Here is a 55,580-nt window from a genome sequence, read left to right as displayed (position 1 = left end):
CGAGGAGCGCGGCGGCCATCGCCTTGCCCGCTATGACGAACTCTTCCAGTTCATCCGCTTCTGCATAACTGGCGAGAACCACCCCATCCGCCTTCCGGATGTCCCGATGTATCTCGACTGGCTGGCGACCGCCGAGCTCCGTCATGGTGTCACGCCGACTGTCGAAAACCGCTTCCTCGGCGTGGTCGCAATCGATGGCCTACCGGCCGAAAGCTGGCCTGGTATCCTCAACGTCCTCGATCTCATGCCGCTCACCTATCGCTGGTCGAGCCGATTCATCTTCCTGGACGCCGAGGAGGCAAGGACGCGCCTCGAACGCACGCGGAAGAGATGGCAGCAGAAGGTGCGGCCTTTCTTCGATCAGTTGTTCCAGACCCGAAGCAGGTCGGTGGACCAGGACGCTCTCTCCATGGTGGCCGAGACCGAGGACGCTATTGCCGAAGCCTCCTCGCGAAGCGTTGCTTACGGCTACTACACGCCGGTCATCGCGCTGTTCGATGAGAACGAGACGCGGCTTCGCGAGAACTGCGAGGCCGTCCGCCGGCTGATCCAGGCCGAAGGCTTCGGTGCTCGAATAGAGACGATGAATGCCACTGACGCGTATCTCGGTAGCCTGCCTGGAAATTGGTATGCGAACATCCGCGAACCCCTGATCAACACCCGCAACCTCGCCGACCTCATCCCTCTCAACTCGGTCTGGTCGGGGAGCCCGACGGCGCCGTGCCCGTTCTATCCTCCTGGCGCGCCGCCCCTCATGCTGGTGGCGAGCGGATCGACTCCGTTTCGCCTGAACCTTCATGTCGACGACGTCGGACATACGCTGGTGTTTGGGCCGACCGGCTCGGGCAAGTCGACGCTGCTGGCCCTGATCGCCGCGCAATTCCGGCGCTACGAAGGCGCCCAAGTCTTCGCCTTCGACAAGGGCCGCTCCATGTTGCCACTGACACTCGCCGTCGGCGGCGATCACTACGAGATCGGCGGTGAAACTGACGGGCAGGGGAGGGCGCTCGCCTTCTGCCCGCTCGAGGAACTCGCAACCGACGCCGACCGCGCCTTCGCGTCGGATTGGATCGAGATGCTGGTCGCGCTGCAGGGCGTCACGGTGACGCCGGATCATCGCAACGCGATCGCCCGACAGATCGGCCTTCTGGCGGAGGCGCGCGGACGCTCGCTCTCCGACTTCGTCTCCGGCGTGCAGATGCGCGAGATCAAGGACGCGCTGCGCCACTACACGGTCGACGGCCCGATGGGACAACTCCTCGATGCCGAGGCCGACGGTCTCGCCCTCGGCACCTTCCAGTGCTTCGAGGTGGAGGAACTGATGAACATGGGCGAGCGCAATCTCGTACCCGTGCTCACCTATCTGTTCCGGCGCATCGAGAAGCGGCTCACCGGCAGCCCGAGCCTCATCATCATCGACGAGGCCTGGCTGATGCTGGGACACCCGACGTTCCGGAGCAAGATCCGTGAATGGCTGAAGGTGCTGCGCAAGGCGAATTGCGCGGTCCTGCTCGCGACGCAGTCGATCTCGGACGCCGAGCGATCGGGCATCGTCGATGTATTGAAGGAGAGTTGCCCGACCAAGATCTGCCTTCCGAACGGCGCTGCGCGTGAGCCCGGCACACGGGAATTCTATGAACGCATCGGCTTCAACAGCCGGCAGATCGAGATCGTCGCCACCGCCTTGCCGAAGCGAGAATACTACGTCGCGTCTCCCGTCGGCCGACGCCTGTTCGACATGGCGCTGGGTCCGGTCGCGCTGGCCTTCGCCGGAGCCTCCGGCAAGGAAGACCTGAAGCAGATCCGCACCCTCCATTCGGAACACGGGACCGCCTGGCCCCGCTACTGGCTCGAGCAAAGGGGGATCGCTCATGCCGCGCATCTTCTCCCGAACGTCTGATCCGCGCCGAACGGCGGTCGCCGTGCTCATCGCCGCCGTCGAAGCGATGATGCTGATCCCGAGCGCCCACGCCGGCGGCGGCGGCATCACGGGAGGCGCCACCGAGTGGACCCAAATCGCCAACAATGGCGAGCTCATCAGCCTGGTCGGCAATTCGGCCGAGCAGATAAACAACCAGGTCACCCAGATCACGCAGCTCGCCGAGCAGATCCAGAACCAGCTGAAGATCTACGCGAACATGCTTCAGAACACGGCGCAGCTACCCAATCATGTCTGGGGCCAGGTCGAAAGCGACCTCAACCGCCTGCAGGGCATCGTCTCGCAGGGGCAGGGCATCGCGTTCTCGATGGGGAATGCCGACGACATCCTGAAGCAGCGATTCCAGAGCTTCTCGACCTTCAAGAGCAATCTGCCGAGCGGGGCGTCGTTCTCCTCAACCTATGAAGGCTGGTCGAACACCAACCGCGACACCATAGCCGGCACGCTGAAGGCGGCGAACCTCACCGCCGAGCAGTTTCAGAGCGAGGAATCCACCATGTCCTCGCTGCGCTCCATGTCCGAGAGCGCGGACGGCCAGATGAAGGCCCTGCAGATCGGTCATGAGATCGCCGCGCAGGAAGTCGCGCAGCTCCAGAAGCTCCGCGGCCTCGTCTCGCAGCAGGTGACGATGATGGCCACCTGGTATCAGTCCGAGCAGGCCCGGAAGGACCTCGCCCAGGCGAGGCGGGAACAGTTCTTCAACGCGCCGACCAACGACATTCGTGGCGGCCAGACGATGGAGCCACGCTGGTGAGCCCGCGGACACTTCTCATCGTTGGCGGCCTCTTTGTCGGCGCCGGCTCAGCAGTCGCGATCTGGATCGTCTATCAGCCAGGACCTCCGCGGGAAGCGGGCGCGGCGGCGCCGGCATCGTCGACTCCATCGGACGTCGAGCGTCGCGAGCGCGCCGAGAAGGTCCTCGGCGGCAATCCGAACCTCGATGTGCGCGGCGGACAGGAGATGCGTCCCCGATGGTAGCTGCCCGCGCCTCCCGCACAGCAGGCCTTGCCTTCGTCGCCGCCGTCATGGTGCTGATCGCAGCCACCCCGGCTCTTGCGCAGCAGGGCTCCGTGCTGACCACGCTCGAGAATTCCGTCGTGACGGCCGCCAGGGACTGGGAAACGACGGTGATGGACGCGGCCCGCTCGCTGTTCTGGATTCTTGCCGGGATCGAGATCGGCATCGCCGCGGTATGGCTCGCACTCCAGGCCGCCTCGCTGGACAGCTGGTTCGCCGAACTGGTGCGGCGGATCATGTTCATCGGGTTCTTTGCCTTCGTGCTCGATCGGGGACCAGGCCTCGCGAAAGCGGTCGTCGACAGCCTGTTCCAGATCGGCGCCGGCGGGGGATCCGCGTCGCCGGCGAATATCTTCGATGCGGGAATCCGCGTCGCCTCCAAGATGTCGGAACAGGCGAAGTTCGGCCTCTTCGAGGACAACGCGCTGGCGATCGCCGCCGTCTTTGCCATGGTCGTCGTGGTCATTGCCTTCAGCCTCGTCGCGGCGATCTTCGTCTCCGTCATGGTGGAGATGTATGTGGGACTTCTCGCCGGCATGATCATGCTCGGTCTCGGCGGCTCCTCCTTTACGAAGGATTTCGCCGTTCGCTACCTCGTCTACGCCTTCAGCGTCGGCATGAAGCTGATGGCCCTGGCGATGATCGCGCGCATTGGCTCGGACGTCTTGCTCGGGCTCGCGGAGGCGCCGACAGCAACCTCCGACCAGTTCATCACCACACTCGCGATTGCCGGCATCTCCGTCGTGGTCTTCATCATCGCCGTCTACGTGCCCAACATCCTCCAAGGCGTCGTTCAAGGCGTCTCCGTCACCGGCGGCATGGAAGCTGTCCGCCACGGGGGGCAGGCCGCGAACTTCGCTCTTGCGACAACGGTCGGCGGCTCGTCGCTGGCCTGGGGCGCGGCCAGGGCTGGCGCGGCCAGCTATTCGGACGCCCGAGCACAGGGCTCCTCCATGGCCGGAGCTGCGCTCAAGGGAATGGCAAGCGGCGTGGGTGCTGCTGGCGGTGCGGTTGCCGCCGCCGCGCGCGATCAGGCGATGGATGCCCGCGGCACCTTCGGAACCTCCACCTTGGGCCTCGCCAACGCGAAGCTCGACGAGGCCCGCAAGCAAGCAGCCGGAAACAAGGGAGTGCAGAGGTGACGCAAGGTTCTCATCCGTCTGGAGAGGAGGGGAGGCGGCATGGCCTCACATAGTGCCCCCGACAATCCCTACATCGCGGCCCGGCAGGAATGGAACGAGCGCTATGGCTCCTATGTCCGCGCGGCTGCGGCCTGGCGCCTGGTTGGCGTCACCAGCATGGCGATGGCGCTGGTGAGCACCTCCTACGCCCTGCTTCAAAGCACGCAGGTCAAGCTCGTCCCATACATTGTAGAGGTCGACAAGCTCGGCACCGCGGCCAGCGCCGGCGCGCCGCAACAAATCGAATATGCCGACCCGCGCGTGGTGCGCGCGACCCTCGGCGTTTTCATCTCGAATTTCCGATCGGTGACGCCCGATGCCGTGGTGCAAAAGGGATACATCGACCGCACCTACGCCATGCTGCGGACGTCGGACCCCGCGACCGAGAAGATCAATGGCTGGTTCCGCTCGAGCTCGCCGTTCGAGAAGGCGAAGACCGCGACCATCGCCATCGAAGTCAACAACATCGTCGCCCTCTCCCCTCAGTCGTGGCAGATCGACTGGACCGAGTTCGAGCGCGACCGCAAAGGCAAGGAGACGGCGGTTCGCCGTTTCCGTGGCATCGCCACCGTCACGCTCACCCCGCCCCAAGACGAGGCCACCATCCGCCTCAATCCCATAGGTCTGTATCTGCGCGACTTCGACTGGACCGCGCAGCTCTGAAAGGCACCGCCCCGCACATGAGAGATTCGATCCGGCGGTCTCGGGCCGCGCTCGTCGCCGTGGCACTTCTCGCCTTCAACCCATACCTTTCTCTCGATGCCCTTGCCCAGGCAATGAACAGCAACGAAGCCAGGGGCGTCGGCATTTCCGGCAAATGGCGCGGAAGCCAGGGGCTCGTGACCCGCGGTCCGGATGGCAAGGTCATCTTTCTCTTTGGCGAGGTCCAACCCTCGGTGGTCTGCTCGCCACTTCAGGTCTGCGATATCGAACTCCAAGCTGGCGAGGTGGTCCGCGACGTCCTGGTCGGCGACACAGTACGCTGGAAGGTTGAGCCCGCCACCTCGGGTGCGGCCGGCGGCCAGGCAATCCACCTTATCGTTAAGCCTTCCGAGCCCGGCCTGATCACATCCATGGTGATCACGACCTCACGCCGCACCTATCACATCCAGCTCAAGTCCCATGCGACCCAGTACATGGCCCGCGTCGGCTTCGCATACCCCGAGGACGTCACGGCTACGCTCGCCGACATGAATGCCCGTCTCGAGGCGAACACCATCCCTGGAGCCGGCGTCCCGGCCGAGCAGCTGAACTTCAGCTATTCGGTCTCGGGGAACGCCAGCTGGCGCCCGACACGGGTCTATTCGGATGGTGCAAAGACCTACATCCAGTTCCCGAGCTCCGTTTCCGCGCAGGATGCCCCGGTACTTTTCGTCACTTCCGGCGGCCAGAACAGGATCGTCAACTACCGCATGCGCAACGACATGATGGTGGTCGACTACGCCATCGATCGCGCCGTGCTGGTGTCCGGAATTGGCTGGCAGCAGGCCAAGATCACGATTCAGCGGGGAGGGTAGGGACGATGCCCGTCCGCCATCTCCGCATCTGCCTTCCTGCCGCACTGTTGGCGCTTGCACTTGCGGGGTGTCAGAGCCTCAACTCCGGGGGCCTTGCCCTCAGCACGGCACCTGCCGAGATCTCTGGCTCCGCCGCCAGCGCCATCGCCGGCGACATGGTCAGCCGCCTTTCCGAACAGATCGGCCCGGGCAAGGTCACGGTCGCGTTGAAGCTCGACAGTTCGCCTTTCGGCCAGGCGCTCGAGGCTTCACTACAGGCTTGGGGCTATGCCGTTGTCACCGACCAGGCGACGGATGACAAGACCAAGCTCGTCGCCCTCGCATATTCAGTTGAGCCCTACGAGGGGCAGGTGCTGGTGCGTCTCTCCACCAGCAGTTTCGAGATCGGTCGCGCTTACAGCGTGACCGTAGCCGGAGCCGTGCCGGCAAGTCCCTTGTCGGTCATGCAGCGCGGTTAGGGGATAGGCTATGGTCCAATCGCTGAAGCTTGGTGGCGCACCCAATGACGACGACCCTGGCATCCGGCGCATTAACCGGCTGCCGATCGCCATCGTCATCGTGCTGTTTCTCGCATTCCTCGCCGTCATCTTCTATGGATTGACCTCCCGAGGCCTCTACATCCGCGGCGGCACCGGCCTCGACCAGACCTCCGGCGCTCCCGCCTCGACCTATGCTGATCAGCTCAAGCGCGGCGTGAGTGACGGGATCATAGGCGAGCCCGCTCCGGCACAGCCCTTCCAGCCGCAGCCGGTCGTCGAGACCAAGGGCCCCAGCGTATCGAATCCCTTCTCGCCGCAGTCCAGTCCGGCCGCGCCACAAAAGGCACCGGCGCTGGAGCCGGAAGAAGTGTGGCGCGCTCGCCTCGAGCGCGAGCAAGAAGAGCAATATTGGCGCGAGTATCAGCGCCAGCAGATGGCGCGCATTCAGGCAGGTGAAGCTGCCTACGATGCTCCGCTTGCACTCGATCGCGGCAAGCTGGAGGCGAGGACGGGAACGACGGGACCATCGGCAGCCCCCGCGCGCGGTGTCACGCGCTCGGCACCGGCTGCCGACCTCTATGGAGCAGCAGTTGCGGCCGGCCTCGCCGAGCAGAATAGGGATCCGAATGGTCAGACCCAGAAGGAGGCCTTTCTCAACACCGACCTCAAGGAGGCCGGCTACCTCCCGAACCGCGTTGTGCCCCAACAGTCGCTTTACGAGCTCAAGCGTGGCTCGGTCATTCCGGCCACGCTTATCACCGGGATAAATTCCGATCTTCCGGGCCGCATCACGGCGCAGGTGTCACAGAACGTCTATGATTCCGCGACCGGACATCGATTGCTGATTCCGCAAGGTGCGAAGCTCTTCGGCCGCTATGACAGCAAGGTGTCGTTCGGCCAATCGCGTGTCCTTGTCGTCTGGACCGACATCGTCTTCCCGAACGGCTCGACCCTGCAAATTGGCGGAATGGCCGGCACCGACGCCGAGGGCTATGGCGGTTTCAAGGATAAGGTCGACAACAAATATCTGCAGACCTTCGGGTCGGCGATCCTCATCGCCCTCATCGGAACAGGGATCGATCTTGCGATCCCGCAGAACCAGAACAATTTCAGCAACGACATGACCCCCGAGGACGCCGCGCGGATCAATTTCGCCGAAACCTTCGGCCGGGCAGCCGAACAAACCATCAACAAGAACCTGGACGTCCAGCCGACGCTCGAGATTCGGCCTGGGTACCGGTTCAACGTTCTGGTCGATCAGGACGTAATCTTCCCAGGAGCCTATCAGGGTTGAACAGCCTCGGTGCCGATCGAAGTCGCTTACTCCCTGCGCGTGGGCATCACCTGGCGCAGCCGTGCAGCCGCTACCCGACCGATGCTGATCGGATCAGGTACGCCCCGCAACATCAGCCTGACATTGTCGCGCGAACGCGTTTCGACACGCTGCAAACGGTCGATATTGACCATGATGGAGCGGCCAAGGCGTATGAAGGGCGGCACCGGCAGCATCGCTTCGAATTGTCCAAGCGAGCCCAACACGAGCAGGGCGGGCTGGCCGGACAGGATGAACCGGCTGAAATCCCCCTCGGCGATCACCGCCGCGACCTCCGTCGGTGCGGCAAGAATAACCCGTCCGGATGATCGCAATTCAAGCCGCGTCTCTGCGCCCTCCTCACGACGCGACAGAAGGTGCAGTACCCGCTCTATGGCCGTGTCGAGCCGATCAGGCTGCACCGGCTTCAGAAGGTAATCGACCGCCTGAACCCCGAAGGCATCGACCGCATACTCGGCATATGCGGTGACGAACACCACCTTCGGCGCGTTCTCCAGCTCCGCCAGCAGATCAAAACCATCGCCACCATTGAGTCGGATGTCGAGGAAGATCAGGTTCGGCCGAAGGCGTCCCACCAGATCCAGCGTCTCGGCAACACTTTCGCTTTCACCGACGATCTCGATCTGCGGGCGGACTGCCAGGAGCCGGCGCATGGCGCGACGCGCGAGCGGTTCGTCATCGGCGATCACGACACGGAGCATGGCTCACCCTCCAGTCGCAATAGAGCCGACACACGCGCACCACCTTCATCTTCCATCTGACGGAGAACAAACTGGTGGCGACCGGGATAGTGCACGTCGAGACGTCGGCGGATGTTCTCAAGGCCAAGTCCATGACCGGGTCGAGCCTTGACGGTCGATACCAGATGACCGGTGTTTTCGATCTCGATCCTCAAGCCCTCGCCATCCAGGCTGACCCGGATCGACACCTCCAGCTTCACGGCCCGATCGCCATGCTCGAAGGCATTCTCGACCAGCGGCTGGAACAGCAGATTGGCTACAGGCCAATCCGCGGCGGCCGGATCGACCGAAAGGTGAACACGTACGCGGTCTGCGAACCGCGCCTGCTGGAGGCGTAGATAGGCGCCCAGCCCCTCGATTTCGGAACGCACGGACATCACCGGCGTGCGCAGTCCCGCCAGCACATGCCGTAAATAGGTGGTGAGGTCCACGATCATCGCCACGGCGCGGTCGGGACTGTCATGCGTCTCTTCGGCAATGCCATTCAGGGCATTGATCAGGAAATGCGGATCGAGCTGAAGCTGAAGTTCATGGATCTCGGCGTGCAAGGCTTCCATCTGGCTCTGCGCCGCCCGCTGCTGCTCCCGCTGCCGGCCCGCTTCCGTCACCATCCAGAAATACAGGACGCTCCAGGCCAGAAAGGCCATCGAGTAATGCCCGGCTGGAATGACAAATTCCTCCAGCTGATACGCGCCGAGCATATTCCAGCCCATCGCGACCCGGATCGCTGTCATCGTCGTCACGATGGCGATGCCAGCGACGACACACAAACCGACCGTGACCGCAATCTTGAAGAGCGTAAGCCGTGTGTCAACGAAGATCCGATCGTAAATCCGCCCCAAGCCGGCCGCGAGCAGGGTGGCCGCGGGATAGGTACCTGCCGTCAGCACCAGCGCGGCGATTACACTCTCAAAAGTCAGAAGACGGTCGACGATATCAATGACCGCCAGCAGCCCCCAGCCAACCCATAGCACCCGCCACGGAATGGGCCGGCAATCGGACAAAGCCGCTTTGACAGATCGTGATGCGGAGGGCACGAGTGAACTCCAGCAGATAGACAAGCCCGGCTGTTGACCCTGCATGGCAGGATACCCTGCACAGGCGCCATGAAGAGTTCAACGCGACCGATGCCGATGTCCGCCCGATGCTCGAGATGACCTGCCGCGATCATCGAGTTTTCCGCCCTTTTCATCGATTGCTGCGCCGCCGCAGGCTGATCTGCAGCGGAGGCGATGCCATCTCATCTGTCCACTCGCGCTTTGAGATGACACCATCGCAGGAGAACCGGGGTTGGACGCCGCGCTTCAATCACTCATCGACGCCATCGACGTCGCTCAGGACGAACGCTCCATTGCAAATATATTGCGAGGCTACGCGCAGACTTGCGGCTTCGAGCGTTTCGCCTATCTCCAGACGGCGGCCGCCGGCATCACGACCTACAACAACTATCCCAGGGAGTGGCAGAGTCTTTATCTGGAGCGGGGATACTCAGAAATCGACCCGGTCGTAACCACGGCGCGTCGGCATATGGGCATGTTCTCCTGGTCGGCGGAAGAGTCCTCCGGACGATTCCGCCCCAAGGCGCAGAGGCAGTTCTATTCCGAGGCGGTCGACCATGGCATCCGAGCAGGTCTATCTGTGCCCGTGCCCGGAACTTTCGGCACTATGCTGATGCTGACATTGGCAACGTCTCACGCACGGGTCAGCCCCTCCATGTTCAGCGATGCCCAAAGGGCGGCTCACGCCACCCTCGCTGTGCATTACCGCCTGAAGGCACTCGCCGAAACCCCGCTTGCCGCACCGCCCTTTTCGCTGACTCCCAAAGAACTCCTTTGCCTCAAATGGGCATCGAAAGGGAAATACATGCCGGAGATCGCCACCTTGATCGATGTCCAGCACCGGACCGTGCAGCACTATCTCGACAATGCGCGGGCGAAGCTCAACGCTACCAATCTCACCCATGCCGTCGCGATCGCCCTCGAGCGGGGCCTTATCAGCCCAGACTGAATGCCCTGGCGAGTTCTATGGAAAATCGACCGCATCATCATCCTTGCCATTTTTGCCAACCGCCTATCCTCATCGCATGGGCACGATGAACATCTCCCTGCCCGACGCCCTTAAAGGCTTCGTCGACCGACAGGTCGCACGACGGGGATTTGCAACCAGCAGCGAGTATGTCCGCGAACTGATCCGCGGGGATCAGGACCGGGAAAAGCTCCGCGGCCTCCTCCTGGAAGAGCCTCTTCTCCAGCGACTGCGCCCGTCGACGAGAGCTATTTCAGCGACCTGCGCGCACAGATCGATCGCTTTTCTTCCAAGTGAGCACGAAGCCGGTTATCCCGCGCGAACGGGCGAGTCAGGATGTCCGGGACATCGTCGATCACGATCTGCGGGAGACCGGCCCGGACGTGGCCCATGGCCTGATCGATGAACTCGAGCAGGCCTACCGTTTGATGGTGCAACATCCCGGTGCCAGCTCGCCGCGCCATGCCTTCGAGTTGCAGATCGCCAATCTGCGGCACCTGTGCCTCAGGCGGCATCCCTACCTGATCTTCTATGTCGAGCGGCCCGACCACATCGATGTCTGGCGCCTGCTGCATGGGCACGCGCGACATTCCGGCCTGGCCGGCCGGGTCGGGGCCCGAAGAACCGGCCTCGTAGCCGTTCTGCAGGCATGTCACGGCTTGCCGACATCGATACCCAACAGATCGACCCGCGTCCCGGCCATGTTCGGATCATCCTGCTCCCGTCTTTTCGCACGCTCGGAAGCCTGCATGTCCGGGCTGTCCCCAGCTCGCTCGCCGGAGCCCATTAGCAGCTCTTGCGATGCAACCGAGCCCGGATCGGGCGCGCTGAACACGCCGATGCCCTCGAAGGTACCAGTCCGCCAGGCGAGAATGGCATCCTCAACCGCCTCCTCGCGGGACGCGCCGTACCATTTGACGACGATCCGATAGACCTTGCCAAACAGTGCCGTGCCGATGCGGATATTCGCGCAGGGATCGACCAGATCCGGCTTCAATTCCTCAGAAGAGGCGATATCGAGACCTACCGGCATCTGGGTGATCCCGACGCGCACGACATGGCGGCCGACATGCCGACGGATGAGTTCCATCGCCGCCTCCGTGGTCGTCGGCCGGGGGACGAGGATGACACGGTCACCGGCGCGGATCGTCACCGTAAGCGGATCCGACGATCCGCCCTGCGCTATAAACCTCTCGACGATCGCCGGCTTCAGAGCGGGGTCGGCGCAGTGCTTAATCAGGGCGGCGTCGACCATCCTGTTCTCCTTGTCCGTTACATGTTGACAGAAATGACCAGCGGCCGATCGAACAGCCTCGCCCAGGCTTGAAGGCTAACTCGCTGAACACTAGGGATGGACGAATTTCCAGCCCACCAGGCATTGCTGATCCCAACGAGGAGATCGGGCTGATAGAGCATCGACTCCAGCACCGGCCACAGGACGAGCTGTTCGTAACAGATCAACGGCGCCAGCCGGTTTCCGCCAAACTCGACGGTCGGGTTCGCGAAGAAATGTGCGCGTGCTCCGCCGGTTTCACCAGTGATCCACCTCCAGGGCTGCCACATCGCAACCGGTACTGGCATGCGCGCGCGATAGATGACATTGCGGCCCTCGGTGGTGATCCCCACCATGATGCTGTCATAGCCGCCGTGATCGACCCTCATGGCCCCGGCAATCACCATCAGATCGCGGCCTTCGAGCATATCCCGCCAGAGATGCTCCACTGTCGGCGTCCAGATGCCGATTGCATTCTCCGGCAGCACGACCACATGTGCCTTTGCGACGCCGACAGCCTGAAGCACCAATCGGATCAGCTCCCGATGCTGCTCGATCGACGCATCGCGACCAAGACGTGCGCCCTTCGTCATCTCGATACCGGTCCAGGCGGGAGGTGCGACCGGCGGCTCCCAATGCGCCGCGGACCATAGCCAAGCGCTGGCGAGAAGAATGCCGACCAGACACCACCACGCCATGGTCAGCATGGCGAGGCTGATCATGGTCGCCGCCAGACCCCACCATCCACATCCAGGAAAGAGTACACCGGCGGCCGTTGCGGGTTGCGCCCAGCCCACGATCCCGAATGGCGGCACAGCCATCAGCCCGGTGGCCAGCAGGAAGCGAAGGGCCCTCTTCATTCCCGGATGCGGTGTCCAGAGAGCCGTCTGAACCAACACAAAGGAGAGCGAGGCGCCGAGCCAGAGCAGGACCCCCAGCCACAGATCGGAGGTAAAGAAGGTGGCGATGCCCTGCGGCAGGCCTCGCGACGCCGCGAGGAAATACCCCATCGACACCGCCGCCGCCGTGACGCGGTTCGGCGCCCATGCCCAGAGCGCCGGGAACAACATGGCGCACGGAAGGGTGAGTGCGTGGCCGCTCCAGCCCACCCAGCCGATGGCGATGGCCGCGGCGACGAGCAGGGCAGGGCGCCAGCGATCAGGGATGGAGGGTGAAGATCGGCCGCGCCAGACCGAGAAGGCCGGCGTCGGGGAGCGGCCCGAAATAGCGGGAGTCATAGGAACCTGCGAAGGGAGAGTGAACGAAGATCTGGCTGGTGGGAACGATGCCGCCGGTCCAGGGGATGAGCGGACGTCCGGCGCCGTCGCGAGCGATCAGTTCGGAGCGGGGCAGGGCATCGCCATCGATCACGATGCTGGCGCCGACGTCGATGCGGCTGCCGGCGAGCGCTGCGACGGTCTTGATGAGCGGGGCCGCATCGCCAGGGCATGATCCCCAGCGGAAGTACCCGCGCTCACGGCCGAACACCGAGATCGGTCCTGGCGGTGGACACACAAAAACAAGATCCCCGACCGCGACAGGACGATCGAGCGGCACGATGCGCCACAGCCCGATCGGCTCGCTCGGCGTGAGGTTGATGCGCCATCTGCCGAGCCAGCCCGGAACGGCGATCGCCACCGTCACGACCACGCCGCCGACCAGAATCGTAAGTGCACGGCGCCGCGTTTCGCCGCGCCTCCTTCCGGTCGACTTCCGGGCATCAGCACACGCACCGACCATCATTTGAGCGGCAATCCCTGCCGCTGCGACTGGCGCATCGCCTCGGTCTGCTTCAACCCCTCGACGGTGCGCTGCTGGGCGGCGAGCTGCTGCGCCGTGCGCATCGTCGGCCAGGCCGATTTCAGCTCATCGCGTTGGCCGGCATTCATGCCGGCGGCGAGTCTCTCGAAGGTGGGCCCCTCCGGGGTCTTCGCGCCGTTGGCAAGCATGGTCCGCTCGCCGAACCGCTCGTTGACGGCCCGGGCGAACCCCTCGAGCTCGGCCTTCACCATCTTGTCCTCAAGGGAGAAGGCGAGTGCGGTCGGCAGATCGTTGCGATCGATCGCCTCACGCACACGCTCGAGCACATTCTTCGCTGCTGGCGACAGCGCCGGAATGTCGACCGCGACTTTCATGCGCGCCGCGCGTTCTTCCGTCTCGTGCTTATGCTCGGCCTCGGCGCGCAGCCGCAGATAGCGATCGAGGTCACGGGCGAGCGCCGGCACGTTGAGGTTCGCGCGTTCGCGATCCTCCCGGTCGGCACGACCGGCGAGAAGGCCGGTCTTACCCTTCAGCGCCCCAAAGCTCTCGGGCCTCTCGGCAATCGTCGACAGGGTGGACTTGGCCGTGTCGGCGTTCCTGATCATGCCGTCGACGTCGACCTTGCGGAACGCCGCCTCCGGCTCGGCGAAGACGAAGCGGAAGCGGGTCGAGACTTCCTCCCACTGCTTCTTCAGGCCGGGATCGGTGGAGAGCCTGTCCTCGACTGCCTGATCGATGGATTTGGCGAATGCGGAGATGCCCGCGACCATCGGTCCAACCTCCTTCTGCGTTTCCGGGACGGTGTGTTTCGGGGTCGCGCCGAGGCCGAGCCTCAAACCGAGGGCCAGAAGCCGCGTACCGAGATCGGCGAGCTTGTTCTTCTGCCTGATGGTCCAGCGGAGCTGGTCGGCGACGAGCGTGCGGGCGACGCGGACGAGATGCAGGCCGCGCGCTTCAGTGAAGCGCAGGGCGGCGCGATAGGATCCGGAGCGCTCATAGTCGAGCGTGGTTTCCTTGCCCCGATGCTGCGACAGGATCTTCGTCAGGCCACCGGCCTTCCGGAAGGAAAGCGCTCCATAGTAGAGACCGGCATCCTCGCGATGGCGTGTCAGCGCCACATAGGAAAGGTGACGGTCGAGCGAGAGCGTAGCGAGCACCTTCACACGGTCGACCGTCGCACCCTGCGACTTATGAATCGTCGTCGAATAGCCATGGTCGACATGGGCGTAGAAGCGCTGGTCGACGTCGACATGGCGACGATATTCACCCTCGCCGACTACGGCTTTGAACCCGCCCGGCCGCGCCTCGACGACATGAGCGATCATGCCGTTCTTCACGCCGAGCGCCGCGTCGTTCTTCAGGAACACGATCTGGTCGCCGGCGGCGAAACGGCGGGGGCCGTCTTCGGTGCGGAAGGCATGACCTTCCTCGATTAGGCCGCGCTCGATCAGCTTGCCCCGCGCCATGTCGTTGAGCGCGCGCACGTCCCGCCGGAGATGGGCGAGGATCAGCGTCGACTTCGCCGGATCAAAGTCGCGGTTCCAGTCCTCGATGAGCGCTGCAACGGCATCGGTCTTGAGTTTTCGGGGCTGGAGCTTGCCGTTCGCCTCATAGCTCTTCAGCGCCGCGGCGACATTACCACGCGCGAGATCGAGCGAGGCATCGCGCATCCATCGTTCGCGTTGACGGTAGATGGTCTCGAGCTCGGCATACCCCGTGCGTTCGACGATGGCGCGGAACGCAGCACCCGCCTCGATCGGCTGGAGTTGATCGGGATCGCCGACGAGGACCAGCTTGGCACCGGCTTTCACCACCATCTCGACGAACAGCGCCATCTGCCGGGATGACACCATGCCGGCCTCGTCGAGCACGAACACGGTCTTATCGTTGAGGGTATCGCGGCCCTTCGACCAGGCGAGCTCCCATGACGCCAGCGTGCGCGAGGCGATCCCCGCCTCCTTCTCGAGGCCCTCCGCCGCCTTGCCAGCAAGCGCGGCACCGACGACGCGATAGCCGGCCGCTTCCCACGCCTCCCGCGCGGCCTTCATCATCGTGGTCTTGCCGGCGCCGGCGCGCCCGACGACAGCGGCCAGCCGTCCGTCGCCGGCGACATGCGCGATCGCCACGCGCTGCTCTTCCGAGAGCCGGGCATGACGCTGGAACACCGTATCGAGCACGATCTCGCGAACACCATGCGAGGACCGCGCGGCGAGCCAGATCGCGCGATGGGCCATTTCGGCTTCGAGCGTGATCAGCTCACGCGTCGTATATTTGGCGGGCTCGCGGACACCGCTCGCGAAGCCGATGTACTCGCCTTCCAGACGAAGCACTTCAGGACTCTGCATGATCCGCGCGAGGAGCTGCTGGAACGTGCCGGCATCGTCGACATAGCGATGCAGCACCTTGGCGATGTCGCGCTCGGTGAAGACGCTCATCTCGCGCGTGACGAGGTCGAGCACGATCTCGGGCCGGCGCAGGATGCGCTCCCGGTTCTCCGCCCGTCTCTCCTCATGGAGCGCGACACGTTCCAGCCGGGGCGACCACCCGGCCGCTCCTTCCTTCCGGTCGATCGCCTTCGCCGCCACGCCGATATGCGTGGTCGGCACAAGGTCGATACCGCGCTCGGCGTAGGACCGGCCATCGACGCGGATGTCGAGGCCGGCAAGCGCCAGATGCTTGTTCTGGAGATCGAGCCAACCCTCGCGCTGCTCGAGGAACTCGGTCTTCTCGCCAGACCAGAGCCGATAAACGATCTTGCCGGCGTCATTGCGCAAGGGCTGCCCGTACTCGCCGATCACCGCAACCTTCTTCGACCCGAAGCCAGCTTCGCTCAGAGGCCTCAAGGTGGTCATCAGGTGGATGTGCGGATTGCCCGGTTCGTCGTGGAACACCCAATCCGCGACCTGCCCGCGGGCGAGTAGCTGCGTCTCGACGAATTCGCGCACCAGGCCGATGTTCTGGTTCACGGACAGCTCAACCGGCAGCGCGATGATGAACTCCCTGGCGAGCTGAGCGTCGGAACGCTTTTCGAAGGCCTCGACCGCGTTCCAGAATGCCTCGGCCGCCCCCGCGACCGAGCGATTGGCGATCAGCGCCCGCGCCCATTCCGGCGCGCCGGCCGGCAGCAGGAACTCCTCATGCCGCAGTCCGCGCTTGGCGGAATAGTCAACAATCCGCCCTTCGGCCTCGTGCTCCATCCGCGCGCAATGACGATACGCCGCCGACAGAACGGCGCTGCGGCCGGAGCCGCGCGAGATGAGCTGGGGCGTGAAATGCGTGATGGCCAAGGCGGCAGAGGCTCCCGGAAGACTTTGAGGCAGGCGTGCTCATCGGGAGAGGTGGCCCGGCCCCGCTAGATCGGCGGGCCGGCGGCCGGGGGGTGAAGCAGGGCGTCGCGACAGCGACGTATTACTGCGCCCTTGGACCATTCCTTCGGAACGGCCGGGATGATCTCAGGCGGCATCGGCTCCGCCGACTGTAGAATAAACGGGGGTGCACTTTGCGCGACACCGCCCGATCTTCAGGCCTCGACACGTCGCGTCCAGCCCTGAAGGAGGCTCAACCGGAAATGAAAAAGCCGTCGTCGAAGATCCGCGAGGAAATCGTTCAGCTCCAGGCCCAGCTCAGGCTCGCCGAAACACGGGAAGCCGAGCGGATCGGGCGTGTGGCCCTGAAGGCAGGTCTCGGCGAGATCGACATTGACGAAAGCCAGCTGCAGGCCGCGTTCGAGGAGATGGCCGGCCGGTTGCGCGGGACGGGAGAGAAGGCGACCGGAAGGAAGAGTGCAGCAGGAGGCGACACCAGCGCTTCGGCCACGAAGATCGCGGCTGGCCAAGCTGCGGATGGCACTGGAGAGGTATGAGCGCATGCGTCAGGCGTCATCAAATGAGGCTCGGAAAAAGGACACGCGCGAGAAGATCGAGCTCGGTGGCCTGATCGCCAAGGCCGGACTGCGCTACGAGAAGCGTGCCGTCCTGCTCGGCGCGCTGATCGAACTCGGCCAGAGGCTGAAGGCCGACGATGCCGAGCGGGTGCGCCTTGCGGCGATCGGCGCGAAGGCGTTCGGTCATGACCGCTAATAGGTTCCTGCTTGGCATTGCGCCGATCACGTTGATAATCGGTGTGCTGATCGGCCTGTCGGGCTTCGAGCACGCGGCCGCCAGCCTCGCCAAAACGGAGGTGCAGCGCCTGACGTTCGGGCGGGCCGGGCTCGCGCTGCCCTATATTGCGGCCGCCACGGTCGGTGTCATCTTCCTCTTCGCCGCCGCTGGCGCCGCCAACATCCGCACAGCCGGATGGGGTGTGGTCTCGGGATGCGCGGCGGCGATCATCATCGCCGTGCTGCGCGCGACGTCGCGGTCGCCAGCGCTCGCTCAAGTCGATCCGGCCTACCTGATCGGCGCCGGTGCGTCTCTGATCGTCGGATGCTTCGCCCTGCGCGTCGCCGTGAAAGGCAACGCCGCCTTCGCCACGCCAGTGCCAAAGCGCGTGCGCGGAAAGCGCGCCCTCCACGGTGACGCTGACTGGATGACCATGGCCGAGGCCGGCAAGTTCTTTTCTGACGGCGGCGGTATCGTCATCGGTGAGCGCTACCGTGTCGACCGAGACAGCGCAGCGGCCGCGGCGTTTCGCGCGACTAATCCGCAGAGCTGGGGAGCAGGCGGGCGTTCGCCGCTGCTCTGCTTCGACGCCTCCTTCGGCTCGTCGCACGGCATCGTCTTCGCCGGTTCCGGCGGCTACAAGACGACCTCGGTGACGATCCCCACCGCGCTGAAATGGGGCGGCGCGCTCGTCGTGCTCGACCCCTCGAACGAGGTCGCGCCCATGGTGATCGATCATCGCCGCGCGGCCGGGCGAACCGTCCATATCCTCGACCCGCAGGCGCCGGAGACCGGCTTCAACGCGCTCGACTGGATCGGACGCTTCGGCGGCACGAAGGAGGAGGATATTGCGGCCGTCGCCTCCTGGATCATGAGCGACAGCAGCGGCGCGCACGGCGTGCGCGACGACTTCTTCCGCGCCTCGGCCTTGCAGCTCCTGACCGCGCTCATCGCCGATGTCTGCCTGTCAGGCCATACGGCGGAAGAAGATCAGACGCTGCGCCAGGTGCGCGCCAATCTCTCCGAGCCGGAGCCGAAGCTGAGGTCGCGTTTGCAGGAAATCTACGACGGTTCGGGGTCGCCATTCGTGAGGGAGAACGTCGCCGTCTTCGTCAACATGACGCCGGAGACATTCTCGGGCGTCTATGCCAACGCCGTCAAGGAGACCCACTGGCTGAGCTACCCGAGCTATGCCGCGCTCGTATCCGGTAGTTCCTTCGTCACCGACGATCTCGCCGGGGGCGAGACGGATGTCTGCATCAATCTCGACCTGAAGACGCTGGAGACCCATGCCGGCCTCGCCCGCGTCATCATCGGCGCCTTCATGAACGCGATCTACAACCGGAACGGCGAGATGACGGGGAGGGCGCTGTTCCTGCTCGACGAGGTGGCGCGCCTCGGCTTCATGCGGATCCTCGAGACCGCCCGCGACGCCGGCCGCAAATACGGCATCACCCTCATCCTGCTATTCCAGTCCATCGGCCAGATGCGCGAGACCTGGGGCGGACGCGATGCCGCGAGCAAATGGTTCGAGTCGGCGAGCTGGATCAGCTTCGCCGCCGTCAACGATCCCGAGACCGCCGACTACATCTCCCGCCGCTGCGGCGCGACCACGGTCGAGATCGACCAGGTCAGCCGCTCCTCGCAATCCTCCGGCTCCTCGCGCACGCGATCGAAGCAGCTCGCGGCGCGTCCGCTGATCCAGTCGCACGAGGTGCTGCGCATGCGCGCCGACGAGCAGATCGTCTTCACCGCCGGCAACGCGCCGCTGCGCTGCGGCCGCGCCATCTGGTTCCGGCGCGCGGACATGAAGGCCTGCGTGAAGGCGAACAGGTTCCAGCCGGAGAAAGGCCGAGCGGCGTGAGCGTGATACTGACCGGACCACACAAACCTTCACGGAAATGAATCGATGAGCCCGGATCGATTCATAAGTGTCGTTGGACGCCGAATCCCGCCGATGGGATTCTGGCGCCATGCTCGCCCAGCCCTATCAGCTCTATGTCGAACGCCGGGATGCCTCCCGGAACATGGCCCGCTTCTACGCCATGTCGATCGAGCAGACCCTGTTCGGACAGATATGCCTCATCCGGCGCTGGGGACGCATCGGCGCATATGGGCAGACCATGCAGCACTCCTTCGACCGGGAGGACGAGGCCGTGCGGCTCTTCCTCGATCTGCTGCGGCAGAAGCGCAATCGTGGCTATCGGCCAAGGGAAAAGGGAGACGCCGAGCGTGGCTCATAAGCCGTCGTTCGACGCGCGCTATTCCTGAGGAAGCGCATATCTCAGAATGTGGAGTTCCTCGTCATCATCCCCCGGGCACTCACCTCAAGGACCTGGTTGACGAGATCGCCGTCGGCGCGCAATTCCTCGAGCGCAGTCTCGAACAGTTCGACCTGAAGGTCGAGATCCATGCCGACCGGCCCGTTGAGGCAGATCAGGCCAGCATGAATCGCGACATCGGCGTATTGCCCCTTGCTGCCGGGCTTGTCCCTGGGACCACGAAAATCGACGGAGTTCTTGGTCACGAAGGTCCAGTCTCCATCGACGATGATGGATTTCAGTTCCCAGTCCTTGCGCCCCGCGAGCCTCATCCAGACGATGTGGCTGGTCTCGCCGTACCCCTCCCGTTTTGCGATCTTGGCCAGTTCCGGGCTGAGGCACTCGTCGATCAGGAATTTCATCGCGCGGCCCTGCGTCGCGACACACGACGATCCGTGACGATCACGGATCCTTCGGGAAGCGATACAGGCGTGCGCGGCCGGCCCCGCTGGGGATTTGCCTCTGCGTAAAGAGCCGAGAGCCTGATCTCGCGCTCGCCAAGACTAGGATAGGCCTCGCGAACCCGCTCCATGGACGCACCTGCCGCAAGAGCAGCCGCGACGTCATGAACCGGAACGCGCGTGCCCTCGACAACGGGTGTACCGTCCAGGATCGCCGGATCGGACACGACCATCGCGCGCGCGGCGATGAGATCGCCAAGGCGCTCGCCCGTGCGGCGCACGAAGGGCGCGAGATCGATCGTCAGGAAATCATGACGAACGGTCCAGTCCCCGAGCAGATTGCTCGCCCAGGTCTCCCACTCCACCGCGAGGATCCGTGCTTCCGACTCACGGATCGCCTGTATCCTCTCCTCGGAGGTCAGGCGCCGGGCGCTATCGAAATAGAAGGCAATCAGTGTGCAGGCGGCGGCATGCACGCGCCGGCCATTGTCGAGCGAGATGAAATCCTTCGATAGGATATGCTCGTCGATAGCGCGATTGACGTCACGCAACTCGACCGCCGCAACGACGGCGGCCTCAGCCGGTCGCAGCAGCTCCGCTAACGCTGCCATGAAGGCCTCCTGGGATAATGTTTCCGATCAATCGGAAGATATATGGCGAGACTGCGGATTTCAAGGCACCGCTCAATGGCGAAGGATCGCCCGCGAAGATGCCGGCCCCGCCTCGTCGGCGGGGCCGGCTCGGGGTCAGTCCCGATTGGGGCGGGACCAGATCAGCGAGAGCCCTTCCTCATCTTCGACCTCGACCAGGGTGGCGTAGATCGGAGCCGGGAAGCTCGGATCGTCCAGCTTGACCGAGAGGTAGTCGCGGCCGCTCTGCTCGGAGTGCTTCTGCCACGCCGCGCCCAGCTCAACCGACCCGCTGGCGAAGATGCGGAAGTGCGGACCCTTGTCGGAGGGGTTCTCGATCCGCTCGAAGCGGGCCTTGACGTTGAGGGTGAGGGTCTTGATCGAGCCGGTGAAGCCGTTCGAGGTGGAGGTGAAGGTGCCGATGGTCGCCATGGTGCTTGTCCTTTTCCAGATTTTCGGGCCGCGCCCTCCGCGGCCTCGATGGCTGTCGACAAGACCGGAGACGATCGGACCGCACCCACCGGGGTCCCTGGCGCGCCAGCGCGACGGGGTGGTTCTTGGGGGCCGGAACGAAGTGAAGGACGGCATCTGGCGATTTTGTTAGTCGGTGAGGAATGGCGGTACCCGCAGGGTCCGCCAGGGGTCAGAAAGTCGCCTGACGCCGTTGCGGAAGGACGATCGAGGCGAAGTCGGTCTCCGGTCAGACATGCCCCATCGAGCCCGCAGGAGGGTCGGCCGTTCAAAGGAAAGAAAGGACGGGCCGTGGCTGAACCAGGACCTTGGCGTTCTCATCCTCGCCACCGCGCGGAAGATCGATCAGGCCGCGACGCCCCACCGCATTCGGGGACCGGCGGGTTCTGACAAATACCCCTCCAGGCAGGCGCATCACGAACCATCGTCACGGCTAAATGAGAATGGACGCCTGCGCCGGACAGCACGCCTATCGCGGCGGCTCCTTCTCCAACGAGGCTCGCGCGGATGGTGCCCGTCAGCCGACATCCGAGCCGACATTTCCCCGTCGAGGCCCGTGGTGAGAACCAACGCACGCCTGGCGCCCTGCCGCGAGCCACTTTCCAGGGGCGAAAACGTCAGCCCTCGGGCAATGTCTCCGGCCATCGCTGCGCGCCATGCAGGACGCGAAGGATACGGACCCTCGTTTCCGTTGCGACATAGGGCGTGCCGGGGATCACCCGTTCGCGCGTCCCGTCGATCCGTCCGGGACGGCCGCTTTCGGGAAAATCGCGCAGGCGACGCGCCGCACTCGCGATCCGCTCATCGACAGAAACCGCAGCGGAAGGGTTATCCGCCTCGATATGAGAGAATATGCCGTCGCGATCGGAGAGTGCCCAGGCGGACCAAACGAGCTTCACGATTGGACATTGCCGGCGCGGCGCCGTGCCGCCGCCCGGCGAGCCGAGAAATACACCTCGGCCTCATCGTCGGAAATATCGGGCCGGGTGTCGTTCAGCGCTTCCATCACCTTGGTCCGAAACCAGGCATCATACGCCTCGCTGTTCGCCACCAGTTCCAGCGGAAGCGCGCCCTCATTAGCGGTCCGGGTGAGCAGGATGCGCACGGCATCGGACACCGTCAGGCCCATGCTCTCGAGCACGGCAGACGCGCGATCCCGGATGTCGGCATCGATGCGGGTTTGAACGAGAGCGTTTGCGACCATCTGCGCCTCCTCTGCCGGCTAAATGTAATGCGATTGAATGACGATTGCCAGCCTTCTCCTGGCCATGCGCATGCGCCGGCGAACACGATGATCGGCCGTCAGAATGGCGGCCATCCGGATCGGGGAGGGCGCGATGCCCGCCCCGACGATATGCGCCGCCTGATGCCTCAGGCGACCCTGCGCTCTTCGGAAACAGCCGGCTGGAGGCTGTGCAGGAAGGCGACAGCGCGCTGCGCATGCGCGGCGGCCGAGAAGATCGCTCGCTTGTCCTGGGCCAGCACCTTGAGCCAGGAATCGAGATAGCTGGCATGATCCGGCCTCGGCTCGAGCTCCGGCACGATGCCGAGATCGGCGCAGAGGAAGCAGCTCCCGAGTTCCGCGATGAGTTCCTCGCGGGCGCGTTCGCTCCTGTCCTTGCCATAGCGGCTGAGATCGCGGTTCACGCGATGCGGCGCCGCGGTCCAGTGGGTGGCCTCGTGGCTGAGGACCGCGACGAAGCTCGCCGCGTCCCGGAAGGTCTGGAACGGCGGCATCTGGATGTGATTGCTGCCGGGAGAATAGAAGGCGCGATCGCCGCCATGCCGGATCACCGCGCCGGTATTAGCGAAGAAGTGGTCTGCCTCCTCGATCCGCTCGATCGGATCGAGGACAAGCTCGGCCTTCGCATGGTAGCGCTCCGGCAGCCCGTCGATCTGCGCGACGTTGAAGGCGGTATAGGCCTTTAGGAAGGGAATTTCCCGCTCGACCTCGCCGCCATTCCCATCGGCCTCGGCCTTGGTGAAGCGGCTGGCGAAGACCACCATGGTGCCGGCCTCACCCTTGCGTACCGTGCCGCCGAGCTCGATCGCCTGCTTGAACGTCATCCAGACCGGCGAGACGTAGCCGCGCGCCATGGCCTCGGACCACAGCAGCAGCACGTTCATGCCGGAATAGGGTAGACCATTGTGCCGTAGCGGCCGCGTCACCGGGCCGATGGCATTCGTGGAACGCCAGGGTTGCATCCAGGGCCGCACGCCCTTCTCCAGATCCGCCACAATCCTGTCTGTGATTCGCGCATAGATGTCGACGCGCGGCTTCTCTTCTTTCCTGCTCATATCCTGAACCTCCGTCCCGGAGGTCGCGCCGATCGCGACCCCGTCACGGTGGTCCTGAAGCCGGGCCAATCAGGAGGGGTGCGCACCCCGCAGGGACTGGAGCGGAAGCGGAAGACGGCGCAGCCGTTGCGCAGGCCGCCGGGCCCGGCAGGACCACAGGCCGGGACGGGGCGCGATAGGTGCGGAGCGATGCCATGGCATTGCTACCCCCACGCCATGCCGATCACCGCAGAGCGACCGAACCGACGACGAACCGGAGAGCGGAAAGCGGACGCGATCGATCAGGGTACGGTTTCGATATCCGTCTGCCGGAACTCGTCGGCCGTTGCGAGGATCGGGACGCGATAGTATTTGGCACAGGCGTAATGCAGACAGTCGCCGAGGTTGAGACCATGCCGACCGGCACGATATCGATGCGCCGCATGAAGCGAGAGCGCTGTCGCCCGTTTCGCCGGCGGCAGATCGCGGATCTCGATGCCCCGCTCTTCCAGGAACTCCAGCACCAAAGGCTCGAGCGCCTCGACCGTGAGGTTGAATTTGTCAGGCCGCGCCAGAGCGAGGACGGCCTCCAGCACCGCGAGAGGCGATGTGATCCGCTTCTTCGCCGTGGCGAGCGCCTGGGAGACGCGCTCCGCCTCCGGCTCATCCGTGAGGACGGCAATGATCGCGCAGGCGTCGACGAACATCAGCCCTCGTCCCACATCGCGTCGAACGCTTCACGCGGCAAGGGTTCCCTTGCCTTGTCATTCATGGCGATGCCATGCTTCTCGCGCAGTCGCGCGGCTGTCTGACGGGGCGTTTCGCTGTTGCGCCGCCGCTCGATCGCCTCTTTCATGGCGATAACGATGGCGTCGGTGATGCTGACGCCGGCTATCTTCGCGAACCTTCGCGTCAGCTCGTCTGCCTGCGGATTATTGACATTGATCGGCATGATCGCGCCCGTGTAGATATTTTCTGATCTTGATGTAGATAGCACAGTCTACATTTGAGAAACAGAACCATTGAATGAGAAGGGCGGGACCGGAGTCCCGCCCGAGGCGGCTCAGCCGAGAGCCGCCATCTGGAGTTCGGCCGCCTTGCTGTCGACGCTGTGGCCGGGATTCTCGACCTGCCGCTCGAAGGGCTTCCAGGCCTCGCCGACGACCAGCTCGTAGGCGGCAACCGCGCCCTCGGCGGCCATCCTGAGCGCATGGGCCTGAAGACCCATGTCGGCCGCGAACTCGCGCTTGCGCTGGGCGCCGCTGTCGAAACCGACCGGACCGTCGCGATCCTCGTCGCGCATGTCGTTGGCCGCCTTGGCGGTGGCATCGCGTGCTTCGGTGACAGCCCGGCTGTAGAACTGCCCGGCACCATGGGCCGAGCCGACATAGGCGCCGATGATGCGCTGCAGGTGGATCTGCATCGCCCGCTCCCCGAGCCCTTCCTTCAGCCCGTCGGCGGTCTCGACGATCAGGCGCTCATGCTGGTCGCGGATGCCGTCGCTGTCGAGGATCGGAAGTCCGAAGCTCTCGGAGATCAGGGTCATCTGCGTGGCATCGGGGCAGGCGAGGCGGACCATCTCAAGAGTGGTGCCCTTGCGAAGGGGAACAACGCGGGCGGTGTGACGGGAGGACGGGGCGGTCCTGGCCATGATGTATTCCTTTCCAGTTTCATCTCCCGAGGTCTGTCCGCCGCTTGCCGGCGTCCCCTCGGGTGCGGTCGAAAGGAACCGGCGGCCGCCGGGCGGTTCAGGGTCCGGCCCTTGCCAGGCGAGCGGACAGGGTCCGCGGACCAGCAGGGCGTCAGCCCTCGCGCAGGACGCGGGCCCGGTCTGTCGAGATCGGCGAGGGCCGGCCGCCACGCGGCGCGGCACGCGGCCTTGAAGCGCCCGGCAGACGGTTCAGACCGCAGCAAACCCGAGGTGATGCCGGTGAGCGGGGTTGAGAGGAACAAGGCAACCGGGAAGGAGAAGGCCAGCGACGCCCGACGACCTCCGTCTCCCCTCGACTGTCGCTCCCCGAAACGGCCCGCGGGAGAAGGTCCCGCTCCGACCCGTGCGATCAGGCGGCCCGCGGCAGGACGAGACCATGACGCACGCGAAGAACGGCGATCGCCTGATCCTGATGAGCCAGCTTCCGGGAAAGGGCGTCGACCTCGGGCTGGCGCTCGGCGGTCAGCGCGGCGAGATGCGAACGGTAGCGCTCAAGGAACGCGTTGGGATCGGGCGGCTTGCCATGCCGGTAGCCCGTGCGCTTCGGCTGGAGCCGTGGGATCAGCGCCGTCATCCGTCGGATGATCTGCCGGTCGATCAGGCCGAGCTGGTGCTGGGTCTGCCGGCGCGCCTCCTCCATGCGCGCGAGCTGGACGCGGACCTCGGATGGAAGGGTCATGTCGCGGAGCTCCCCTGCCAGCCGATGAAGCTCGACGGGCCGTCATAGACAACGTGACGGTCGGGATCGATGACGAAGCCGAAGCGGCCGAGCTTGTATTCATCCGACGGAACAAGGAAGCGCCGCTCCTCCGTTCACGGTCCACGATGCCCGCCCGGCGCGGCGACGCATTCGACGAACCCCGGCTGCTGCTCCGACGTAATCGCCGAGACCACGATCCAGTCGCCGGCGTGCCCGGCCTCGAAGGCGCGGCGGTCCTTCTCATGGGACTCGCCCGGAGCGAGGATCGTGCCGGTGATCGCCTCCCAGGCCTCAAACCAGTTGTCCTTGATCGTCCGCCCGGCGCAGCTCCGCGCGAAACCGGTGAACAGATGCGGGAAGGTGAGCGCCACGATCGCCCAGGCGCAGTCCTCCTCGTAGAAACCACCTTCACGCGCAGCATGGCATGCACCTGACGGTTCCGCTCCGCCGAGAGCTTGAAGCCGCCATGGCCGGCGGTCGAATGGCATTCGACACCCTCGGCATAGACGGTGGCACCCTGCGACGTGCCCCATGGCGTGTGGACGCGAGAGGAGATCTTGCGCCGTCCGAGCGCCTGACGTTCGCGTTGATGCTCGGCATGCTCCAGCACCCGGGCGCGGAACGCCGCCTCGTCGGTGAGTTCCCCGGAGTGGCCGTAGAAATCATCGCGCCGCCATTCGGCCAGAGGTCGGCGAATATGCTAGCCACCGGCGAGGTAATGCCGACCGTCACGACCGGGCAGCATCGCGAAAGCGTTGTCACCGACGCGCGCGACAGGGAAACCATCGCCGGAGATGCCGAAGACAGCCTCCAGGCACGCGGAGGCCGACCGGGAAGAGCTTTCGGGGGATGGTCATACCGCTCTCCCTTCGACGATATCGGCGCCAATTTCATCTTCCGTCACCTCCTCGAGCACGGCGCCGGGATAACCGTGCCGTGACAGCCATTCCTCCGCCGCGGCGCGATGTGGCGCGAGATGGACGAGCTCGGCATCGTCACCGGCGCGGTCGAACACCCGCACTGAACCGATCCCTGGACGCTCGACGATGGTGAAGCTGAGCGCGGATTCCAGCGAGAAGGTCCGATGGACACGGAGGGCGACGACGCCACCGGCACCGTAATCCGCCTCGTGCAAGGTATAAGGTGGCCGAGAGCGAGAGATTCCCGATCGCGCGACCGCCGCCCTTGCTGATCAGCCGCCCACGGCTGTTGCTGCTTTGCCAGGCCGCGAGCTTCTTCCGGTGCCGAGCCAGTGGGCGCGGCACGCCGTCGGACCAGGCGACGAGAGAGCCGATGGGAGCATGGTCATAGATGATGTGCGCGGACATGAGGTCCTCCTTGTGCGCGGGCGTGAAAACACGACCGCCGCCGGGATGACCGACGCCGGCGAGGAGCATTCGGAAAGAAGGGGAGGGGGAGCCGCTATTCGGCGGCTTCGCGGAAGCCCTCGGGGATGTCGGCGTCCTCGAAGCCGTCCTCATCCGCATCGAAGTCATGCGCCGGCTCGATAGGCTGGTCGCCGTCGAGCTCGTCCTGATCGGACGGCGTGCCGTCATCCTCGTCATCGATGGCGCTGTTTTTCGTTAGCCATTGGCTCAGCGCAGCGGCGTCCGGCGCGAACAGCGCCGTCGGATAGACGAAGCGCTCTTCCTTGAAATGCTCCACGAGCGCGGCGCGCGTATCCTTGACCCTGGCGCGGGGAGCCACGGATGTGTTCGCGCAAGCGCGCTCGAGGGCAGCGCGCGACAGGCAGGACAGGAACTCGTCCGTGCCCATATTCGGCAAGAAACCGTCGGCTCCGATGGCGTTGCCGGCGATCCGGGCCACGATCCCGCTATCGCTGCGGTTCTCCCGTGCCGACAAGGCATCGATCAATGCGGAGCGGGCCGCAATGCGCGGCCTGTCCCTATCGGGGGCAAGCTAGCCCTCCTCGTCGACGAGGCTGACGACATGGCGCTCCATCCGGGCATAGCCATAGATGTCGTCGGATGCTCCCGACTGGATCGAGACGTTGCGCCCGGCCAGTGCCAGCACCAGCAACGCCATCAACGTGTCGTCCTCGATGGGCGCGCGCGACAGCGCCTCATGGAGCGCATCGGTGCGCAGGTCACCGATCATCTCGATGCCCTTGCGCATCACCTCCGGGCGTGGCTTCGCCAGCGTCCCGACTTCGTCAGCGCCGGAGGTGGCCGTACCCTTCGGTTTCTTCTCCACGGGTATGCGGTAGTGCACGCTCTGCACCTTGCCCTCGCGGTCGAGATACAACGCGGTGCAGTCGCCCTTGCCCGGCTTGCCATGGATCCGCTCTGCTTTCTTCGGCAGTTCGGGCTGGCCCCAGCTATTGGCCTCGGTGATGATGCCCTTCTTCGGCAGATGGTTCGTCATCCACTCCTGCTGGGCGCCGAGGAACGCCTCGACCTGCGTGGTGTAGCGCGAGTCCTCATCGGCCGGCGCGAACAGGTCCTCGGTCCATTCGATGCCGTAGGCACGGGCGAGATCGTCGCCGAAGGAGGCATCGCGCGCATACATGCGCTTCTTCGTGAGCCCGTTGGCGATGCTCCACCACGATGCCTGCGGATCGCCCTTCTTGGGCTTGTGCGCCTTCCAGACCTCGCGCTGCTCCTCGAGCGAGGCCGCCGCGATGGTGCGCAGCTGCTGCTCATTCGGCATGTCGCCCTTGGCCATCTGATCCAGCATCGCCGGCAGCACATTGGCCAGCAGCCGGAGCTTGCTGATCTGACGCACCGGCAGGGCCAGAGCGACCGCGATCGCCTCCTCGGTCCAGCCGAGCGCGACCAGACGCTCGATGGCGCGCCACTGATCGACCGGGTTCAGCGGCTCGCGGGCGATGTTCTCCACCATGGAGCGCATGGCGCCATTGTCGTTGGCGGCGTCGACCACCAGCACCTCGATCTCCTCAAGGCCCGCCTTGATCGCCTGCTTCACCCGGCGATGGCCGGAATCGATGATGTAACCATTCCCGCCGCCGCTCTCCGGCGCGATCACCGGCGGCTGCACGATGCCGACCGCCTTGATGGTCGCCAGCAGCAGGGCGTCGGCCTGCGGCGTGGATCTGGTCAGGCGCGTGCGATCGGGATTCTCCTTCAGCGCGCGCGGGTCCACCTTCAAGATCTGCATGGGAATGCTCCTTGCCGGGCTATGGACACGAGGCATCACCCCGGTCCTGTTCCGTCTTCTTCCCGAAGACATCCCCCGGGCCGCGGAGCGGACGGACCGGTGCAACTGCGGGCGAGCATCCCTGCCCGGCCGGCCAAGCGGGGCTTCCAGCCCTGCGCGGGACGGCGGGCCGGGAGCGCGAGAGGACGCGGTTGAGCGACAGCGTCACCGGCACGGCCGATCCGCGAGGAGGTTTTTTGTCTCTTCTCCCCCCAACCATTCTGCTGTTTCGTCACTTTCCCGGGGCGAGGTGACCGATTACATCCTCGATCCAGGCCCGCGTCTGCGCGAGGACGTCGCTAGATAATTCGGCATCTTCGATGGATTGGGCGAGGATGGCGGTGCCGACCACAGCCGACCAGCTTCCGATCGCGACGCGCCGCTGCTCCGCTTCACTGCCCGAGGGCAGGGCCGCGCGTCGATCCTGCCGATCTGCAGGCGAAGGCCTCAGCCACCGCTGCGCACGCCTCGAAGCTCTGGTGGCGGGCGGCGGCCGCCATGGCCGCAGTCGGGCAGCCCGTGTCGGGATTGTCACGGTGCCGAACCGAGAGATAATCGCCGAGGAAGCGCTCGAGATCGAACGGTCCGGACGGGCTCGCCTTCAGCGCATGGATGCGGCGCGCGTGATACTGGAGGATGGCCGCCATCCGATGGGTGTCGTGGCGCGCGATACCGACTTTGCCGATCGCGACCGGATGCGCCGCGCCTTCCTGCACAGCTTCGGCCAGCCACCCGCCAGCCTGAAACGGGCCTCCGGCTGATGGAGGAAAGCGATCCATAATGACTGTATGCCCGGCGCCGTTATGTCCCGAAATACCGCTTAACTGACATTTGAGACGTCGACCCGAGACTGCATAGTGTCCTCATCAAGATCGCAGCGTAGGCGCGACGAAAAGAACAATCCCATGCGGATGACGGGCAACACCATCTTCATCACCGGCGGCACTTCGGGCATCGGCCGCGCGCTCGCCGAACAGTTCCACGCCCTTGGCAACACAGTCATCGTCGCTGGGCGGCGCAAGGCGCTGCTGGACGAGGTCGCAACCGCGAATCCGGGAATCGAGGGCGTGACGCTCGACATTTCGGATGCGGCCGACATCGACCGCGTCGCGGCGGAACTGATGCGCGACTACCCGGCCCTGAACGTGCTGATCAATAATGCCGGTATCATGCCGTTCGATGACCCTTCCGCGACGATCGACGACGCAGTGTCGCGCCGGATTCTTGACACGAACCTGCTCGGGCCGATCCGGCTAACCTCGGCGTTGATCGACCATCTGAAAGCGCAGCCGCGCGCGACGATCATTCACAACACCTCGGTTCTGGCCTATGTGCCGATCGCCACCAATGCGGTCTATTCGGCTTCAAAAGCGGCTCTGCATTCCTATGCGCTGTCGCAGCGCTTCATGTTGAAGGGCACCGGCGTCACGGTGCAGGAAATAGCACCGCCGTGGGTCGATACCGATCTCATTAAGAAGAGCGGTGATCCGCGCGCCATGCCGCTTGATACCTTCATTGCCGAGACGATGAAGGGACTCGCGACCGAGGAACCGGAGGTTTTCATCGAGGCGATCCGCGCGCTGCGCGACAATCCGGGCCTCAGCGAACACGCGCTGGTCGACGGCTTCAACGCCGAAATCGCGGTGAATCCAATTCCCGCCTGATCCTGCGACAGGCGGAGCCCGCCGTGGCTCCGCCTCACCGGGGAGACTCGAACCATGACTGCATCGCTCGACGAAACGTCTCGCGGCGCCCTCGTTCCGGCCGCCTTCCTCGCTCTCGAACTTTCGCCATTGGCACCGAGGGCTTCATGATCGCGCCCCTTCTGCCAGTCATGGCCGAGGATTTCCGCATGGCAGTGCCAACCGTCGCGCTGCTGGTGGTGTTGTTTACGCTGGTCCTGGCTCTGTCCTCGCCGCTAACCACGGTCGCCAGCGGACGATTGCCGCGGCGACAGGTGCTGCTGGCGGCCATGTCGTTCTTCGCCATCGGCAATCTGACGGCCGCCCTTTCATCCTCCTTCGCGGTGCTGATGGGCGCGCGGGTGCTGATGGCGATCGGCGCGGGTCTCTACGTCCCGGTCGCCAACGGCCTTGCCGGGGTAATCGTCCCGGCGCAGTGCTCATCACCCGCCTGCTGCATTCGATGAAGCGCGATGGCCTCCGAAAAGGCATGGTCACGCTGTGCATCGGCGGCGGACAGGGCATCGCCCTTGCTCTGGAAGCGCTCTGACGAAGCGAACCCGCTCATGATCGACGCAACGATCGAGACCGCCGCGCCCGCCCAAGGGGTCGACGGGCGCACTCGGAGGCTGCTCGAAGCCCCCATCCTGCCTCTGTTGGTGGCGCTTGCCTGGCCAAATGTCCTGATCATGCTGGCGCAGGCGTCGACCGGCCTCATCGAGACCTGGTGGGTGGCCAAGCTCGGCACCGACGCGCTGGCCGCAATGGCGCTGGTCTACCCCGCCTTCATGCTGATGACGGCGATCTCGGCCGGCGCGGTGGGCGGCGGCATCTCCTCCGCCATCGCCCGTGCGCTGGGACGAAGCGACCGCGAGCGGGCGGATGCCCTGGTGCTGCATGCCCTCGTCGTCTGCCTGCTGTTTGGGTTCGGCTTCGCGGCGATCTTCCTGCTGTTCGGCGAGACGATCTACCGGTTCTTGGGCGGAAAGGGAGCCGAACTCGACGGTGCGCTCACCTATTCCAACATCCTGTTCTCCGGCATCATCTTCGTTTGGCTGATGAACGGGCTTGCCAGCATCATCCGCGGCACCGGCAACATGTTCTTCCCCGCCGCGGCGATCTGCGTCGGCGTGGTATGCCTCGTTCCGCTATCGCCCGTATTGATCTTCGGCCTTGGACCGCTGCCGGCATTGGGGATCGCCGGTGGTGCGTTGGCGTTGATCCTCTATTTCGCCGCGCTCAGCCTTGTCATGGCGTGGCATATCGCCTCCGGGCGCAATCCCGTCCGCATTCGCTGGACGGGATTGAGGCGCGCGCCTTTCGCCGACATATTGCGCGTGGGCGCGTTGTCGGCCTTCAACGGCCTGCAGACGAACATTGTCATCGCAGGCGCGACCGCGCTGGTGGCGACGGCCGGGCCGGACGCAGTCGCCGGATTCGGTACCGGCGTGCGGCTGGAATATCTGCTGATCCCGCTAGTGTTTGGCATCGGCGCGCCGGTCGTCGCTATGGTGGGCACCAATCACGGCGCCGGCCGTCACCACAGGGCGCTAAGGATCGCGTTGACGGGAGCCGCCCTGTCGTTCGGCGTGGCCGAGGCGGTCGGCTTGGCGGCTGCGGCATTCCCCCACGCCTGGCTGACGCTGTTCAGCGCCGAGCCGGGCATGGTCGAGGTCGGCAGCCTGTATCTGCGGATCGTCGGGCCGTTCTACGGCTTCTTCGGCCTCGGTATGGCGCTCTACTTCGCCTCGCAGGGCTTCGGGCGGATGTGCTGGTCCGTGACGAGCGGGGTGATGCGGGTCGTCGTAGCCCTGGGCGGCGGCTATCTGGCGCTGCCGCTGACGGGCTCGCTCGCGGCCCTGTTCGGCGCGCTGGCGCTCGGCCTCGTCACCTACGGCCTGACAATTGTCATCGCGCTGCGTCGTGGCGCGTGGCTCAAATGAAAGAGGCGGACCGAAAGCCGGCCCGCCTCCGAGACCGATCCGGCGAGCGCCGGCCAGTCTCGTTTGCCTTACGCCGCAAGCCGGGCGTTGAGCACTCGCAGCTGGGTGAAATCCTCCATACCTTCGATGCCGTTCTGTAGGCCAATGCCGGACTGCTTGGCGCCGCCGAACGGCACGTCGAGCGGAAGGGAAAAGTGCTGGTTCACCCAGATCGTGCCGGTCTCGATGCGGCCGGCGATGGCGATGCCACGGCGGACGTCGCCGGTCCAGATGGTGCCGCCGAGTCCATATTCGGTATCGTTCGCCCGCGCGATGGCATCGTCGAGATCGTCATAGACCTGCACCGGCAGCAGCGGGCCGAACTGCTCCTCGCGCACCAGCCGCGCGTTGTCGGGAAGGCCGGTCACGATGGCGGGGCGGATGAAATAGCCTTGTCCGGTGGGCTCGCCGCCGGTGAGGAAGGTGCCGCCTTCCGCGTGCGCCGATGCGATGAAATCCAGCACCTTCTCGTACTGCGTGCGGTTCTGCAGCGGCCCCATGGTGGTGGCGGGATCCAGGCCGTCGCCGAGGACCGCCGCCACCGCATGTCTTGCGAGGGCGCCGGCCACCGCATCGAACAGACGGCGCGGAGCATAGACGCGCTTGGCGGCGTAGCAGACCTGACCGGCATTGATCATGGCGGATGCAAAGATGCGCTCAGCCGCCCATTCGGGGTCGGCGTCGTCGAGCACGATCGCCGCATCATTGCCACCGAGCTCAAGTGTGAATCGCTTGAGCGTGCCAGCCGCCGCGCCGAGCACCTTCTTGCCGGTGGGCGTCGAGCCGGTGAAGCTGACATGCGCGACATCGGGATGGCTTGTGAGCAGCGGGCCGAGATCGTTCGCATCGACCAGCGTCTGCACCACGCCGGGCGGGAAAATATCCGCAGCCAGTTCCCCCAGCATCAGGGTGCTGAGCGGGGTCGAGGGAGCGGGTTTGACGATGACGGTATTGCCGGTGATCAGCGCCGGGCCGAACTTGAAGGCGAGCAGCGTGAGGGGCCGGTTCCACGGCATGATGGCGACGACGACGCCCTGCGGGTAGCGCTGCTCGACGATCAGTTCCTGCGCATTCTCGCGCACCACGCGATCCTCAAGCTTCTGGCCGGCGAAGTAACGGATCGCTGCCGCGGCCCGCTCGACCTCGACGCGACAGTCGGCGATCGGGCCGCCGCGCTCGCGGGTGAGGGTCTCGGCGATGCGGTCGCGATTGGCCGTCATGGCGTCGGCCATGCGCTCCAGATAGGGGCGGCGCCCTTCATAGCCGACTGTTGCCCAGTCCTTGAGGGCGCGCTTGGCGGCGGCGACAGCCTGTTCGGCTTGCGCTGCATCCGCGCGGGGCGACTGGGCGAAGACGCTGGCGCGGACGGGGTCGATGACGTCGAGGGTCAGCGCGCCGTCGACGAGACGGCCGTCGATGAGAAGACGATGGGACATGGGACGCCTCATTTCAGGATCGGGCAAAGGCCGTCAGGGCCTTGGCGAGGGCGGCAGGGTTCTCCTCGGCCAGCCAAGGGCCGGCTCGGGGAATTACGGCGATGTCAACGGTCTCAGCCACCTCAAGCATCATCGGACCGATGCGCGTCGCATATCTGCCGGCCGCTCCGGCCAGGGCCAGTACCGGCATGTGGAGCTTTCCCTGTTGGGCCTGCGCCGCGCGGTTGTCGGCAATGTCCTGCGCAAAGCTGCGATAGAGCGCGAAGCCCGCGCGCATGGCTCCCGGCTGCGAGAAAGAGCGGACATAGGTATTGAACGTTTCAAGGTCGATCGCCGAAGGATCGAATGCCATGTCGTGGTAGTAACGCTCAAGGTAGAGCGCCTCGCGTTCGAGCGTCAGCGCCTCGGGAATGTCGGGTGCCTGTTGTCCGTTCGGGGAAACGGCGGGCGAATGCGTAGGCAACCATCGCACCGATGTCGTGCCCGGCGACCGTGACCGGACCGTCTACGCCAGCTGCATCGAGGACCGCGGCGCAGTCGGCGGCGAGTGTACGCTTGTCATACTTCCGGCAGGACGGGCGGAACCGTCGGCGCCGCGGAGGTCCGGCATCACCAGTCGCATGCCTACCTCGACAAGCAAGGGAACGAGCTTTCGCCAGGCGATGGAGAACTCGGGATAGCCGTGGATCAGCAGCACAGTCGAAGCGGGGGCGCGCCAGCCGTCGCATAGTGGATGCGAACACCATCCACGTCGACGGAGGCGGAGGTGGTCATCGGATTGCTCATGCTGTCAGCTCCCGCGGGCGTTCGAGCGCTTTGCGACGACGTAGCCGGCGGAGACGTCTTCGGCGGCGTTCGCCTCGGCCTGGAGCAACAGTTCGCGAGCAGTGGCGACGAGCACCAGCCATGCGCCGGCCAGCAGAGCGACATCCTTCACCACCAGCCGCCCGGCTCCCGAGAGATAGGGAAATCCGTGCTGCGCATCGCCGAGCGCCGGCACCCATGCCTCAGGCGTGGTCACGAGGAAGGAGAGCGTCACGAAGGGCGTGCCGAAGGCAAGAAACGCTCCGACAAGGCCTATCTTCCGGTTCCACAGCCCGATCAACGTCATGGTGCCGATGATCAGCTCGACCGTGCCGAGGCCGCGCGAGAAGCCATAGGTGTTGTTCGACACCTGCCAGGCGCGCCTGGCCGGGTCGAGCTCGCCCTCGCGGGTGAGGTGTTCCTTGTAGTCCTTCGGATCGTTGTAGAAGAACGACATGAACGGGCTGTTGGCCACGAAGGGCGTGATGCTGTCGGCCTCGTAGGGCACGAATTTCAGCGCCCCGATCCAGAGAAAGATGATCGCGATGGCGATCTTCATTCCGGCGATGCCGATGCGGAATGAAAGCGGCGCGGCTACAAGGGCGAGCGTCCGGCGATAGAGCTGATCCATGTCCGCCTCTCAAACTTCGCCAGCCGCCGCGAAGGCGTCGAGCGTGCGGGTGGAATAAACCAGCGCCGCGCCAGCATTGAGGGCGATGGCGACGCCGAGCGCCTCGCCGACTTCCTCGCGCGTCGCGCCGAGCTTGACCGCCTGCTCGCTATGGACCGTGATGCAGCCATCGCAGCGCAGCGTCACGGCGCAGGCCAGCGCGATCAGCTCGCGGATCTTGGCGCCGAGGTGGTCTGCCTTCCCGCCAGCGGCGCCGAGTTGCACATAGCCGCGCACGGTGTCCCCGCTGAGCTTTCCCATGTCTCTGACGCCGGCTAGCACCTGCTGCCGGTACTGGTTCCAGTCCATCATGTGCATGGTGACAGCTCTCCGTTGTTCATGAGCAGAACTATCGGCGGCAAGCAAAAGTACAAAAGGACATAAAAGTCCGATTTAAGGACATATCGTGCGATAACGAAAAGACCCATCCCAAGCGCATGCCGTCCATACCGTTGAAATCAACGGGCTTTCATCAGCGAATTGACAGATATATCCGGCTGTGTCGCAAAAGAACGACAATGCGTCCGTCGTTCAGGGCCGTCTCGGTATGGCCGAAATTACGTATTTATGCCGTTCGCGACATAGGGCGGGCACGCCATTGTCCTCGCATCGCAACGCAGCCGACGCGTCACGCCGACGCAGGCCTTCTTCGAGGGCCACATGGGTCGACACCGACCTGATCAAGAAGTGCGGCGATCCGCGGGCTATGCCGCTCAACGCTTTCATCGTCGCGGCGATGAAGGGTCTCGAAACCGAGGCGGAAGAAGTGTTCGTCGAGGAGATCCCCGCCCTGCGCGACAATCCCGGCAGCGGCGAACACGCGCTGGTCAACACCTTCAACGAAGATCTGGTGGCGAGCCCGATCCCGGTCTGGCCGTGCAGCGGCTCATCGAAACGGGGGGCGCGCCGGCCGCGCCTCCCGTTGCTCTCCGAAGGGATCAGTTCGCTTCGGCCAGCCGGCGCACCGTCTCGTCGGTGCTCCACACGCCGTTCGCCATGAAGCGGTAGTTGATGAGCACGGCGAGGTAGCCGTCGCCATCCGGCAGCTTGGGCGCCGCCACGGCATCGCGCACCACGGCGACCTCGTAGCCAGCCTCCAACAGGTCTCGCCGGTGCGATTCCACGCACATGTTCGCCAGCATACCCGCGAGGATCACCTGGTTGACGCCCCGTTTCCCTAGCTGGAGCTTCAGGTCGTTAGCCTGCGGGCCGTAGAGCTTGTGCGGCGAGCAGATGATGGTCTCGCCCTCCACGATATAGGGCTTGAACTCCTCCATGAAGTCCGTCCCCGAGGCGCGGAAACCTTCCACCGTGTAGGGTCCCTTGCGGTCGAAGACGCCACTGTCGTGCCGAAACTTCTCAAGCGGCGCCTGCCAGCGCCAATGGTGATCCCAGCAGTAATGGTAGTGGGGAGACACGGCCACGACGATGCCGGCCTTCTTGGCGGCGGCGAACAGCTCGACGTGGTTCGGCACGAGGTTGTTCTCGGTGACGCTTTCCCCGACCGCCGGGCACGCCTTGCCATGCGGGCTCATGACGTCGACCTGCGGGTCGATCACGGCAGTGCCGGATTCTCGACATCGGCATAGAGCCGGCGGAGCGGGGTGAAGAGCTGGGCTTAATCCCAGGAGTTCCGTGTGGGGTGAACGGGGATCAGGGAGCCGGGGCAGGGTCGTCGAGCGTGACCATGCCGCGCCCCTCGGCGGAAAGCGCCGCGCGCACCGAGGGCCTCTCACCTACGGTCCGGAGCAAGGCCGAAAGGCGTGGCAGCACGTCGATGTCGATGCCGTAGAAGCGCGTCCAGCTGGCGATGACGAAGAGGTAGGCATCGGCCGCGGTAAAGGTCTCGCCGGTGAGAAACGGCCCTGACAATCCCTGTTCGACAAAGGCGAGCCGGCCGTTGATGCGGGCGAGCACCAGTTCGCGCATCGGGGCGTCGATTTTCCAGTTGAGTGGGATGAAACTCTTGTGCAGCTCTGCCGCGACAAAGCTCTGCCACTCCATGACCCGGTAGCGGGCGAAGGTGCCGGCGGATGGCATCAGGTCATGCCGTCCAGCAGCATCACAGACATATTGGGCGATGACCAGATTTTCGGTGAGCCGTTCTCCCCCGGGAAGTTCCAACAGTGGAACCATCCCCCGCGGCGCGACCGCCCGGTAGTCCGAGCCGTCAGCGCGCCGCTTGGCGGTGACGTTTATGACCTCAAGCTCGAAGGGCTCGCCGATTTCGCGCAGCAGAATGTGCACGGATAGAGAGCTTGCGCCGGGATGGACAAAGAGCTTCATGATGACCACGCTTCGATATGAGGATCCCGCCCGCGACACATCGAGGGTGGTGGAACAAGCCTCAGGCCTTCACGAAGGCCAGGCAGATCCGAGTTGATGACGTCGGCATGGGTGGTGAGCGTGCCGTGCGGATAGCCCTTGTAGATCTTGAGCGTTCCATGCTTGAGCAGGTTGGCCGACTTCACGCCCGCATCCTCATAGGGGACGACTTGGTCGTCATCACCATGGAGGACGAGGGTCGGCACGGTGATCGCCAAGGTCCCCGGTCTGGTCGGTCTCCGAGAAAGCCTTGATGCCGTCGTAGTGAGCCTTAGCCGATCCCATCATCCCTGGCGCCACCAGTTCTGGATTGTGCCGGGGATCGATTTCACGCCCTCGCGGTTGAAGCCGTAGAACGGGCCCGATGGCACATCGACGAAGAACTGCGCGCGGTTGGCAGCGAGCGCGGCGCGGAAGCCGTCGAACACGTCGATCGGCGTGCCCTCCGGGTTCTTTTCGCTCTTCACTATGATCGGCGGCACGGCGGAGACCACCACCGCCTTGGCGACGCGCCCCTGCGGCTGACCGTATTTGGCAACGTAGCGGGCGACCTCGCCGCCGCCGGTCGAGTGGCCAATGTGCACCGCGTTCTTCAGGTCGAGATGCTCGGCACTGCCGAGGCGTCGGCAGCATAGTGATCTCGCGGGATATCAGGTCGTCGAGATTGAGGTGGCCCTGGAGATAAAGGTCTGCGAACATCGGCACGTCGCGGCGGATGTTACTCGATCCCATGAAGACGCCGCGTATCACTACCTGCCGGACGATCAGGTCGAGGCCCTGAACCGCCATCTCGACGCCGGGCCGATGCAGGCCGATGAGATAGGCCGCGCCCCCGGTACGGACCATCCGGATGGCCTGCTCGGAGGTTGGAACGAGCCCGTTCACCTCGAAAGCGTGGTTCACCCCGCCACCGGACAGCTCATGGACCCGTGCCACCGCATCATTGTCCTTGGCGGGGATGAAATGCGTGGCACCAAACTTCTTCGCCATGGCCTCCTTTTCGGCGGCGAGATCGATCGCGATGATCTGCCGCGCACCGGCGAGGCGCGCGCCGGCAATCGCGTTGAGGCCGACGCCACCCACGCCAATGATCGCAACCGTATCGCCGCGGCGCATCTGGGCGGTGTTGATCACCGCGCCGGCGCCCGTGATGACGCTACAGCCCAGCAGCGAAGCCTGCGGAAATGGCAGTTCCGAGGGAACCAGCACCAGCTGGTTCTCATGCACCAGCGTACGCTCGGCAAAGCCTGCCGTGCCCCACCCGGTGGTGACCGGTGCGCCGTTACGCGGAAGACGGGGCATGTCGTCCGCCGAGCGCAGGGTTTCCTGCGGATTGTCGCACTGGAACGTGCGGGCGGTGCGGCACGGGTTGCAATGGCCGCACGACTGGGTCAGCGAGCCGACCACATGATCGCCAATGGAAAAGTCGCGCACCTCCGGCCCGATCGCCCGTACGATGCCCGCGACCTCATGGCCGAGAACGGCGGGTAACGGCGTTCCAAAGTTCGCCTCGGCCAGGTGAAGATCGGAGTGGCACAAACCGCAGGCTTTCACCTCGACGAGCACCTCCCGACCGCGCGGAGTGTCGATCTCGATTTCCTCATCTGGAAGGTGCCGTTGAAATCATTGAGGACGGCCGCTTTCATGGGAACTCCTGTATTGCCACGCGAGATTGCAGGATTGGTAGCAGTGCGCGCCTCATGTCCGACAGGACATAGATGCGGTCATTCCCGCCATGCCGCTAGCGAAAGGCCCGGAGCGCCACCAACTGCACCGGCGCATGCGTGATCAGGAGGGAACATGAAGATCGGTCTGGTCGTGTGCCCGGACTTTCAGCTCATCGGGCTGGCCGCCATCGCGACGTTAGAGGTGGCCAACAAGCGCGCGGGCGAAACCCTCTATGAGCTCGATGTGCTGTCGGAGGAGGGCGGGCTGATCATGTCGTCTTCGGGCATGCAGGCGCTGACGAAACGCTCGAGGACGTCTACGACACCCTGATCGTCGGAGCGGGCTTGGAGATACCGACCGCTTCACCGGGTCTCATCAGGCTGCTCCGCTCTTCCGCAGAGAATGACCGGCGGGTCGCATCCGTCTGCCTGGGCGCCTTCGTGCTGGGCGATGCCGGGCTCTTGAGTGGCCGGCGCGCCACCACGCATTGGCGTTACGCGAAAATTCCACAGGAGCGTTTCCCAAGTTGTCGGGTCGACATGGACAAGATCTTCGTCGAGGATGGCACGGTCTGGACTTCGGCTGGCATGACGGCGGGCATCGACCTCGTCATCGGTATGATCGAGCGCAATCACGGAGGCGAGCTTGCACGCATGGTTGCAAAAGGCATGGTCATGGATCATCGCCGCTCGAGCGGACAATCCCAGCACTCCGCACTCCTCGACCTGAACGCACGCGAGGACAGGGTGCAACATGCCCTGAAGCATGCCGGTGCAAATCTCAAAACAAAGTTGAGCATTGAAGAGCTGGCGGGCGCGGCGAACCTTAGCCCCCGCCAGTTCACGCGGCTGTTTCGTGCCGAAACGGGCGCGACACCAGCCAAGGCCGTCGAGATGTTACGCGTAGAGGCGGCGAAACTGCTGCTGGAGCAGTCCCGCCTGCCGATCGAGGAGATCGCCCGCGAGGTCGGCTTCGAGAATCGGGAGCGGATGAGGCTCGCCTTCATGCGCATGCGCGGCGAGGTTCCCCCGATCGGTTCGTGGCGATGCCGGACCGCTCGCGACTCTTTAGCGGCGATGTTCAGGAAAGCGCGATGTTGGAGAGGTCGATCGATACGACCAGCGGCTCAAGGCTGAAGCCGCCATCCGGTTGCCGGGCATAGATCTGCCGCCGGGTCGGGAATTTGATGCCCAAGACCTCGACGTAGTCACTGACGAAATGGGCGCCGGGCGTGTTGCCGGCGATCTCGACATTGTAGTCGTGGCGCTTCAGCAGGCCCTCGCCGTCGAAATAGAGTGTCTGCAACGTGCTGTGCGTCGCGATGTTCGCGGGAAAGCGCACCGCGAGACGGCGCCAGTCGCCCGCGTCGGTCGGCCAAGGCTCCAGCTCTTCGGTATCCATGCCCGGCCAGGCCAGCACGAATGGCTTAGTGAGATAGGTCCACATCGCGCAGCCGGCGAAATAGGCCAGTTGCAGCTCCGTCCACGGCGTCTGGGGTACGTGGCCGGCAAAGCTTTGTCGCGGCTCGAGAAGCTCTTCCAAGACTGCACCGTCTCCGTTTTCGATCGCAAGGCGGCCGGGCCCGAATCGTGAGCGACGCCCTCCGGAGCCGAAGGGCGAATGGGTCGCCCATTGCTTTTTCAGGCCGGCGGTAACGCTGGTGCGCTCCAGCGTCTGCGGATGCCCCTTCAGGCCCCACAACGCACCGCCCTGATAGAGGTCTGCCGAGACCTCCTCGAACTGTAGCCAGAGCGGCAGCCCCCCATGGACCTCGATGACAAAATCTCTCAGACGAGACATTGTGGGCTCCAGCTGAATCAGCGATCCGTTTCCCGACGCTAAGGGATCGTGCAAAGCAGCCGAATGCCATAGTTGCCTTGTTTCGAGCCATGTCGACGTCACCCAAGCGCTTCTCCGGCCCCTCTAGGTGAGATTTCTGATCGGGTTGTTCAAGAAACGACCTGAGTGTGCATTATTCGATTGAGTCTACGATGGCTCGCCTAGTGATTGTACAATTCGATCTGCCTCAGAAATTCATATGCCCGAAATATTCGTGTAAAATTATCCTGTACTTATCATACGTCCGAGCTGAACGACGATTTAGCCTATGATCGTCCATTCATTTCGGACATCGCTATTGGCTTATGATTTCGTCGCTCACGGTCCAGCTATCGATTGACTGTGGCTTTCCGCAAGCTGTTCGACGCTTATCCAACTCGTTCGACGAGTACGCACGTGGAAGAGAACCCAACTCCTTGCGCTGAAAAGATCGCGCCTACCTCGTATCTCTCCCGCGGAATACTGGCCGGGTTCGCCGTGATCTCCACGGGCATAGCTGGCGCGTGAGGTCATCAAGAATGGCTTGCGCGTCGGCCGCTTCGAGGCGGTGGACGAGGTCGTGATACGCGCGCGAGGCGGCTGTCTTGGGGAGATCCACGAACATCCTGACGCAAATCGGCCCGATCGCGCTGGTCGGGCCGGCGGCGAAGAATGCGATCCTCATGGTCGAATTCGCCCGGAAGGCGCAGGAGGCCGGCAAGAGCGCGGTGGAATCCGCGGTCGAGGCCTGCCGGTTGCGACTGCGCCCCATCCTGATGACCGCCTTCGCCTTATCTTCGGCGTCCTGCCGCTGATGATCACGACGGGGCCCGACGCCGGGATGCGTCAGGCGCTGGGCACAGTGGTGTTCTTCGGCATGCTGGGTGTCACCTTCTTCGGCCTCTTCCTCACCCAGGTCTTCTTCGTGAACCCGCGCCTCCTCCAGGAGCGTTCGTCCCAAATCGCCTTGTATTTGTCCTGCGGCAGGAATCGGCGGCGCTTTAGAGTTATTCGGATGAATTTATCCCCGGGATTATGCCGATGAGCGCCATCTCCGTGAATGGCAGGACCTACGAGATCAATGCGGCGCCTGATACGCCGCTGCTCTGGGTACTGCGTGACGAACTCGGGCTGACGGGCACGAAGTTCGGTTGTGGCGTTGCGCAATGTGGCGTCTGCACGGTCCATGTCGACGGGATCGCGGTGCGCTCGTGCCAGATACCCGTGGGCACGGTCGGCCAGCGGGTGATCACCACCATCGAGGGGATCGGGGAGACAAGCGCCGGAGCCAGAATCCAGAAGGCGTGGCTCGATCTCGAAGTGGTCCAGTGCGGCTATTGCCAGCCCGGACAGATCATGTCCGCCGCCGCATTGCTGACGGCAAATCCCGATCCCGACGACGGCGCGATCGACGCCGCCATGTCCGGCAATCTCTGCCGCTGCGGGACCTATGTACGCATTCGCCAGGGAATCAAGCATGCCGCGCGATCCTGAAGTCCTTGAGCCCGGCACACTCTCGCGCCGCGCAGTTCTGCGCGGTGGGGCGGCGGTGCTGGGCGGGCTATTCATTGGCATCGAGCTGCCCGCCGGGCGGGCGCGGGCCGACGAGCTGCAGGCCGCAGGTGCGGCGCTGAACGCCTTCGTCCATATTCCCGTGCAGGGCCGGGTGTCACTTATCATGCCGGCGGTCGAGATGGGCCAGGGCGTCTACACCTCGCAGGCTATGTGCATGGCCGAGGAACTCGACGTCGGGCTGGACCAGATCGAGGCAATCCACGCCCCGGCGGACCGCGAGCATTACGGCCACCCGATCTTCTACGTGCAGGCCACGGGTGGCTCCACCACCACCATGGCGTGGACGGAGCCGCTGCGCAAAGCCGGCGCCACGGCCCGCGCCATGCTGGTGGCCGCAGCGGCGGCGGAATGGAACGTGCCCGCTTCCGATCTCGTGACGACGCGCGGCGTCATCACCCATCCCGGCAGCGGGCGGAGCCTGCGCTATGGTGACGTCACGGACCGCGCCGCGCAGATGGTGCCGCCCGCCGATGTGCCGCTCAAATCGCCGGAGCAGTTCCAGCTGATCGGCACCCGCGCCCGGCGCATCGACACGCCCGACAAAGTGGTCGGTAAGACCGTCTACGGCATCGACGTGAGGCTGCCCGGCATGAAATTCGCCGCGTTGACGGCCTCACCGGTACTCGGCGGCAAGGTCAGCCATGTCGACGAGGCGCCGGCGCTCGCCATGCCCGGCGTGCGGCAGGTAGTGGTGCTGGAGGACATCGTCGCGGTCGTCGCCGATAATACCTGGATCGCCGAGCAGGGCCTGCGTGCGCTCGACATCACCTGGTCGCCCGGTGCCAATGCCACGCTCGATCAGGCGCAGCTTTGGGCGGATACCGAAAAGGCCTCCACCGGGCCGGGCGTGACGGTTCGCAAGGAAGGCGATGCGACGGGCAAGTTCACAGCCGGCACGCCGATCGAGGCGACTTATGAACTTCCCTTCCTCGCCCACACCTCGCTGGAGACTCAAAACTGCACCGTCCATGTGCATGACGGCGTCTGCGAGATCTGGGTCGGGACGCAAGTGCCCGGTTATGCGCAGGCCGGCGCGGCGCAGGTGCTCGGCCTCCCGCCCGAAAAGGTGACGGTCCACAACCACCTGATCGGCGGCGGCTTCGGCGGGCGGCTGGAGGCCGCGCCGATCGTCACCGCCACCCGCATCGCGCAGAAGGTGGCGGGGCCGGTCAAAGTGATCTGGTCGCGCGAGCAGGACATCCGGCAGGACATGTTCCGACCGCTCTATCACAACCGGCTGAAGGCCCGCGTCGAGAACGGCCGCGTCACCGCCTGGCATCACCGGGTGACGGGCCCGTCCATCCTCGCGCGCTGGCTGCCGCCGGCCTTCAAGGACGGTATCGACAGCGACGCCATCGACGGCGCGGCCGAGCCGCCCTATGCACTCGGCGACATGCTGGTCGAGTATGTCCGCCACGAGAACGGCGTGCCGTTCTCCTTCTGGCGCGGCGTCGGGCCGAACAGCACGGTGTTCTCCGTCGAGAGCTTCCTCGACCTGATCGCGCACAGGACCGCCGCCGATCCGGTGGCGCTCCGCCGCGTGCTGCTGGGAAAGAACCCGCGCGCCCGCGCGGTGCTGGACGCCGCCGCCGCGAAAGCCGGCTGGGGGACGCCGCTCGCAGCCTCCCCCTTCGGCGCGCGCAGGGGGCGTGGCGTGGCGCTGATGCATGCCTTCGGCAGCCTGCTGGCCTGCGTTGCCGAGGTGGCAGTGACGGATGGCGGCGATGTGCGCGTCAACAGGGTCGTGGTGGCGACGGATGTCGGGCGGGTCATCAATCCCGACACGGTGGTGGCGCAGGTGCAAGGCGGTGTCGTCTTCGGCATCGCGACGGTTCTGCACAACCGCATCACCTTCGCGGGCGGGCGCGTCGAGCAAACCAACTTCAACGATTATCGCCTGCTGCGCATCAACGAAATGCCCACCATTGAGGTGGAACTGCTGGCGAGCACGGAAAAATCCGGCGGCATCGGCGAGCCTGGCACCGTCGTCGTCCAGCCGGCCGTCGCCAATGCGGTGTTCGCGGCGACCGGCGTGCAGCTCACGCGCATGCCGCTCGACGCCTCGCTCATCGCCAGATCGGTCTGACCCATGAAGCGCAAAGTCGTTCTCTGCCTTGCCGCGCTGGCGGTCATTGTCGGTGCCGCCGCGCTCGGCGTCACCGGCTGGATGGTGTTCCAGCCCGGCCCCTATGCCTTCGCGACGGGGAAGCCGGTCCCACTTTCCGCTTATCAGGGACCCGCGCCGACTGGCGTGCCGGTGGAACTCGCGGGCGCGGACCCGGCCATGCGCGGCGCCTATGTCGCCGCCATGGCGGATTGCCAGGCGTGCCACACCGCGCCCGGCGGCAAGCCCTTCGCCGGAGGGCGTGCCTTCGTGCTTCCCTTCGGCACGATCTACACGCCGAACCTGACGCCCGATCCCGAAACCGGGATCGGCAACTGGACCGATGCGCAGTTCCTGAACGCCGTGCATCGCGGCGTCGCGCCGGACGGCTCGCATTACTACCCGGCCTTCCCCTATCCCTCCTACACCATGCTGAGCGACGAGGACGTGCTGGCGATCAAGGCACATCTGTTCTCCCTCCTGCCGGTGAAGCAGGCCAACCGGCCGAACACGTTCGGCTTCCCCTATAATCAACGCTGGCTGATGGCGATCTGGTCGGCGCTTTTCAATCCGGACGAGCGCTTCCGCCCGGTGCCCGAGCAATCGCCGGAGTGGAACCGGGGTGCCTATCTCGTCGAGGCGGCCGGCCATTGTGGCGAGTGCCACACTCCGCGCAACCTCATGCAGGCGCTCGACCAGCGCGCCAAGTTCGGCGGTGCCACCGCCGAGGGCTGGACCGCCTACAACATCTCCGCCGACAAGGTGAGCGGTATCGGCGACTGGTCGGCGGAAGAACTCGCCGCCTATCTTTCGACCGGGCATGCGCACGGCCGGGGCGTCGCTTCCGGCCCGATGGGCGAGGCGGTGGAACTCAGCCTGTCGCAGCTGACGAAGGCGGACATCGGCGCCATCGTCACCTATCTGAAGAGCGTTCCCGCCGTGAAGGGCGATCTCCCCGCACTGGCCGGCCCCGCACCGGCAACGCCGCAGCTGGCGGGGCTCGACAATCCGGTCGGCAAGCGCATTTTCGAAGGCAATTGCGCGAGCTGCCACGCCTGGACCGGTGCCGGCGCGGCCCGCGAGGAGGCACAGCTCACCGGCGTGCGCGCCGTCAATGATCCCGGCGGCGCCAATGTAGCGCTGATGGTCCTGCACGGATCGGGGGCCCCGACGCCCCACCGGCCCCACATGCCGGGCTTCGGCAATGCGTATTCGAACGACGAGATCGCCGCCGTGACCAACTATGTCACTGCCCGCTTCGGAGCTCGGTCCTCGACGCTGACCGCCGCCGACATCGCGGCGCTGCGTGAGGCGAACTGACACAGCCGACACGGCACCCGGAGCCCATTGCCATGAGTGAGAGAGAGCGCCGGCTCCCCGTCATCCCTGCCTCCTTCTTCGGCACGGTGCTGGGGCTCGTCGGCTGGGGCAACAGCTGGCGCGCGGCGCATGACACATGGGGCCTGCCGGCCGCCATCGGCGAGATCCTGATGCTGGCGGGCGTGCTCGTCTGGGCGGTGCTCATCATCCTGTTCGCCGCCAGATGGCTGTCCGTCCGCAGCGACGCACTCGCGGAGGCCGCGCACCCGGTGCAGTGCTGCTTCATCGGCCTCGTGGGTGTCGCGACGATGCTGGCAGGAATTGCGGCGCCCCCCTATTCGACGCCGTTCGCCGTAGCGCTGTTCGCGCCGGGCGCGGCGTTCACCCTGTTCTTCGCGCTGTGGCGGACCGGCGTCCTGTGGCAAGGCGCGCGCGATCCGGCGGCGACGACACCAGTGCTCTATCTGCCGACGGTCGCCGGCTCCTATGTGACGGCCATCGGCTGCGCGACGCTTGGATTTCCCGAATGGGGACGGCTCGTCCTCGGCGCCGGCATATTGAGCTGGTTCGCCATCGAATCCGTGCTGTTGCACCGCCTCTACACCGCGCCGGAAATGCCGCCTCCTTTGCGGCCGGTGCTCCGCATCCAGCTCGCCCCGCCGACCGTCGGCGCCGCCGCCTATCTCAGCGTGACGAGCGGACCGCCCGATCTCATCGCCTACGGGCTCATCGGCTACGGCCTGCTGCAACTGCTACTGCTCGCCCGGCTCGGGCGCTGGATCTTCGTCGCCGACTTCTCCGCTTCCGCCTGGGCGTTCACCTTCGGCCTCACCGCCCTGGCCACGGCGATGGTCCGGCTGGTCGGCCGCGGCGATGCCGGTCCGGTCTCGGTTCTCGCGCCCGCCGTCTTCGTATTGGTCTCGACCGCGATGAGCGCGATCATCCTGCGGACGATATGGCTGCTTGTGGTGGGCCGGCTTCTGCCGGCGCCGGTACCGGCCGCTGCGCGCGCATGAGGCCTCGGAAAACGATGACCGACACCACGCAGAGTCCTATCCTCGTCCGCCCAGCGGAAACGGTAGCGACCGAGCTTCGCGCCTCGCCGCCGCGCTGCCTGCTGGTCGTCGCCCATCCGCGCCTTGATCGGAGCACCGTCAATGCCCGCCTCGTCGACGCGGCCGCCGGGCTGGCGGGCGTGGAGGTGCACGATCTCTACGACGCCTATCCCGACTACCAGATCGACGTCGCCGCCGAGCAGGAGAGATTGCGGCAGCACGACGTGATCGGGCTGCAATTCCCGCTGTTCTGGTACTCGGTGCCCGCGCTGCTGAAGGAATGGCTCGACCTCGTATGGCTGCACGGCTTCGCCTATGGCGGGCGGGCGCCGAGCCTTGCCGGCAAGGTGCTATTCTGCACCGCCTCTACCGGCGGTGATGCGCACAGCTACCGCGAGGACGGCCGGAACGGGCATTCGATGGACGAGTTCCTGCGGCCGCTGGAGCGCACCGCCGTGCTCTGCCGCATGCGCTGGGCCGAGCCTTACCTGCTCCACGACGCGCCACGCCTGCAGGGTGAAAAGCTGGAACACGCCGCAGGGGACTATGTCCGCTATCTCGACGCGTTGATGCGGGAGGCCGCCCGGTGAACATGGACGACATTTTGGGCCGGACCTTCGTCTATCTGCTTGCGGGGGTCATCGCCGTTCCACTGGCGAAGCGGCTGGGGCTCGGCTCGGTTCTCGGCTACATCATCGCCGGTGCCCTGATCGGCCCCGGCGTGCTGTCGCTCACCGGCGACGTCGCCGAAGTCGGCCATGTCGCCGAGTTCGGCATCGTCATCCTGCTGTTCCTCATCGGCATGGAGGTTCGCCCGGCGCTGCTCTGGCAGATGAAGGGGCTGATCTTCGGGCTGGGCGCGGCGCAGATGCTCGCGGTCGCGGTCGTCGTCACGCCGGTCGCGATGATGCTCGGCCTCTCCTTCCCCGTTGCGCTGACGCTCTCGCTCATCCTGGCGATGAGCTCGACCGCGCTGGTCATGGCAACGCTGGAGGAGAAGGGGCAGCGCTCCGGCAGCATCGGCCGCGCCTGTTTCGGCATACTTCTGTTTCAGGATCTCTCGATCATCCCGCTGTTCCTGGTCGTGCCGCTGCTGGCGGCGGACATCACGACGGCGGCGGGAGATGGCGGCATCGCGGGCTGGCTGCTCGGCGGCGAGGCGCTGGCGGCCGTCGTGCTGGTGGTTCTGGCCGCCCGGTTCGCCGTCCGGCCGCTGTTCCGCTTCATCGCCGCCACCCATTCGCGCGAGGTTTTCACCGCGGCCGCGCTCATGCTGGTGGTCGGGGTCGCGGCTGTGATGACATTGGTGGGGCTGTCGCCGGCTCTGGGCGCTTTCATCGCCGGCGTCGTGCTCAGCGAGACCGAGTTCCGGCAGGAGATCGAAAGCGACATCGATCCGTTTCGCGGGCTGCTACTGGGCCTGTTCTTCATCACAGTGGGCGCCGGCCTCGATCTCGATTTGCTGCGGCGCGAACCCCTCGCCGTGATCGCACTCGCCCTCGGCCTGATGCTGGCGAAGACGCTCGCCATGTATGCGGCATCCCGCGCCTTTCGCTTCCGTCCGCTCGAAGCGATCTCGCTCGCCGTCATGCTGGCGCAGGGTGGAGAGTTCATCTTCGTCTTCATCGGATTTGCGGGGCAGTACGCGCTGCTGCCCGAACATCTGTCCCGCCTGCTACCCGCCACTGTTGCCATCTCGATGCTGTTGTCGCCGCTGGCGATGCTGCTGCTGGACCGCGTTATCCGACATCGCACTTCCACCGTGCCGCAGGCGGCGCCGGACACGCAATTCGAGGATCGCGTCGACGTCATCGTGGCCGGCTTCGGCCGGTTCGGGCAGATCGCGGGTCGGCTATTGCAGGCCAATGGCCAGCGTATCTCGATCATGGATGCGAGCCTGACGCAGATCGAGATCCTGCGGCGCTTCGGTCAGCGGGTGAATTTCGGAGACGCGACGAGGCTCGACCTGCTCCGGGCGGCCGGCGCGGAAACGGCGAAGGTACTGATCGTCGCTATCGACGACCGCGAGCAGATCACCCAGCTGGTAGAGACCGCGCGCGTGGCGTTCCCGCATCTCGTCATCCTGTCGCGCGCCTGGGACCGGCGCCACGCCTATGAGCTGCTGCGGCACGGCGCAGACCATGTCGAGAGCGAAACCTATGAGTCGAGCCTTGCCATCGGCATGGAGACCCTCATTCGACTCGGCTTCCGCGCCCACAGGGCGCACCGTTCGGCGGCGCTGTTCCGTATGCATGATCGCGCGCTCTTCGGAAGGAACCAGCCGTCGAGCCCGGACGAGACGGGTTTTCTGCAAGCCTCGAAGGCCGCCGCCACGACGCTGGCGCAATTGCTGGCCGCCGATCTCGAGCAGGAGCGTTCCCATCGCGGGCAGGACGAAGATTGGGGAACGCAGGGGCTCTATGGCGAGCTGTCCGGCGAGACGACTGCCAGTCCTGGCGAGTGAACGATCCCATGTGCCGGCAGCGGCGGCGGGCGGCGGCGATCACGCCTGCCGGTAGCCGCCCCCGAGCCAGGCCGAGATTGCATGCATGTAGCCCGCCGCATCGTCCTCCCACACGAAATGCCCGGCATCGAGGACAGTGTGAAGCGAGCGCGGAAGGTGGCGCACCAGAAACGCGCCATTCTCCGGCGGCACGATCGGATCGTCCTTGCCGGAGATCACCAGCACCGGCGTGCGGATTGCCGGCAGCAGGGACTTCAGGCGCGGCAAGTCGCGGGGATAGGCGCGAACATAGTCGGCCGCCTCGATCCAGCGCCGGCCCTGCGACGACAGGCGAAAATCCTCCATGGCTTCCGCCGGCGGGGTTTGCCGCGTCAAGCGGGTGATCGTGCCGACCACCTGCGCGCCCCCTTCCGGCTCGCCATACTCTCCCTCACGGGCCTCGATCACGCCACGCAATCCTTTGCCGACGAGTTCCATGTCGGCGCCACCGCTGCCGATGACGAGGCTCTCGAACAGGCTAGGCCGGGTCGCGGCGGCGAACAACATGGCGGAGGTTCCCACATCCGGGCCGATGGCGTGGCATCGCTCGATGCCGAGCGCCGCCGCCAGCCGCGTCACAAACCCGCCCATGGGCTCCGGCGCCATCAGCTCCGCGCGGCGATCGGACCGTCCGAAGCCCGGCAGATCGACGGCGACGACAGGACCGAGCGCCGTCAATGCCGGCCAGATGGCGTGGAAGGCGTAGATGCTCTGTGGCCAAGGTGCCGTGATCAGGATCGGCAGGCCGTCTCCTTCACTTCGCGAGATCCGAATCTGGAGCCCATCAACGGTGAGGAACTCTGGCGAGCCAGCCGGAAAGATAGTCGTATTCATGGGATGAATCCCGTTCCAGATGGTCAATCGCTGGCCGCAGCGTCGAGCGCCGCGAACTCGTCATCCGTAAGCCGGATCGATGCGCCCAGGACGTTCTCTTCCAGATGCGCCACCTTGCCCGTTCCGGGGATCGGCAGGATCACCGGGCTCCTTTTGAGCAGCCAGGCGATGGCGATCTGGCCCGGCGTGGCTTCATGGCGGGCCGCCACGCGGTCGAGGATCGTGCCGCGCTCCGCCAGCCTGCCAGAGGCGAGCGGAAACCACGGAATGAAGCCGATACCCCGCCGCTCGCAGTATTCCAGAACCGCTTCGCTGCTTCTGTCCGCGAGGTTGTAGCGGTTCTGGACCGTCGCCACCGGGAAGTACTGCCCAGCAGCCTCGATCTCCTCGATCGTCACTTCGCTCAGACCCGCATGTCGGACCACCCCGCCGTCGATCAGCGAACGGATGGCGGCGAATTGTTCTCCACGCGGCACGGCGGGATCGATCCGATGCAGCTGCCAGAGATCTATGCGCTCGACACCAAGCCGCTCCCGGCTTGCATGGGCCTGTCGCACCAGATAGTCGGGATCGCCCCGCGTGTCCCACCTGCCCGGTCCAGACCGCGTCAGTCCGGCCTTTGTTGCCACCCGCAGCTGCCCATAGGGATGAAGCGCTTCCCGGATCAGCTCTTCCGAGACGGAAGGGCCATAGGAATCGGCGGTGTCGATGAAGTCGATGCCGATCTCCGGTAATCTCTTCAGCGTCGCAAGGGCTTGCGCGCGGTCGGCGGACGGGCCCCAGACGCCGTCGCCGGTGATGCGCATCCCGCCAAAGCCCAGGCGTGTCACCGGCATATCGCCGCCGATGGTGAATGTTCCTGCTGTCGAGGCATCAAGTGTTGTCATGTGAAAACCCGATGGTTACCTGGCAGAAAGCCTAGATGGGGATCTGCGCACCCGGAACGTCGAAGAAACGACCATTCCAGACAAAGAGGGACGTGTCGTAGGAACTCGCTTGCGCCAGACGCGCAGGGCACCATTCTGCGGCTTGCCCGAAATGCACGCCGACATGGCTCGATCCGCCGCTCGGACACTGGACATTCATGGCCTGAAATCCACATATCGCGCATAAGCAGCCAAGAGGACGTCCGCATGAGGCATGTCGGCTTCATCATGGAAGACGGTTTCCAGGTCATGGGCCTGGCGGCACTTTCAGCTTTCGAGTTCGCCAATCTGGCACTGGGCCAACAGGCTTATGCGCTGTCCGTCATGTCGGAAACCGGCGGCGCCATCGTCTCGACGCTCGGCGTCAGGATCGAGACCGAGCCGCTCGGCGAATTTCCCGATACGCTGTTGGTGCTTGGCGAATTGAGGCCGCGCCCGCTCACCCCCGCGCTTCGCGATTATGTCGCTGCGGCAGGGCAGCATTCCCGCCGCGTCGCCGGCGTGTGCACCGGGGCGTTCGTCCTCGCGGAGGCCGGCCTGCTGGACGGCAAGGCCGCGACCACCCACTGGGCCCACGCCAGGATCCTGCAGAGCCGGTTTCCCTCAATCCGGGTCGAAGAGGACCGCATCTTCGTCCAGGACGGCAATATCTGGACCTCCGCGGGCATGAGTTCGGCGATCGACCTTGCCCTTGCGCTGATCGAGGATGACCACGACGCCGCGCTCGCCCGCTCGATCGCCCGCAGGCTCGTCGTCTATCACCGCCGGCCGGGTGGCCAGTCGCAGTTCTCGGCGCTGCTCGAACTCGAGCCTCGATCCGATCGCATCAAACGGGCGTTGATCTATGCCAAGGAACATTTGCGCAACCCACTGACGATCGATGAGCTTGCGGATGCGGCAAGCCTGAGCCCCCGCCAGTTCACCCGCGTCTTCCGCGAGGAGACCGGGCAATCTCCGGCGAAGACCGTGGAGCGGCTACGTCTTGAGGCAGCGAAGGTGATGCTGGAAGAAGGACGGCATTCGATGGATACCGTCGCGCGCGATACCGGCTTCGTTGATCGCGACCGGATGCGGCGGGCCTTCCTGCGCTTCTTCGGCCACCCCCCGCAGACGGTTCGACGTAACCTCCGCCTGACCGAGGGAAAGGGCACGACCCCGGAAGTCACCTCCACGGGGGAGCTGGCGAATTGACCTGAAAATGGCGAAGCCGGGCGCGCCACTTCATTCCCGAAGCGAGGTCATTCTCGACGCAATGTCCTGAATTGCTCTTTCCTTGACATGGCAGGCTGTGGGCCGCCGACGGTTCCCGAGACGATCGCCGGCCACGCGGCCGTCGCGGCGGCGTTCGTTCAGGCCTTGAAGTTCACTCAGGTCGATATGCTCGGCTGGTCTCTTGGCGGAGTCGTCGCCCGGCAATTCGCGCACGATTTTCCGCACCTGGTGCGCCGGCTCATCGTGGCGGGATCGAGCTCGGGTGCGCTGAACGAAGGACCGCAACAGCATCCGCGTGTTCCACAGGTCATGACGAAGCCGGAAAATGACGAGCACGACTTCCTCTTTCTCTTCTATCCGGAAACCGCGAGCGCCGTCGCCGCCGGCCGTGCCTCCCTCGCGCGGCTGGCCGCCGTGCCAGCACGTGGGCCCAAAGTCAGCGCCTTGAGCTTCATGAGGCAGATCACGGCCATATCGAGCTGGCCCGGCGTGCAGAGCACGGTGCGCTTTCCCTGCAGGCACAGCGGCCAGCGCTCGCCGGCATAGCCGCGACAACCGTCATGGGTGGCGCTCCAAATGTCCTCGAACCTATCCTCTTGCGTCATTGCCCGCACCGGCCAGGATTCCCGCTCGACGATCGCGGCGCGCATGCGATCGGGCGAACTCCTGTCGGCAAGGTCGCAATAGCCATGGCAGTGCCGGATGCGCCCGTCGATCGACAGCTCGAAGAAGACGCTGGTGATCGAGCCGGTGAGGAACTCGCGCGGGGCGAACATGTCGCCACCCATCCACAGCGGCGGCAGGATCTCGAACATATGGTCGTGCTCGGCACGGCCGATCTCGAACCATTCGCCGCGATAGAGCGCGCCATCATCATCGCCCTGCCAGCGGTTCGGGCGCTGCGCATGGCGGTCGAACATCCGGAACATCTGCCGACGGTCGGCGACGCCCTGATACACCTTGCGGATGGGAGGAATGGAGAGGGTCATGCGCAGGCTCCTTCGGCCTCGTCCGGGCCGGAGCGCGACTCCCCTCACGGGATCACCATCCTCTCTTCAGCCCTTCCTGACTCCACCTCCACCGCCGCCTCACCGTCCGGGCGGGTCAAGGGCCGGCGTCAGCCGGGCGAAGCGTCACCCTTGACGCGGCCGGCGGGCATGCGGCAGGCCTCGTCTCTCCTCCTTCCGTATCCGCTCCTCTTTCATTTTCGCCTTCAGGACCTCGTTCCAGTCCTCGGCTGGCGGCCTCAGCCGGAGCCAGTCGCAACCCACCTCCTCGGCGATCGCGCACAGGCGCATGGCGAAGGTCTCGCCCTGGGCATTGGCATCGGTCGCGGCGACGAGTTGCGCACCGGGACGCACCGCCAGTGCCCGCACCGCCGCCTCCGTCACCGGCGACCAGCCGCCGCCCGTGCTGAGATAGAGGCTGCCGTCTCTCAGCCCCTCGAGAGCGGCAAGGCTTATGGCGTCGATCGCCGCCTCGGTGACGCAGAGGCGCGTACCCTCGAGCACGCCCATCCGGAACAGCACCTTCGACCCTCCGGTCGAGAAGCCGCGCCATTCCGGACCACGCTCCTCCCAGCCGGTCACCATGCCGACATCGTCGACATGCGCGGCCCACAGGCTGCCACGCGGGCCTTCGCGCAGCCGGTCCTGTCGGATAGCGGCGCGGATGATCGCATCCGGGAGGAACCGCTCATCGCCCAGATAGCGCCAGGTCGCCGAGCCCGGCCAGGGCGCGCGACGGGCGCGCCAGCGTTCGAAAAGAGAAGCGACCGGCTCCTGTTCCCGTGCTGCCCGTGTCCATGCCGGCTCGAGCGGCGTGAAGCCGACGAGTTCGGCTGCGGATGCCAACACCTCGGCAAAGCTGCCGCCGTCGAGATGGCGAATCAACGAGAACACGTCGCCCTTGGCATCCGACAGGGGATCGAACCAGCCCTTGCCCTCATGGATCACGATGATGATGTCGTCGCCGCGCCGGTACTTCACTGCGCGGCGTGTGCTCTCCTTCACATCGACCGCGAAGCCCGCCTTCTCCAGCACAGCGGCGCAGGTGACGCGCTCCTTCAGATACTCAACCTCGCTCGTCTCCATCCCGTTCTCCCCGGACAATCTCCGTCCGACCTTTCCTGCATCTTCCTTCCCGCGCATCTCGCGGGACCGCTCCCACCAGGCGCGAAGAGCCAAGCCCGCAAGGGCGCGGGCCGGCAACCGGAGAATTCATCAGCCTTGTCGCGCCCGGCCCGGCCAGCGGCGCAGCCTCCCTAGCGGGTGCCGGCTCGCAAGCGGCACCCGGCACGGCGGAAAAGCCGGTTCAATGAACTGGCCGCCCACCCAAGAACGGATCGTACTCGAAAAGCACGGTGACATCGTCGCCGTCGAGCTCGTCGGCCGGCAGGACACCGTATTCGCCGTCGACCTCGAACAGGGAGACCGGGACCATCAGGGTGCGGGCGAGCTGGAGAGCGGCGTTCTGGGCGAGGGGAAGGTCGTTCGACATCGTGAAGGCTGCATCGGGGAGCGGGGCAGTTCCCGCTCGATGGCTCCCCCAAACACGCCTCCATCGCGACGACGCACGATGGCAGCTCGGAAGCGAACGCCACAAGGCGCTCTCG

53 protein-coding genes and 13 pseudogenes (1 of these 66 running past the window's edge) are annotated in these 55,580 nt (G+C 65.2%); 31 read left to right on the top strand and 35 right to left on the bottom strand.

The annotated features are described in order from the left end of the window. The 8 genes in view from KHC19_RS25540 to trbI are tightly spaced (at most 46 nt apart) and all read left to right on the top strand, a layout consistent with a single transcriptional unit that may run on beyond the window. Positions 1-1,900, top strand: partial view of a conjugal transfer protein TrbE gene (locus KHC19_RS25540; RefSeq protein ID WP_213356631.1) — the 3' portion only. The gene continues 557 nt to the left of window position 1, outside the view; only the last 1,900 of its 2,457 coding nucleotides appear in the window; the start codon falls outside the window, past its left edge; its stop codon occupies positions 1,898-1,900. Positions 1,901-1,946: 46 nt separating this feature from the next. Beyond that, on the top strand, positions 1,947-2,693 hold the full coding sequence (gene trbJ, locus KHC19_RS25535) for a P-type conjugative transfer protein TrbJ (protein WP_246549629.1): 747 nt from the start codon (positions 1,947-1,949) through the stop codon (positions 2,691-2,693). After that, entirely contained in the window at positions 2,690-2,917 is a 228-nt protein-coding gene (trbK, locus tag KHC19_RS26405; protein ID WP_213356626.1) for an entry exclusion protein TrbK, read from the top strand. The genes trbJ and trbK overlap by 4 nt, the downstream gene beginning before the upstream one ends. Then, positions 2,911-4,098: a P-type conjugative transfer protein TrbL gene (trbL, locus tag KHC19_RS25525; RefSeq protein ID WP_213356624.1), complete on the top strand. Its 1,188-nt coding sequence runs from the start codon at positions 2,911-2,913 to the stop codon at positions 4,096-4,098. Before trbK ends, trbL begins: the two co-directional genes overlap by 7 nt. A gap of 39 nt (positions 4,099-4,137) precedes the next feature. Beyond that, positions 4,138-4,800: a conjugal transfer protein TrbF gene (locus KHC19_RS25520; protein ID WP_213356622.1), complete on the top strand. Its 663-nt coding sequence runs from the start codon at positions 4,138-4,140 to the stop codon at positions 4,798-4,800. 17 nt (positions 4,801-4,817) lie between these two features. After that, a complete protein-coding gene (gene trbG, locus KHC19_RS25515) occupies positions 4,818-5,654 on the top strand; it encodes a P-type conjugative transfer protein TrbG (RefSeq protein ID WP_213356620.1) in 837 nt (278 codons plus the stop codon). A gap of 5 nt (positions 5,655-5,659) precedes the next feature. Further along, on the top strand, positions 5,660-6,112 hold the full coding sequence (trbH, locus tag KHC19_RS25510; protein ID WP_213356618.1) for a conjugal transfer protein TrbH: 453 nt from the start codon (positions 5,660-5,662) through the stop codon (positions 6,110-6,112). Positions 6,113-6,122: 10 nt separating this feature from the next. Next, positions 6,123-7,427, top strand: a complete 1,305-nt coding sequence (trbI, locus tag KHC19_RS25505) for an IncP-type conjugal transfer protein TrbI (RefSeq protein ID WP_213356616.1) — start codon at positions 6,123-6,125, stop codon at positions 7,425-7,427. Between the two features lie 26 nt (positions 7,428-7,453). Here trbI and KHC19_RS25500 read toward each other — a convergent pair whose 3' ends face one another. Together KHC19_RS25500 and KHC19_RS26400 are read right to left on the bottom strand one after the other, a co-directional pair. Next, complete coding sequence (locus KHC19_RS25500; protein ID WP_213356614.1) at positions 7,454-8,167, bottom strand: LytR/AlgR family response regulator transcription factor; 714 nt, start codon at positions 8,165-8,167, stop codon at positions 7,454-7,456. Then, positions 8,152-9,243 carry a sensor histidine kinase gene (locus KHC19_RS26400; protein WP_213356612.1) on the bottom strand — a complete coding sequence of 364 codons (1,092 nt, stop codon included), beginning with the start codon at positions 9,241-9,243 and terminating at the stop codon, positions 8,152-8,154. The genes KHC19_RS25500 and KHC19_RS26400 overlap by 16 nt, the downstream gene beginning before the upstream one ends. 253 nt (positions 9,244-9,496) lie before the next feature. On the opposite strand from KHC19_RS26400, the gene KHC19_RS25490 reads away from it, so the two are divergent. From KHC19_RS25490 to KHC19_RS26095, 3 genes and pseudogenes are all read left to right on the top strand, one after another. Then, positions 9,497-10,213: an autoinducer binding domain-containing protein gene (locus KHC19_RS25490; protein ID WP_213356610.1), complete on the top strand. Its 717-nt coding sequence runs from the start codon at positions 9,497-9,499 to the stop codon at positions 10,211-10,213. 76 nt (positions 10,214-10,289) lie between these two features. Further along, a pseudogene (locus KHC19_RS26100) lies at positions 10,290-10,528 on the top strand (ribbon-helix-helix domain-containing protein). After that, positions 10,525-10,749 (top strand): annotated as a pseudogene (locus KHC19_RS26095) (type II toxin-antitoxin system RelE/ParE family toxin); the annotation flags it as partial. The pseudogenes KHC19_RS26100 and KHC19_RS26095, both read left to right, overlap by 4 nt. A gap of 134 nt (positions 10,750-10,883) precedes the next feature. Here KHC19_RS26095 and KHC19_RS25480 read toward each other — a convergent pair. Genes KHC19_RS25480 through traA form a run of 4 tightly spaced genes read right to left on the bottom strand, consistent with a single transcriptional unit; the run spans position 10,884 to position 16,552 of the window. Next, positions 10,884-11,486 (bottom strand): TraH family protein, encoded by a 603-nt coding sequence (locus KHC19_RS25480; protein WP_213356608.1) that lies wholly within the window; start codon positions 11,484-11,486, stop codon positions 10,884-10,886. Positions 11,487-11,503: 17 nt separating this feature from the next. After that, positions 11,504-12,742: a conjugal transfer protein TraB gene (locus KHC19_RS25475; protein WP_213356606.1), complete on the bottom strand. Its 1,239-nt coding sequence runs from the start codon at positions 12,740-12,742 to the stop codon at positions 11,504-11,506. Next, positions 12,663-13,247 (bottom strand): conjugative transfer signal peptidase TraF, encoded by a 585-nt coding sequence (gene traF, locus KHC19_RS25470; protein ID WP_246549613.1) that lies wholly within the window; start codon positions 13,245-13,247, stop codon positions 12,663-12,665. The genes KHC19_RS25475 and traF overlap by 80 nt, the downstream gene beginning before the upstream one ends. Continuing rightward, entirely contained in the window at positions 13,244-16,552 is a 3,309-nt protein-coding gene (traA, locus tag KHC19_RS25465) for a Ti-type conjugative transfer relaxase TraA (RefSeq protein ID WP_213356604.1), read from the bottom strand. The genes traF and traA overlap by 4 nt, the downstream gene beginning before the upstream one ends. Positions 16,553-16,833: 281 nt before the next feature. Between traA and traC the strand changes: the two genes are divergently transcribed. From traC to KHC19_RS25445, 4 genes are all read left to right on the top strand, one after another. After that, positions 16,834-17,127 carry a conjugal transfer protein TraC gene (traC, locus tag KHC19_RS25460; protein ID WP_213356602.1) on the top strand — a complete coding sequence of 98 codons (294 nt, stop codon included), beginning with the start codon at positions 16,834-16,836 and terminating at the stop codon, positions 17,125-17,127. A gap of 4 nt (positions 17,128-17,131) precedes the next feature. Beyond that, positions 17,132-17,344 (top strand): type IV conjugative transfer system coupling protein TraD, encoded by a 213-nt coding sequence (gene traD, locus KHC19_RS25455; protein ID WP_213356600.1) that lies wholly within the window; start codon positions 17,132-17,134, stop codon positions 17,342-17,344. After that, on the top strand, positions 17,334-19,229 hold the full coding sequence (gene traG / locus KHC19_RS25450; protein ID WP_213356598.1) for a Ti-type conjugative transfer system protein TraG: 1,896 nt from the start codon (positions 17,334-17,336) through the stop codon (positions 19,227-19,229). Before traD ends, traG begins: the two co-directional genes overlap by 11 nt. Before the next feature lie 109 nt (positions 19,230-19,338). Beyond that, a complete protein-coding gene (locus tag KHC19_RS25445) occupies positions 19,339-19,608 on the top strand; it encodes a WGR domain-containing protein (protein WP_213356596.1) in 270 nt (89 codons plus the stop codon). 41 nt (positions 19,609-19,649) lie between these two features. Here the strand turns inward: KHC19_RS25445 and KHC19_RS25440 are convergent, their stop codons facing one another. The 13 genes and pseudogenes from KHC19_RS25440 to KHC19_RS25380 all read right to left on the bottom strand — a co-directional run bounded on the left by KHC19_RS25440 (position 19,650) and on the right by KHC19_RS25380 (position 29,013). Next, positions 19,650-20,048 carry a DUF5615 family PIN-like protein gene (locus tag KHC19_RS25440; RefSeq protein ID WP_213356594.1) on the bottom strand — a complete coding sequence of 133 codons (399 nt, stop codon included), beginning with the start codon at positions 20,046-20,048 and terminating at the stop codon, positions 19,650-19,652. After that, positions 20,045-20,698: a DUF433 domain-containing protein gene (locus tag KHC19_RS25435; protein ID WP_213356592.1), complete on the bottom strand. Its 654-nt coding sequence runs from the start codon at positions 20,696-20,698 to the stop codon at positions 20,045-20,047. Before KHC19_RS25435 ends, KHC19_RS25440 begins: the two co-directional genes overlap by 4 nt. Positions 20,699-20,833: 135 nt before the next feature. Then, positions 20,834-21,148, bottom strand: a complete 315-nt coding sequence (locus tag KHC19_RS25430; protein ID WP_213356590.1) for a DUF736 domain-containing protein — start codon at positions 21,146-21,148, stop codon at positions 20,834-20,836. A gap of 656 nt (positions 21,149-21,804) precedes the next feature. Then, a complete protein-coding gene (locus tag KHC19_RS25425) occupies positions 21,805-22,086 on the bottom strand; it encodes a type II toxin-antitoxin system RelE/ParE family toxin (protein WP_213356588.1) in 282 nt (93 codons plus the stop codon). Beyond that, positions 22,083-22,391, bottom strand: a complete 309-nt coding sequence (locus KHC19_RS25420) for a type II toxin-antitoxin system RelB/DinJ family antitoxin (protein WP_213356586.1) — start codon at positions 22,389-22,391, stop codon at positions 22,083-22,085. The genes KHC19_RS25425 and KHC19_RS25420 overlap by 4 nt, the downstream gene beginning before the upstream one ends. Positions 22,392-22,558: 167 nt before the next feature. Continuing rightward, entirely contained in the window at positions 22,559-23,485 is a 927-nt protein-coding gene (locus tag KHC19_RS25415; RefSeq protein ID WP_213356584.1) for an ArdC family protein, read from the bottom strand. Positions 23,486-23,766: 281 nt separating this feature from the next. Continuing rightward, complete coding sequence (locus KHC19_RS25410) at positions 23,767-24,171, bottom strand: type II toxin-antitoxin system VapC family toxin (RefSeq protein WP_213356582.1); 405 nt, start codon at positions 24,169-24,171, stop codon at positions 23,767-23,769. Further along, the gene (locus KHC19_RS25405) at positions 24,171-24,416 is read right to left on the bottom strand and encodes a type II toxin-antitoxin system VapB family antitoxin (RefSeq protein ID WP_213356580.1); all 246 of its coding nucleotides are present in this window, start codon (positions 24,414-24,416) and stop codon (positions 24,171-24,173) included. The genes KHC19_RS25410 and KHC19_RS25405 overlap by 1 nt, the downstream gene beginning before the upstream one ends. Positions 24,417-24,527: 111 nt before the next feature. Then, positions 24,528-25,115: a hypothetical protein gene (locus tag KHC19_RS25400; protein WP_213356578.1), complete on the bottom strand. Its 588-nt coding sequence runs from the start codon at positions 25,113-25,115 to the stop codon at positions 24,528-24,530. 409 nt (positions 25,116-25,524) lie between these two features. Then, on the bottom strand, positions 25,525-25,854 hold the full coding sequence (locus KHC19_RS25395; protein WP_213356576.1) for a hypothetical protein: 330 nt from the start codon (positions 25,852-25,854) through the stop codon (positions 25,525-25,527). Further along, positions 25,851-26,689 (bottom strand): annotated as a pseudogene (locus KHC19_RS25390) (DUF7007 domain-containing protein). The gene KHC19_RS25395 and the pseudogene KHC19_RS25390 overlap by 4 nt, the downstream one beginning before the upstream one ends. 39 nt (positions 26,690-26,728) lie before the next feature. Beyond that, positions 26,729-27,203: pseudogene (locus KHC19_RS26090) on the bottom strand (hypothetical protein). A gap of 94 nt (positions 27,204-27,297) precedes the next feature. Further along, a pseudogene (locus tag KHC19_RS25380) lies at positions 27,298-29,013 on the bottom strand (ParB/RepB/Spo0J family partition protein). 644 nt (positions 29,014-29,657) lie between these two features. Here KHC19_RS25380 and KHC19_RS26085 point away from each other — a divergent pair. The 5 genes and pseudogenes from KHC19_RS26085 to KHC19_RS25355 form a co-directional block, all read left to right on the top strand. Continuing rightward, positions 29,658-29,813: pseudogene (locus tag KHC19_RS26085) on the top strand (GlxA family transcriptional regulator); the annotation flags it as partial. A gap of 144 nt (positions 29,814-29,957) precedes the next feature. After that, positions 29,958-30,716, top strand: a complete 759-nt coding sequence (locus tag KHC19_RS25370; protein ID WP_213356570.1) for an SDR family oxidoreductase — start codon at positions 29,958-29,960, stop codon at positions 30,714-30,716. A 146-nt stretch (positions 30,717-30,862) separates the two neighbouring features. Next, positions 30,863-31,201, top strand: coding sequence for an MFS transporter (locus tag KHC19_RS25365; RefSeq protein WP_343207801.1), 339 nt, complete (start codon positions 30,863-30,865; stop codon positions 31,199-31,201). Then, positions 31,165-31,284, top strand: a pseudogene (locus KHC19_RS26540) (hypothetical protein); the annotation flags it as partial. The gene KHC19_RS25365 and the pseudogene KHC19_RS26540, both read left to right, overlap by 37 nt. 16 nt (positions 31,285-31,300) lie before the next feature. Further along, positions 31,301-32,677 carry an MATE family efflux transporter gene (locus KHC19_RS25355; RefSeq protein WP_213356568.1) on the top strand — a complete coding sequence of 459 codons (1,377 nt, stop codon included), beginning with the start codon at positions 31,301-31,303 and terminating at the stop codon, positions 32,675-32,677. Between the two features lie 68 nt (positions 32,678-32,745). On the opposite strand, the gene KHC19_RS25350 is transcribed toward KHC19_RS25355, so the two are convergent. The 6 genes and pseudogenes from KHC19_RS25350 to KHC19_RS25335 all read right to left on the bottom strand — a co-directional run bounded on the left by KHC19_RS25350 (position 32,746) and on the right by KHC19_RS25335 (position 35,944). After that, positions 32,746-34,152, bottom strand: a complete 1,407-nt coding sequence (locus KHC19_RS25350; RefSeq protein WP_213356566.1) for an aldehyde dehydrogenase family protein — start codon at positions 34,150-34,152, stop codon at positions 32,746-32,748. A 13-nt stretch (positions 34,153-34,165) separates the two neighbouring features. After that, positions 34,166-34,615 (bottom strand): alpha/beta fold hydrolase, encoded by a 450-nt coding sequence (locus tag KHC19_RS25345; RefSeq protein WP_213356564.1) that lies wholly within the window; start codon positions 34,613-34,615, stop codon positions 34,166-34,168. Then, positions 34,521-34,811, bottom strand: coding sequence for an alpha/beta fold hydrolase (locus KHC19_RS26535; protein WP_378297342.1), 291 nt, complete (start codon positions 34,809-34,811; stop codon positions 34,521-34,523). Before KHC19_RS26535 ends, KHC19_RS25345 begins: the two co-directional genes overlap by 95 nt. Then, a pseudogene (locus KHC19_RS26530) lies at positions 34,778-34,849 on the bottom strand (hypothetical protein); the annotation flags it as partial. The gene KHC19_RS26535 and the pseudogene KHC19_RS26530, both read right to left, overlap by 34 nt. A 93-nt stretch (positions 34,850-34,942) precedes the next feature. Beyond that, positions 34,943-35,587 (bottom strand): reactive chlorine resistance membrane protein RclC, encoded by a 645-nt coding sequence (rclC, locus tag KHC19_RS25340; protein WP_213356562.1) that lies wholly within the window; start codon positions 35,585-35,587, stop codon positions 34,943-34,945. 9 nt (positions 35,588-35,596) lie between these two features. Further along, the gene (locus KHC19_RS25335) at positions 35,597-35,944 is read right to left on the bottom strand and encodes a carboxymuconolactone decarboxylase family protein (protein ID WP_213356560.1); all 348 of its coding nucleotides are present in this window, start codon (positions 35,942-35,944) and stop codon (positions 35,597-35,599) included. A gap of 388 nt (positions 35,945-36,332) precedes the next feature. Here KHC19_RS25335 and KHC19_RS26080 point away from each other — a divergent pair, with 388 nt between their 5' ends. Further along, on the top strand, positions 36,333-36,626 hold the full coding sequence (locus tag KHC19_RS26080; protein ID WP_246549612.1) for a hypothetical protein: 294 nt from the start codon (positions 36,333-36,335) through the stop codon (positions 36,624-36,626). On the opposite strand, the gene KHC19_RS25325 is transcribed toward KHC19_RS26080, so the two are convergent. The 4 genes and pseudogenes from KHC19_RS25325 to KHC19_RS26525 form a co-directional block, all read right to left on the bottom strand. Further along, positions 36,565-37,185, bottom strand: coding sequence for an isochorismatase family protein (locus KHC19_RS25325; protein WP_213356558.1), 621 nt, complete (start codon positions 37,183-37,185; stop codon positions 36,565-36,567). The genes KHC19_RS26080 and KHC19_RS25325 overlap by 62 nt on opposite strands. 94 nt (positions 37,186-37,279) lie before the next feature. Next, entirely contained in the window at positions 37,280-37,912 is a 633-nt protein-coding gene (locus KHC19_RS25320) for a glutathione S-transferase C-terminal domain-containing protein (RefSeq protein WP_213356556.1), read from the bottom strand. 61 nt (positions 37,913-37,973) lie between these two features. After that, positions 37,974-38,591, bottom strand: a pseudogene (locus KHC19_RS25315) (alpha/beta fold hydrolase); the annotation flags it as partial. A gap of 122 nt (positions 38,592-38,713) precedes the next feature. Continuing rightward, positions 38,714-39,505, bottom strand: a pseudogene (locus tag KHC19_RS26525) (zinc-binding dehydrogenase); the annotation flags it as partial. A 246-nt stretch (positions 39,506-39,751) separates the two neighbouring features. On the opposite strand from KHC19_RS26525, the pseudogene KHC19_RS25305 reads away from it, so the two are divergent. Beyond that, positions 39,752-40,647 (top strand): annotated as a pseudogene (locus KHC19_RS25305) (GlxA family transcriptional regulator); the annotation flags it as partial. Positions 40,648-40,699: 52 nt separating this feature from the next. On the opposite strand, the gene KHC19_RS25300 reads toward KHC19_RS25305, so the two are convergent. Then, positions 40,700-41,419, bottom strand: coding sequence for a hypothetical protein (locus tag KHC19_RS25300; protein ID WP_213356554.1), 720 nt, complete (start codon positions 41,417-41,419; stop codon positions 40,700-40,702). A gap of 626 nt (positions 41,420-42,045) precedes the next feature. Between KHC19_RS25300 and KHC19_RS25295 the strand changes: the two are divergent. The 7 genes and pseudogenes from KHC19_RS25295 to KHC19_RS25265 all read left to right on the top strand — a co-directional run. Then, positions 42,046-42,482, top strand: a pseudogene (locus KHC19_RS25295) (efflux RND transporter permease subunit); the annotation flags it as partial. After that, a complete protein-coding gene (locus tag KHC19_RS25290) occupies positions 42,479-42,931 on the top strand; it encodes a (2Fe-2S)-binding protein (RefSeq protein ID WP_213356552.1) in 453 nt (150 codons plus the stop codon). The pseudogene KHC19_RS25295 and the gene KHC19_RS25290, both read left to right, overlap by 4 nt. Next, on the top strand, positions 42,915-45,098 hold the full coding sequence (locus KHC19_RS25285) for a xanthine dehydrogenase family protein molybdopterin-binding subunit (protein WP_213356550.1): 2,184 nt from the start codon (positions 42,915-42,917) through the stop codon (positions 45,096-45,098). The genes KHC19_RS25290 and KHC19_RS25285 overlap by 17 nt, the downstream gene beginning before the upstream one ends. Positions 45,099-45,101: 3 nt before the next feature. After that, complete coding sequence (locus KHC19_RS25280; RefSeq protein ID WP_213356548.1) at positions 45,102-46,436, top strand: c-type cytochrome; 1,335 nt, start codon at positions 45,102-45,104, stop codon at positions 46,434-46,436. 32 nt (positions 46,437-46,468) lie between these two features. Beyond that, the gene (gene tehA / locus KHC19_RS25275) at positions 46,469-47,452 is read left to right on the top strand and encodes a dicarboxylate transporter/tellurite-resistance protein TehA (RefSeq protein WP_213356546.1); all 984 of its coding nucleotides are present in this window, start codon (positions 46,469-46,471) and stop codon (positions 47,450-47,452) included. Between the two features lie 14 nt (positions 47,453-47,466). Next, positions 47,467-48,081: an NAD(P)H-dependent oxidoreductase gene (locus KHC19_RS25270; RefSeq protein WP_213356544.1), complete on the top strand. Its 615-nt coding sequence runs from the start codon at positions 47,467-47,469 to the stop codon at positions 48,079-48,081. A gap of 2 nt (positions 48,082-48,083) precedes the next feature. Next, a complete protein-coding gene (locus tag KHC19_RS25265; protein ID WP_213356542.1) occupies positions 48,084-49,955 on the top strand; it encodes a cation:proton antiporter domain-containing protein in 1,872 nt (623 codons plus the stop codon). Between the two features lie 39 nt (positions 49,956-49,994). Here the strand turns inward: KHC19_RS25265 and KHC19_RS25260 are convergent, their stop codons facing one another. Further along, positions 49,995-50,855, bottom strand: coding sequence for an alpha/beta fold hydrolase (locus KHC19_RS25260; RefSeq protein ID WP_246549610.1), 861 nt, complete (start codon positions 50,853-50,855; stop codon positions 49,995-49,997). Beyond that, a complete protein-coding gene (locus KHC19_RS25255) occupies positions 50,852-51,715 on the bottom strand; it encodes an aldo/keto reductase (protein ID WP_213356540.1) in 864 nt (287 codons plus the stop codon). The genes KHC19_RS25260 and KHC19_RS25255 overlap by 4 nt, the downstream gene beginning before the upstream one ends. Before the next feature lie 246 nt (positions 51,716-51,961). On the opposite strand from KHC19_RS25255, the gene KHC19_RS25250 reads away from it, so the two are divergent. Next, a complete protein-coding gene (locus KHC19_RS25250; protein WP_213356538.1) occupies positions 51,962-52,945 on the top strand; it encodes a GlxA family transcriptional regulator in 984 nt (327 codons plus the stop codon). An 87-nt stretch (positions 52,946-53,032) separates the two neighbouring features. Beyond that, a pseudogene (locus KHC19_RS26070) lies at positions 53,033-53,329 on the top strand (alpha/beta fold hydrolase); the annotation flags it as partial. On the opposite strand, the gene KHC19_RS25240 reads toward KHC19_RS26070, so the two are convergent. From KHC19_RS25240 to KHC19_RS25230, 3 genes are all read right to left on the bottom strand, one after another. Next, on the bottom strand, positions 53,320-53,955 hold the full coding sequence (locus tag KHC19_RS25240) for a DUF1419 domain-containing protein (RefSeq protein ID WP_246549608.1): 636 nt from the start codon (positions 53,953-53,955) through the stop codon (positions 53,320-53,322). The pseudogene KHC19_RS26070 and the gene KHC19_RS25240 overlap by 10 nt on opposite strands. Before the next feature lie 144 nt (positions 53,956-54,099). Continuing rightward, entirely contained in the window at positions 54,100-55,059 is a 960-nt protein-coding gene (locus KHC19_RS25235; protein WP_213356534.1) for a DUF3991 domain-containing protein, read from the bottom strand. Between the two features lie 220 nt (positions 55,060-55,279). Continuing rightward, positions 55,280-55,465, bottom strand: coding sequence for a hypothetical protein (locus KHC19_RS25230; RefSeq protein ID WP_213356532.1), 186 nt, complete (start codon positions 55,463-55,465; stop codon positions 55,280-55,282). Positions 55,466-55,580: the final 115 nt, after the last annotated feature.

This window comes from Ancylobacter oerskovii (assembly GCF_018390555.1).
Lineage (GTDB): Bacteria > Pseudomonadota > Alphaproteobacteria > Rhizobiales > Xanthobacteraceae > Ancylobacter > Ancylobacter oerskovii.
Note: the sequence above shows the minus strand (reverse complement) of the source record. Positions and strands in the feature narration are given on the sequence as shown.

Excerpts from the sequence above, each read along its gene's own strand:
- KHC19_RS25520 (WP_213356622.1), top strand. The coding sequence starts at position 4,138 with ATGGCCTCACATAGTGCCCCCGACAATCCCTACATCGCGGCCCGGCAG.
- KHC19_RS25415 (WP_213356584.1), bottom strand. The coding sequence starts at position 23,485 with ATGAGCAGGAAAGAAGAGAAGCCGCGCGTCGACATCTATGCGCGAATC.
- traF (WP_246549613.1), bottom strand. The coding sequence starts at position 13,247 with ATGATGGTCGGTGCGTGTGCTGATGCCCGGAAGTCGACCGGAAGGAGG.
- KHC19_RS25410 (WP_213356582.1), bottom strand. The coding sequence starts at position 24,171 with ATGTTCGTCGACGCCTGCGCGATCATTGCCGTCCTCACGGATGAGCCG.
- trbH (WP_213356618.1), top strand. The coding sequence starts at position 5,660 with ATGCCCGTCCGCCATCTCCGCATCTGCCTTCCTGCCGCACTGTTGGCG.
- KHC19_RS25365 (WP_343207801.1), top strand. The coding sequence starts at position 30,863 with ATGATCGCGCCCCTTCTGCCAGTCATGGCCGAGGATTTCCGCATGGCA.
- KHC19_RS25400 (WP_213356578.1), bottom strand. The coding sequence starts at position 25,115 with ATGGCCAGGACCGCCCCGTCCTCCCGTCACACCGCCCGCGTTGTTCCC.
- KHC19_RS25440 (WP_213356594.1), bottom strand. The coding sequence starts at position 20,048 with ATGAAATTCCTGATCGACGAGTGCCTCAGCCCGGAACTGGCCAAGATC.
- KHC19_RS25230 (WP_213356532.1), bottom strand. The coding sequence starts at position 55,465 with ATGTCGAACGACCTTCCCCTCGCCCAGAACGCCGCTCTCCAGCTCGCC.
- trbJ (WP_246549629.1), top strand. The coding sequence starts at position 1,947 with ATGATGCTGATCCCGAGCGCCCACGCCGGCGGCGGCGGCATCACGGGA.
- traD (WP_213356600.1), top strand. The coding sequence starts at position 17,132 with ATGCGTCAGGCGTCATCAAATGAGGCTCGGAAAAAGGACACGCGCGAG.
- traG (WP_213356598.1), top strand. The coding sequence starts at position 17,334 with ATGACCGCTAATAGGTTCCTGCTTGGCATTGCGCCGATCACGTTGATA.
- KHC19_RS25285 (WP_213356550.1), top strand. The coding sequence starts at position 42,915 with ATGCCGCGCGATCCTGAAGTCCTTGAGCCCGGCACACTCTCGCGCCGC.
- KHC19_RS25335 (WP_213356560.1), bottom strand. The coding sequence starts at position 35,944 with ATGCACATGATGGACTGGAACCAGTACCGGCAGCAGGTGCTAGCCGGC.
- KHC19_RS25395 (WP_213356576.1), bottom strand. The coding sequence starts at position 25,854 with ATGACCCTTCCATCCGAGGTCCGCGTCCAGCTCGCGCGCATGGAGGAG.
- KHC19_RS25355 (WP_213356568.1), top strand. The coding sequence starts at position 31,301 with ATGATCGACGCAACGATCGAGACCGCCGCGCCCGCCCAAGGGGTCGAC.
- KHC19_RS25405 (WP_213356580.1), bottom strand. The coding sequence starts at position 24,416 with ATGCCGATCAATGTCAATAATCCGCAGGCAGACGAGCTGACGCGAAGG.
- KHC19_RS26080 (WP_246549612.1), top strand. The coding sequence starts at position 36,333 with ATGCCGCTCAACGCTTTCATCGTCGCGGCGATGAAGGGTCTCGAAACC.
- KHC19_RS25475 (WP_213356606.1), bottom strand. The coding sequence starts at position 12,742 with ATGACTCCCGCTATTTCGGGCCGCTCCCCGACGCCGGCCTTCTCGGTC.
- KHC19_RS25480 (WP_213356608.1), bottom strand. The coding sequence starts at position 11,486 with ATGGTCGACGCCGCCCTGATTAAGCACTGCGCCGACCCCGCTCTGAAG.
- trbG (WP_213356620.1), top strand. The coding sequence starts at position 4,818 with ATGAGAGATTCGATCCGGCGGTCTCGGGCCGCGCTCGTCGCCGTGGCA.
- KHC19_RS25250 (WP_213356538.1), top strand. The coding sequence starts at position 51,962 with ATGAGGCATGTCGGCTTCATCATGGAAGACGGTTTCCAGGTCATGGGC.
- KHC19_RS25370 (WP_213356570.1), top strand. The coding sequence starts at position 29,958 with ATGCGGATGACGGGCAACACCATCTTCATCACCGGCGGCACTTCGGGC.
- KHC19_RS25235 (WP_213356534.1), bottom strand. The coding sequence starts at position 55,059 with ATGGAGACGAGCGAGGTTGAGTATCTGAAGGAGCGCGTCACCTGCGCC.
- tehA (WP_213356546.1), top strand. The coding sequence starts at position 46,469 with ATGAGTGAGAGAGAGCGCCGGCTCCCCGTCATCCCTGCCTCCTTCTTC.
- KHC19_RS25300 (WP_213356554.1), bottom strand. The coding sequence starts at position 41,419 with ATGTCTCGTCTGAGAGATTTTGTCATCGAGGTCCATGGGGGGCTGCCG.
- KHC19_RS25430 (WP_213356590.1), bottom strand. The coding sequence starts at position 21,148 with ATGGCGACCATCGGCACCTTCACCTCCACCTCGAACGGCTTCACCGGC.
- KHC19_RS25445 (WP_213356596.1), top strand. The coding sequence starts at position 19,339 with ATGCTCGCCCAGCCCTATCAGCTCTATGTCGAACGCCGGGATGCCTCC.
- trbL (WP_213356624.1), top strand. The coding sequence starts at position 2,911 with ATGGTAGCTGCCCGCGCCTCCCGCACAGCAGGCCTTGCCTTCGTCGCC.
- KHC19_RS25255 (WP_213356540.1), bottom strand. The coding sequence starts at position 51,715 with ATGACAACACTTGATGCCTCGACAGCAGGAACATTCACCATCGGCGGC.
- KHC19_RS25435 (WP_213356592.1), bottom strand. The coding sequence starts at position 20,698 with ATGGCAGCGTTAGCGGAGCTGCTGCGACCGGCTGAGGCCGCCGTCGTT.
- KHC19_RS25280 (WP_213356548.1), top strand. The coding sequence starts at position 45,102 with ATGAAGCGCAAAGTCGTTCTCTGCCTTGCCGCGCTGGCGGTCATTGTC.
- KHC19_RS25240 (WP_246549608.1), bottom strand. The coding sequence starts at position 53,955 with ATGACCCTCTCCATTCCTCCCATCCGCAAGGTGTATCAGGGCGTCGCC.
- rclC (WP_213356562.1), bottom strand. The coding sequence starts at position 35,587 with ATGGATCAGCTCTATCGCCGGACGCTCGCCCTTGTAGCCGCGCCGCTT.
- KHC19_RS25290 (WP_213356552.1), top strand. The coding sequence starts at position 42,479 with ATGAGCGCCATCTCCGTGAATGGCAGGACCTACGAGATCAATGCGGCG.
- KHC19_RS25270 (WP_213356544.1), top strand. The coding sequence starts at position 47,467 with ATGACCGACACCACGCAGAGTCCTATCCTCGTCCGCCCAGCGGAAACG.
- KHC19_RS25500 (WP_213356614.1), bottom strand. The coding sequence starts at position 8,167 with ATGCTCCGTGTCGTGATCGCCGATGACGAACCGCTCGCGCGTCGCGCC.
- KHC19_RS25350 (WP_213356566.1), bottom strand. The coding sequence starts at position 34,152 with ATGTCCCATCGTCTTCTCATCGACGGCCGTCTCGTCGACGGCGCGCTG.
- KHC19_RS25320 (WP_213356556.1), bottom strand. The coding sequence starts at position 37,912 with ATGAAGCTCTTTGTCCATCCCGGCGCAAGCTCTCTATCCGTGCACATT.
- traC (WP_213356602.1), top strand. The coding sequence starts at position 16,834 with ATGAAAAAGCCGTCGTCGAAGATCCGCGAGGAAATCGTTCAGCTCCAG.
- KHC19_RS25265 (WP_213356542.1), top strand. The coding sequence starts at position 48,084 with ATGGACGACATTTTGGGCCGGACCTTCGTCTATCTGCTTGCGGGGGTC.
- KHC19_RS25420 (WP_213356586.1), bottom strand. The coding sequence starts at position 22,391 with ATGGTCGCAAACGCTCTCGTTCAAACCCGCATCGATGCCGACATCCGG.
- trbI (WP_213356616.1), top strand. The coding sequence starts at position 6,123 with ATGGTCCAATCGCTGAAGCTTGGTGGCGCACCCAATGACGACGACCCT.